Annotated in this window: 41 protein-coding genes and 1 pseudogene; 22 read left to right on the top strand and 20 right to left on the bottom strand. The window is 63.3% G+C overall.

Annotation, left to right across the window (positions count from 1 at the left end; translation table 11 throughout):
- Positions 1-544: 544 nt before the first annotated feature.
- The 7 genes from OK351_RS17220 to OK351_RS17190 all read right to left on the bottom strand — a co-directional run bounded on the left by OK351_RS17220 (position 545) and on the right by OK351_RS17190 (position 7,184).
- Positions 545-760: a hypothetical protein gene (locus OK351_RS17220; RefSeq protein WP_265161513.1), complete on the bottom strand. Its 216-nt coding sequence runs from the start codon at positions 758-760 to the stop codon at positions 545-547.
- A gap of 149 nt (positions 761-909) precedes the next feature.
- Positions 910-2,007, bottom strand: a complete 1,098-nt coding sequence (hpaD, locus tag OK351_RS17215) for a 3,4-dihydroxyphenylacetate 2,3-dioxygenase (protein ID WP_265161511.1) — start codon at positions 2,005-2,007, stop codon at positions 910-912.
- A gap of 34 nt (positions 2,008-2,041) precedes the next feature.
- The gene (gene hpaE, locus OK351_RS17210; protein WP_265161509.1) at positions 2,042-3,547 is read right to left on the bottom strand and encodes a 5-carboxymethyl-2-hydroxymuconate semialdehyde dehydrogenase; all 1,506 of its coding nucleotides are present in this window, start codon (positions 3,545-3,547) and stop codon (positions 2,042-2,044) included.
- Between the two features lie 41 nt (positions 3,548-3,588).
- On the bottom strand, positions 3,589-4,248 hold the full coding sequence (locus OK351_RS17205) for a GntR family transcriptional regulator (protein WP_265161507.1): 660 nt from the start codon (positions 4,246-4,248) through the stop codon (positions 3,589-3,591).
- Positions 4,248-5,750: a fumarylacetoacetate hydrolase family protein gene (locus OK351_RS17200; protein ID WP_265161505.1), complete on the bottom strand. Its 1,503-nt coding sequence runs from the start codon at positions 5,748-5,750 to the stop codon at positions 4,248-4,250. Before OK351_RS17200 ends, OK351_RS17205 begins: the two co-directional genes overlap by 1 nt.
- 244 nt (positions 5,751-5,994) lie before the next feature.
- The gene (locus tag OK351_RS17195; RefSeq protein WP_265161504.1) at positions 5,995-6,426 is read right to left on the bottom strand and encodes a hypothetical protein; all 432 of its coding nucleotides are present in this window, start codon (positions 6,424-6,426) and stop codon (positions 5,995-5,997) included.
- 257 nt (positions 6,427-6,683) lie between these two features.
- Positions 6,684-7,184 carry a flavin reductase family protein gene (locus OK351_RS17190; RefSeq protein ID WP_265161502.1) on the bottom strand — a complete coding sequence of 167 codons (501 nt, stop codon included), beginning with the start codon at positions 7,182-7,184 and terminating at the stop codon, positions 6,684-6,686.
- A 263-nt stretch (positions 7,185-7,447) separates the two neighbouring features.
- Between OK351_RS17190 and OK351_RS17185 the strand changes: the two genes are divergently transcribed.
- The 6 genes from OK351_RS17185 to OK351_RS17160 all read left to right on the top strand — a co-directional run bounded on the left by OK351_RS17185 (position 7,448) and on the right by OK351_RS17160 (position 13,295).
- A complete protein-coding gene (locus tag OK351_RS17185) occupies positions 7,448-7,984 on the top strand; it encodes a cupin domain-containing protein (RefSeq protein WP_265161500.1) in 537 nt (178 codons plus the stop codon).
- Positions 7,981-8,424 (top strand): nuclear transport factor 2 family protein, encoded by a 444-nt coding sequence (locus OK351_RS17180; protein ID WP_265161497.1) that lies wholly within the window; start codon positions 7,981-7,983, stop codon positions 8,422-8,424. Before OK351_RS17185 ends, OK351_RS17180 begins: the two co-directional genes overlap by 4 nt.
- Positions 8,425-8,449: 25 nt before the next feature.
- Positions 8,450-9,661, top strand: a complete 1,212-nt coding sequence (locus OK351_RS17175; protein WP_265161495.1) for an acyl-CoA dehydrogenase family protein — start codon at positions 8,450-8,452, stop codon at positions 9,659-9,661.
- Between the two features lie 20 nt (positions 9,662-9,681).
- Positions 9,682-11,055: a carboxylesterase family protein gene (locus OK351_RS17170; protein ID WP_265161493.1), complete on the top strand. Its 1,374-nt coding sequence runs from the start codon at positions 9,682-9,684 to the stop codon at positions 11,053-11,055.
- Positions 11,056-11,100: 45 nt separating this feature from the next.
- Positions 11,101-12,102 (top strand): AraC family transcriptional regulator, encoded by a 1,002-nt coding sequence (locus OK351_RS17165; RefSeq protein ID WP_265161491.1) that lies wholly within the window; start codon positions 11,101-11,103, stop codon positions 12,100-12,102.
- Positions 12,103-12,422: 320 nt separating this feature from the next.
- A complete protein-coding gene (locus OK351_RS17160; RefSeq protein ID WP_265161489.1) occupies positions 12,423-13,295 on the top strand; it encodes a DUF1963 domain-containing protein in 873 nt (290 codons plus the stop codon).
- Here the strand turns inward: OK351_RS17160 and OK351_RS17990 are convergent.
- The 4 genes from OK351_RS17990 to OK351_RS17145 all read right to left on the bottom strand — a co-directional run bounded on the left by OK351_RS17990 (position 13,234) and on the right by OK351_RS17145 (position 16,328).
- On the bottom strand, positions 13,234-13,689 hold the full coding sequence (locus OK351_RS17990; RefSeq protein WP_371931489.1) for an antibiotic biosynthesis monooxygenase family protein: 456 nt from the start codon (positions 13,687-13,689) through the stop codon (positions 13,234-13,236). The two genes, OK351_RS17160 and OK351_RS17990, sit on opposite strands and share 62 nt — an antisense overlap.
- A gap of 157 nt (positions 13,690-13,846) precedes the next feature.
- On the bottom strand, positions 13,847-14,422 hold the full coding sequence (locus tag OK351_RS17155) for a TetR/AcrR family transcriptional regulator (protein WP_265161487.1): 576 nt from the start codon (positions 14,420-14,422) through the stop codon (positions 13,847-13,849).
- A gap of 101 nt (positions 14,423-14,523) precedes the next feature.
- Positions 14,524-15,240, bottom strand: coding sequence for an ABC transporter ATP-binding protein (locus tag OK351_RS17150; protein ID WP_265161485.1), 717 nt, complete (start codon positions 15,238-15,240; stop codon positions 14,524-14,526).
- A complete protein-coding gene (locus OK351_RS17145; protein ID WP_265161483.1) occupies positions 15,237-16,328 on the bottom strand; it encodes an ABC transporter permease in 1,092 nt (363 codons plus the stop codon). The genes OK351_RS17150 and OK351_RS17145 overlap by 4 nt, the downstream gene beginning before the upstream one ends.
- 327 nt (positions 16,329-16,655) lie before the next feature.
- On the opposite strand from OK351_RS17145, the gene OK351_RS17140 reads away from it, so the two are divergent.
- Complete coding sequence (locus OK351_RS17140) at positions 16,656-16,829, top strand: hypothetical protein (protein WP_265161481.1); 174 nt, start codon at positions 16,656-16,658, stop codon at positions 16,827-16,829.
- A gap of 189 nt (positions 16,830-17,018) precedes the next feature.
- Here the strand turns inward: OK351_RS17140 and OK351_RS17135 are convergent, their stop codons facing one another.
- Positions 17,019-18,809 carry an ABC transporter ATP-binding protein gene (locus OK351_RS17135; protein ID WP_265161479.1) on the bottom strand — a complete coding sequence of 597 codons (1,791 nt, stop codon included), beginning with the start codon at positions 18,807-18,809 and terminating at the stop codon, positions 17,019-17,021.
- Complete coding sequence (locus tag OK351_RS17130) at positions 18,806-20,494, bottom strand: ABC transporter transmembrane domain-containing protein (protein ID WP_265161477.1); 1,689 nt, start codon at positions 20,492-20,494, stop codon at positions 18,806-18,808. The genes OK351_RS17135 and OK351_RS17130 overlap by 4 nt, the downstream gene beginning before the upstream one ends.
- Before the next feature lie 144 nt (positions 20,495-20,638).
- Here OK351_RS17130 and OK351_RS17125 point away from each other — a divergent pair, with 144 nt between their 5' ends.
- The 5 genes from OK351_RS17125 to OK351_RS17105 are packed head-to-tail and all read left to right on the top strand — an operon-like array spanning position 20,639 to position 25,494.
- A complete protein-coding gene (locus OK351_RS17125) occupies positions 20,639-21,631 on the top strand; it encodes an ABC transporter substrate-binding protein (protein WP_265161475.1) in 993 nt (330 codons plus the stop codon).
- 6 nt (positions 21,632-21,637) lie between these two features.
- Positions 21,638-22,510, top strand: a complete 873-nt coding sequence (locus OK351_RS17120) for a siderophore-interacting protein (RefSeq protein WP_265161473.1) — start codon at positions 21,638-21,640, stop codon at positions 22,508-22,510.
- Positions 22,473-23,588, top strand: a complete 1,116-nt coding sequence (locus OK351_RS17115) for a FecCD family ABC transporter permease (protein ID WP_265161471.1) — start codon at positions 22,473-22,475, stop codon at positions 23,586-23,588. The genes OK351_RS17120 and OK351_RS17115 overlap by 38 nt, the downstream gene beginning before the upstream one ends.
- A complete protein-coding gene (locus OK351_RS17110) occupies positions 23,585-24,661 on the top strand; it encodes a FecCD family ABC transporter permease (protein ID WP_265161469.1) in 1,077 nt (358 codons plus the stop codon). The genes OK351_RS17115 and OK351_RS17110 overlap by 4 nt, the downstream gene beginning before the upstream one ends.
- Positions 24,658-25,494 (top strand): ABC transporter ATP-binding protein, encoded by an 837-nt coding sequence (locus OK351_RS17105; protein WP_265161467.1) that lies wholly within the window; start codon positions 24,658-24,660, stop codon positions 25,492-25,494. Before OK351_RS17110 ends, OK351_RS17105 begins: the two co-directional genes overlap by 4 nt.
- Positions 25,495-26,120: 626 nt before the next feature.
- On the opposite strand, the gene OK351_RS17100 is transcribed toward OK351_RS17105, so the two are convergent.
- Positions 26,121-26,870 carry an alpha/beta fold hydrolase gene (locus OK351_RS17100; RefSeq protein ID WP_265161465.1) on the bottom strand — a complete coding sequence of 250 codons (750 nt, stop codon included), beginning with the start codon at positions 26,868-26,870 and terminating at the stop codon, positions 26,121-26,123.
- Positions 26,871-27,057: 187 nt separating this feature from the next.
- On the opposite strand from OK351_RS17100, the gene OK351_RS17095 reads away from it, so the two are divergent.
- The 6 genes from OK351_RS17095 (at position 27,058) to OK351_RS17070 (ending at position 33,637) form a co-directional block, all read left to right on the top strand.
- The gene (locus OK351_RS17095) at positions 27,058-27,732 is read left to right on the top strand and encodes an NUDIX hydrolase (protein ID WP_265161515.1); all 675 of its coding nucleotides are present in this window, start codon (positions 27,058-27,060) and stop codon (positions 27,730-27,732) included.
- Complete coding sequence (nadA, locus tag OK351_RS17090; RefSeq protein WP_265161463.1) at positions 27,729-28,991, top strand: quinolinate synthase NadA; 1,263 nt, start codon at positions 27,729-27,731, stop codon at positions 28,989-28,991. Before OK351_RS17095 ends, nadA begins: the two co-directional genes overlap by 4 nt.
- Entirely contained in the window at positions 28,988-30,583 is a 1,596-nt protein-coding gene (gene nadB / locus OK351_RS17085) for an L-aspartate oxidase (protein WP_265161462.1), read from the top strand. Before nadA ends, nadB begins: the two co-directional genes overlap by 4 nt.
- Positions 30,583-31,446, top strand: a complete 864-nt coding sequence (gene nadC / locus OK351_RS17080) for a carboxylating nicotinate-nucleotide diphosphorylase (RefSeq protein ID WP_265161460.1) — start codon at positions 30,583-30,585, stop codon at positions 31,444-31,446. The genes nadB and nadC overlap by 1 nt, the downstream gene beginning before the upstream one ends.
- Positions 31,443-32,585 (top strand): cysteine desulfurase family protein, encoded by a 1,143-nt coding sequence (locus OK351_RS17075; protein WP_265161458.1) that lies wholly within the window; start codon positions 31,443-31,445, stop codon positions 32,583-32,585. The genes nadC and OK351_RS17075 overlap by 4 nt, the downstream gene beginning before the upstream one ends.
- A 170-nt stretch (positions 32,586-32,755) precedes the next feature.
- The gene (locus OK351_RS17070; protein ID WP_265161456.1) at positions 32,756-33,637 is read left to right on the top strand and encodes a prephenate dehydratase; all 882 of its coding nucleotides are present in this window, start codon (positions 32,756-32,758) and stop codon (positions 33,635-33,637) included.
- 281 nt (positions 33,638-33,918) lie between these two features.
- Here OK351_RS17070 and OK351_RS17065 read toward each other — a convergent pair whose 3' ends face one another.
- Entirely contained in the window at positions 33,919-34,164 is a 246-nt protein-coding gene (locus OK351_RS17065) for a hypothetical protein (protein ID WP_265161453.1), read from the bottom strand.
- A 442-nt stretch (positions 34,165-34,606) separates the two neighbouring features.
- Here OK351_RS17065 and OK351_RS17060 point away from each other — a divergent pair, with 442 nt between their 5' ends.
- Positions 34,607-35,119, top strand: coding sequence for a GNAT family N-acetyltransferase (locus OK351_RS17060; RefSeq protein WP_265161451.1), 513 nt, complete (start codon positions 34,607-34,609; stop codon positions 35,117-35,119).
- Positions 35,120-35,260: 141 nt separating this feature from the next.
- Complete coding sequence (locus OK351_RS17055; RefSeq protein ID WP_265161449.1) at positions 35,261-36,064, top strand: alpha/beta fold hydrolase; 804 nt, start codon at positions 35,261-35,263, stop codon at positions 36,062-36,064.
- 30 nt (positions 36,065-36,094) lie between these two features.
- On the opposite strand, the gene OK351_RS17050 is transcribed toward OK351_RS17055, so the two are convergent.
- Positions 36,095-36,700: a dihydrofolate reductase family protein gene (locus OK351_RS17050; RefSeq protein WP_265161446.1), complete on the bottom strand. Its 606-nt coding sequence runs from the start codon at positions 36,698-36,700 to the stop codon at positions 36,095-36,097.
- 124 nt (positions 36,701-36,824) lie between these two features.
- Between OK351_RS17050 and OK351_RS17045 the strand changes: the two genes are divergently transcribed.
- A complete protein-coding gene (locus OK351_RS17045; RefSeq protein WP_265161444.1) occupies positions 36,825-37,301 on the top strand; it encodes an SRPBCC domain-containing protein in 477 nt (158 codons plus the stop codon).
- A gap of 57 nt (positions 37,302-37,358) precedes the next feature.
- On the opposite strand, the gene OK351_RS17040 is transcribed toward OK351_RS17045, so the two are convergent.
- The 4 genes from OK351_RS17040 to OK351_RS17025 all read right to left on the bottom strand — a co-directional run bounded on the left by OK351_RS17040 (position 37,359) and on the right by OK351_RS17025 (position 40,915).
- Positions 37,359-37,823 (bottom strand): MarR family winged helix-turn-helix transcriptional regulator, encoded by a 465-nt coding sequence (locus OK351_RS17040; RefSeq protein WP_265161442.1) that lies wholly within the window; start codon positions 37,821-37,823, stop codon positions 37,359-37,361.
- A gap of 19 nt (positions 37,824-37,842) precedes the next feature.
- Entirely contained in the window at positions 37,843-38,931 is a 1,089-nt protein-coding gene (locus OK351_RS17035) for an LLM class flavin-dependent oxidoreductase (RefSeq protein WP_265161440.1), read from the bottom strand.
- 675 nt (positions 38,932-39,606) lie between these two features.
- Positions 39,607-40,608 carry a hypothetical protein gene (locus OK351_RS17030; protein WP_265161438.1) on the bottom strand — a complete coding sequence of 334 codons (1,002 nt, stop codon included), beginning with the start codon at positions 40,606-40,608 and terminating at the stop codon, positions 39,607-39,609.
- 4 nt (positions 40,609-40,612) lie between these two features.
- The gene (locus OK351_RS17025; protein WP_265161436.1) at positions 40,613-40,915 is read right to left on the bottom strand and encodes a hypothetical protein; all 303 of its coding nucleotides are present in this window, start codon (positions 40,913-40,915) and stop codon (positions 40,613-40,615) included.
- 23 nt (positions 40,916-40,938) lie between these two features.
- Between OK351_RS17025 and OK351_RS17020 the strand changes: the two are divergent.
- Positions 40,939-41,136, top strand: a pseudogene (locus OK351_RS17020) (IS3 family transposase); the annotation flags it as partial.
- Positions 41,137-41,767: the final 631 nt, after the last annotated feature.

The following is a 41,767-nucleotide window of genomic DNA, read 5'->3' as shown; positions in this document are numbered from 1 at the left end:
ACGGCGTCGCGCTTGAACTCATCGGTGTAGACATTCTTAGGCATTGGGTCTTCCTTCGTTTGAGCACCACCTTATCGAGGTGATGCGGTCGAAGTGTCAACCAAACCTTCAGCAGACCCCCTGTTCACCAATTGGTGGCAGGCGAGGGGGCACGCGTCTGGATATGAACAGTCCGGGCCCTGGACAGAACAGCTCCGGTTAAGGGCATGGGTCCGGGTGACTGTGCGACTCCGCGGCTCGGCGGAGTACGGCCTGGAGTGCGCGTGGCGGGGTGATCTTGACCGTTTCGGAAGGTATTTCACCGTTCAGCAGCCCCGTGGGGCTCACCAGCCATGCCCAGGGTGTCCGGTGCGCTTGGTCATATCGCGGGGATCAGGGACTTATCAGCATGCCCAACGGTGAAGATCCGATCCTCTTGGCACAAACGAGAAACTCAGGTTCGAAGAGAACTCATCTCGATTCCCCGCATCTCGGCGAGCTGGGTGTGCGTGTCCGCCCCGTGCTCTGTGATGCTCGATGCTCTCAGTGAGACACTTCGCCGTATTTAGCGCTGCGAATCCCGTGGCATCAACGTACTGACCTGGTCAATCATGACCCGTGAAGCATGGTCGGATAGTGCGTTGCGGGCACCGGCTTGCCGGAGGCGGACCAATCTGAACAGCTCAATGGCCTCGGCGACATCGGCTTCGTCCATACCGACGATCTCCACATGACCCTCGCTGCTGCGGATCTCGATGTTCTTGGATCGATCGGTACCCATGATTGCCTCCTGTCTCGATTGTAGGTAAGCCGGGGGACGAATAGCAGTGTCCTGCTGCTCTGGATAAGGCAAAAGCCCGGTGCGGCACTACAAGGATCAGGGAAGAACCTTGTGATGCCGCACCGGACTGATGCTGGTCGTTCGGGGGTCTAGAGCTGGTTGCCCAGCTTGAAGCCCTTCGAGGCCTGGCCGTGGTACGAGCCGTCCTCGTCCCCGGCACGGGTGTAGGAGAAGCCGTCGGCGCCGATGGTGACTTCCAGTTCGGAATCATCGGTGCGTTCGATGACTTCCTGAACGTTGCCGTCAAGATCCAGCACCTTCGAGGCCTCGGTGTACCAGGAAGGTACAACCGGGTTGCCCCACCAGTCACGGCGCTGGTTATCGTGCACGTTCCAGGTGATGGTCGGGTTATCCGGATCCCCGGTGTAGTAGTCCTGGGTGTAGATCTCGATGCGGTGGTCATCCGGATCCAGGATGTACAGGTAGAACGCGTTGGACACACCGTGGCGGCCCGGGCCGCGCTCGATCCGGTCGGAGATGCGCAGGGCGCCCATCTTGTCGCAGATCTGGATGATGTTGTGCTTCTCGTGCGTGGAGAAGGCCACGTGGTGCAGGCGCGGGCCGTTGCCGCCGGTCAGGGCGGTGTCGTGCACGGTGCCCTTGCGGTGCATCCAGGCGGCGTAGGTGGTGCCCTCGTCATCCTGGATGTCCTCGGTGACGCGGAAGCCCAGGTCCTCTAGGTACTTGCGGCCGCGCGGCACATCCGGGGTCACCTGGTTGAAGTGGTCCAGGCGCACCAGTTCGCCGGCCGAGTACAGGTCGTAGCGCATGTGCAGGCGTTCGACGTGGGTGGTCTCGAAGAAGAACTCGTACGGGAAGCCCAGCGGGTCCTCCACACGCACCGAATCGCCGATGCCGCGTACGAAGCCTTCCTTGCGGCGTTCGGTGCGGCAGCCCAGTTCCTTGTAGTAGGCCTCGGCGGCATCCACTTCCTCGGTCGAGCGCACGCGGAAGGCCATGGCCTTCAGTGCGGCAACCGGGCCCTTGGTGAGCACCAGGTTGTGGTGGATGAATTCCTCGAAAGAGCGCAGGTAGATCTGCTGATCGTCCTCGTAGCTCACGTGTAGGCCCAGGACGTCCACGTAGAAGTTGCGGGACTTGGCCAGATCGGTGACCACCAGTTCGGCATAGGCGCAGCGCAGGATATCCGGGGCTGGAACCGATGGCTTGGGGATTTCGTTGCTCATGATGTTGCTCCTTTGCAAGCAGGAATGTTAGTGGTTAGGCGCCGAACTTCGGGGTGTGCACGTCGCCCAGGGTGATGTGCACGGCCTGCTGGTCGGTGTAGAAGTCGATCGAACGGTAGCCGCCCTCGTGGCCCAGGCCCGAGGCCTTTACGCCGCCGAACGGGCTGCGCAGGTCGCGCACGTTGTGGGAGTTGAGCCACACCATGCCGGCCTCGATGTCCTGGGCGAAGTTGTGGGCCCGCTTCAGGTCATTGGTCCACACGTAGGCGGCCAGCCCGTAGCGGGTGTTGTTCGCCAATTCCAGGGCCTCCTCGTCGGTGTCGAACGGGGTGATGGCCACCACCGGTCCGAAGATCTCCTCCTGGAAGATCCGGGCATCAGGGGACACATCGGCGAACACGGTCGGGGCGACGTAGGAGCCGTTCTCCTGGCCCTCGGGCAGGTTCTCCGGGCGTCCGCCACCGGCGACCAGGCGGCCCTCGGACTTGCCGATCTCCACGTAGCTCATGACCTTGTCGTAGTGCTCCGGGTGGACCAGCGCGCCGACCTGGGTGGCCGGATCGTGCGGGTCGCCGACCTTGATGTTCTTGGCACGCGCCGCGTAGGTTTCGACGAACTTCTCGTAGATGCCGCGCTGGACCAGGATGCGGCTACCGGCGGTGCAGCGTTCGCCGTTCAGTGAGAATACGCCGAACAGGGTGGAGTCGATGGCCGCATCGAAGTCGGCGTCGTCGAAGACGATGGCCGGGGACTTGCCGCCCAGCTCCATGCTCATGCCCTTGAGGTTCTCGGCGCAGTTGCGGAAGATCAGCTGGCCGGTGGAGGATTCGCCGGTGAAGGAGATCAGCGGCACGTCCGGGTGCTTGACCAGTGCGTCGCCGGCTTCCTCACCCATGCCGTTGACCAGGTTGAACACGCCCTTGGGCAGTCCGGCCTCCTCGAAGATGGTGGCCCACAGCGAAGCGGAGAGCGGGGTGAACTCGGCTGGCTTGAGCACCACGGTGCAGCCCGAGGCGATCGAGGGGGCCAGCTTCCAGGATTCGAGCATGAACGGGGTGTTCCACGGGGTGATCAGCCCGGCCACGCCGATCGGCTTGCGGTTCACGTAGTTCAGCTGGGTGCCGGGAACCTTCAGCGCGGTATCGTGCTGGGCGACGATCAGGTCGGCGAAGAAGCGGAAGTTCTCCGCGGCACGCTGGGCCTGGCCCTTGGCCTGGGTGATCGGCAGGCCGGTGTCGAAGGTTTCCATCTCGGCCAGGCGGTCCTGCTGGGCCACCACGGCGTCGGCGATCTTGTACAACACGTTGGCGCGCTCGCGCGGCTTCATCTTCGGCCATGGGCCGTTCTTGAAGGCCTCGGTGGCGGCGGCGACCGCGGCGTCGATGTCAGCCTTCTGGCCGGCGGCGGCGTTCACGTAGGGCTTGTTGGTCACCGGATCCAGGACCTCGAAGGTCTCGCCGCCGATCGAGTCGACGAATTCGCCGTTGATGTAGTGCTGGATCTTGCTCGGCAGGTTCTCCGGGACAAAGTGCTTGCTCATTCAGTATCTACCTTTCGGGTGAAGGAAATCGTAGGTGGTTGTCAGATGGCCGAGGGCTCCATGCCCGCGGCCTTGAGGTACGCATTGAGCGTATTGGTCCGGTGGGCCCGGGCCGCCTGCTCGATCTGCGCTGCGCTGGCGTTGTCATCAAGCAGTTCCAGCAGGTGCTGGTGCTCCTCGACGGACTGCGCGGCCCGGTGCGGGATATGCGAGAAGGAGGAGGCGCGCATGGCCGCCAGCCGCCGCCACCCGCGCTGGACCAGGTCCAGGATGTGCGGGTTCGGGCACTGGCAGTACAGCAACCTGTGGAATTCGGTATTCAGTTCGGTGAAGGCCACCGGGTCGAACGCCGCCAGGCACTGGCGCATCTGGTCATTGATCCGGTGGGCCTCGGCCCGCATCCGCTCATCGATCAGCGGGGCGGCCAGGGCGGTGGCCGCCGGTTCGATGATCGTCAGGGTCTGCATGGTGTGCAGGTACAAGGTGCCATCCACCTGGGCCACGGTCGCCCCGACATTGCGGGTGAAGTTCACCAGGCCCTCGGCTTCCAGGCGCCGAATGGCCTCGCGCACCGGGACCACCGAGCAACCCAGTTCCTCGGCGATGGTCCCCAGCACGAGTCGATAGCCGGGGGAGTAGGCCCCGTTACCGATCCGTTCGGAGACCAGCGCGTAGGCCGCTTCGGACTTGGACGGGCTCATTAGACGTCCCAGGTGGCCAGGTCGGGTGAGCCGGCTTCCTGCCAGGCGTTGTACTTGGCCTTCCACTCGGCATTCATCGGGAACAGGCCCTCGATGATGTGCCCGCGCTGGACCATGGCGAAGATGAACTCATCCGAGCTCTCGGTGGCCATGGCCTCGTTGGCGACCTGTTCGACCAGGTGCGGCGGGATGACCACGATGCCGTCGGAGTCGGCCACGATCACGTCCCCGGGCTGCACGGTGACCCCGCCGCAGGCCACGGTCAGGTCCTTGTCCCAGGCCACGTGCTTGCGTCCGAGTACGGCCGGGTGGGCGCCGTTGTAGAACACCGGGATTTCCAGCCCGGAGACTGCCGCCAGATCGCGTACGCCGCCGTCGGTGATGATGCCGGCCGCGCCCAGGGTGTGGGCGCGCAGGGCCAGGATGTCACCCAGGGTGGCCGAACCGGTCTCCCCGCGGGCCTCCATGACCAGGATCTCCCCGTCACCGAGCGAGTCGATGGACTGCTTCTGCGTGTTGTAGCCGCCGCCGTGGGCCTTGAACAGGTCCTCGCGGTTCGGGACGTACCGCAGGGTGCGGGCGGTGCCGATCACGCGCTGCATGCCCTTGGTGGATCCGGGCACCTCGATGTTCACGTTGTTCAGTCCCAGCTTGCGCAGGGTGGCGGAGATGGTGGCGGTGGCTACGGCCTCCAGCTTGGCGCGGACCTCGTCGGTGAGCACGGACTTGCCGGTGATCACCGGGTCCAGGCCGGCCGAATCGCGGTCGCCATAGGCGTCTTCCTTGTCCTTCTCGGTGACCTTGGGCTGGTTGCCGAAGGAGGCGAAGCCGGCGCTGCCCTCCACCGCGGTGGTCTTCAACTTGCCGGTGCTGTTGCCGGTGAGCAGGTCGGTGACCTCCACCTCGACCACATCGCCGGGGAAGAAGACCGAGGAGCCGGCCGGGGTGCCGGTGAGGATGACATCCCCGGGCAGCAGGGTCATCTGCTGGGACAGGTCGGCGACGATCTGGGCGAAGGAGAAGAGCAACTCCGAGGTATCGGCATCCTGGACCAGCTGGCCGTTGACCCAGGTCTGCACGCGCAGCTTGGCCGGGTCGAGCACGGCGGCATCCAGGGAAGCAGGGCCCATCGGGGTGTAGCCGTCGCCGGACTTGGAACGGATGTTCGAACCCTTGTCGGCGTACTTGATGTCATGCACCCCCAGGTCGTTGGCGGCGGTGACCTGGCCTACGTGGCCCCAGGCGTCCTCCACCGAGACACGGCGGGCCGGTTTGCCGATGATCAGGGCGATCTCGCCTTCGAAGGCGAGCAGTTCGGTGCCGGCCGGGCGCTCCACGGTGGAGCCGGAGACAGCCAGGGAGGAGGAGGCCTTCATGAAGTAGCTGGGGAACTTCGGGGTGCGTCCGCGCTGCGCCGCCCGCGAGGCGTAGGACAGGTGAACGGCCAGGACCTTACCTGCCTGGCTGAAGGTTGTCTCGTCCACCGAAACCGAGGTGCTCATTGATTCTCCCACTTCCGTCGTACATCAAATCGTATACGATCTAGTGTGCTCCGAATCTCAGTGGGTGTCAAGTGCTGCTGGTTTCCAATTAATGTGGCCTTGTCCCGGGGTACGTGAGGCACACCTTGCCCCGGGGCAACGGTGAGCCGCGCCGGCAATCCGGGGCTTGCGGGGCCAACCGGTAACTGGGGTGGCTTGCCCGCGAGGGATCTTCGGCTAAGGGTGCATATCAGAGCCGGAGCTGCTAGTCCAGGACATGCCGGTCGGGACTGGTGACGCCATCTGAGTTGATCCTGACCGTCAGCGGCGAATGCTGGGCATCATCGGGCAGCGTGAAGACGTGGGTGGTCGGGGCGAGGTCCGCGGTGCAGGCGCCCTCGGTCTCGGATTCGAAATAGATGGTCAGGTTGTTCTCCGCACCCAATTCCAGGTCGGTGGCATCCGGCGGGCACGAGGAAGAGCCCCACGTGGTCACCGTGATGGACTGAGGCTTGTTTTTCCATTGGACAAGGGGAGCGTCCATTTGCTGCTCACCCTCCATGCCGTCGGGCAGTCCCCTGAAGCGTTCGTCGCTGACCGGGGTTGAGCTGCATGCCGCGAGTAACAGTGCGCAGGGCAACAGGACAAGGGCCGTGCGAAGCAGGCCGGGTGACTGTGAGCGAGAAATTCTGGCCATACTGCCGAGTGTAGCCACCGAATGATTCTCTGGGCAGGGGAGAGTGGCGCCTTCCCACAAAGTGCACAGCTGGGTTCCAGCTTCGGATGGCTGTTGCTGCGCCACTGGGCGAACACGGGGTCCTGGGCCGGGGGAAGTATGAGGGATATTGTGCAGTTTCACGGATGCGTGGATTCGGGTACCTGAAACGGTGAATTGACAGATGCGGCCTAGCCGCCGGTGTCGTGTGGTGACGTGCCGTCCGTGCTTATGGAACCTCAGGAAGCGAGCAGGTCGCAGTAGGCTCCGCCGTGGAACACCAGCGGTTCTCCGGCGCGGTACGAGAAGCGTTCGACGTTGCCTAGGATGATGCAATGGTCGCCGGCCTCGTGCAGGGTGGCGGTGCTCGCCTCGAACGTGGCCAAGGCATCTTCGATGAGCGGAATGCCGCCCAGTCCCTGTGCCACCGACAGGCCCTGGAACTTTTCCTCCCCGGGGGTCGAGAAGCGACGCGAAAGCGGGGCCTGGTCTTTGGCCAGCACGCTGACGGCGAACCTGCCAGCGGACCTGAAGTGATCGAGACTACGCAAGTGGCGTCCCGGCATCCACAGAATCATCGGCGGATCAAGGGACACCGAGGCAAAGGAATTGGCTGTCACCCCCACCGGCGTCCCGTCCGCAGCAAGGGTGGTGATGACGGCAACCCCGGTGGCGAAGCTCCCCAAGGCATTGCGCAGCTCACGGGTGTCCACGGTATGGCTGGTCATGGTTCTGGTCATGGTCTTGCTCCTTGCTCGATGCATCTGGGACCCGGTGGTGCAGTTCACCCTCGGGTGCCGCCCAGCCTATGAGTTGGCTCGGCCAGCGGACTATCCACTGCGTGTACCGGTGTCCACTTTCGGTGCACTGGGCTCAAACGCCCCGGGATCCTCCGGCGCCGATGCACGAAGTGGCCATCGAAACAGAAAGTGGATATCCGCAGGCGAGAAGTCGTGAATAGACTCCGGATGTGATCGCTGCCACATCGAAGGAAGGTATTGACATGAACGCCAAAACAACCGAAAGAGTGCACCTGGTTCGCAAGGAGGAACGCCAATCCCTGTGGTTCCTGGGCGATCTGGTCCAACCCCTGGCCACCGGTCAGCAGACTCGCGACGGACTCTATATCGCCCACTACCAAGCGGCTCCGTCGTCGCAACCTCCGCTGCATGAACATGACGACGATGATGAAATCTTCTTCATCACCCAGGGCCGCATTGCTTTCTGGGCGGAAGGAGAGGAGAAGATCATCGGCACCGCAGGGGACTTTGTCATCCTGCCCAAGGGAGTTGCCCACACCTTCCAGGCCTCCCCGGAAGAGGGTGCCACCTGGCTGCTGATCCTCTCACCCTCTTCCTCGTTCGAAAAGGTGATCAATGCCGTGGCCACGCCGGCCGGATACGAAGCTCCCGAGCAGGGCTGGCAAATCGATGCCGCAACGGTGGCAACTCTTGAACGTGTTGCCCCGTCCGGTGGAGTACGACTGCTCGGTGCCCCCGGCGACCTGCCTGCCAGCCACCAACAAGGAATCCAGTCATGACCGCGAACACCACCAGCACCGCCACCACGAACACCGAACCGACCACCCGGGAGGTCATCGACAGGTTCTGGGCGGCCCACAGCACCGGGGACCGTGAACGACTCAAGGCGATCATTTCCCCGGACATCCAGTGGACCGTCGTGGGACGCACTGTTCCACTAGCCAAGACCTACACCGGATGGCAGGGGTTCTTCGACGAACTGCTGGCTGCACTGGACGCCTCGTTTCAACCCGGATCACTGGACATGAAACGCAGTGGCAGCTACGTGGATGAAAAAGCCGGGGTCGGCGTCATCGAGTTGTTTGAATCCGCCGTCACCACTGACGGGAAAATATTTGAAAACCACATCGTGGACGTGCTTCAGATCAAGGGCGGCCAGATCATTTCGGGCCGCGAATACATGGACCTGGCCGAGGTCAAAGAAGCCTTCGGTTTCTAACCACCACTTCAAGGAGTTGCATCCCATGAGCATTGAAAGCCCACACCACCTTGGCAACGTGCCGCGTACCTCAATCACCGAGGTGATCGAACGGATTCACGAGATTGGCCCACTGCTGCGGTCCAACGCCATCGCCGCCGACCGCGACCGACGCGTTCCGGACGAATCCATGGATGCGTTGGAAGCCGCCGGCGCGTTCTCACTTCTGATCCCCGAGCGTTTCGGAGGATTGGGAGCAGGCGCCGCCGATCTGGTGGACGTTGCACGACTCATCGGCAGATTCGATCCGGCGGCCTCCTGGGTCACCGTGATTTCCAATGGATCGGCGATGCTGGCCCTGCGCTTCCCCCAGACGTCCATCGACCGGATCTTCGGATCCGGTCGACCGGTGCGCATGTCCTCGATCATTGTCAGCCAGGGCGGCCACGCCGTCCGGGAAGCAGACGGCTACCGCATCAGCGGGAAGTGGCCGTTTGCGTCCAACAGCTTGCATGCCCAGTGGGCGGTGGTCGTGGTTCCGATACAGCAAACCCCCGACGGCGAGGCGGTGCCCGGCTATGCGTTGGTGCGCGAAGATCAGTGGGAGGTGCTGGATACCTGGCAGACCATTGGGATGCGCGGCACCGGAAGCAACACCCTGGCGGTGAGCGAGGGATGGATCCCGGAAGACCAAATAGTGACCGCAGACCAGCTGCTCGGACCTGCCGCGGAGACCCTGCCCGATGCCCTCGACATCCAGCGGCTGGCCCCGGTGTCCACCATGTCCACCGCCATCGCCGCCCCGTCACTGGGTGCCGCGGACGCATTGCTGGAACTGGTAGCCGAGCAGGCCCACCAGCGCGGCATCACCTACTCGAACTATCGGCCGCAAACCACCTCCGAGGCCTTTGTCCGGGGCCTGGGCGAGGTCCGGGCGAAGATCGATGGTGCGGGGTTGCTGTTGGAACGCTCCGCCAAAAGCGTCGACGCGGCCTCGCGGGAACCGAACCCGTTGTCCCCGGCCGACCGGGCCCGCTGCCGCAACGACGTGGCGCACGCCGCCCACAGCCTGACCGACGCGGCCAACGACCTGGCGTGGCTGTACGGCACCGCCCTCTTTGCCGACACCAACCCCGTAGGCCGGTTGTGGCGGGATATCAACACCGGAACGCGCCATGCGCTGGTAGCCAGCCCACTGGGCTACGAGATCGGCGGGGCCGGGTACCTGGGCCTGGAACCGCCCGCACCGATCGTCTAATGCAGCGCAAGGAATGGAGCATGGTTCCATCCAGCCAACGAGCTGTTGCCCCGCCGCCGGATACCGCAACGGTCAGCCATCTCGGTATCCGGTACGCGGCGCTGTCCACACCGGGTGATGCGTTTTCTTCGCCGGTGCCGGTGCCGGTGTCCGGCTCCCGGAAACCGCGCCCCAGCGACCTCAGGGACGTGGCGGTGTTCCCGCAGCTGCCGAGCCGGCTAGCTAAATTGATGGGACCTGGCGTGGAAGAAAACCCGCAGGACCACAACGCATTTTTTCTCAATGTGTTCGCCCCGGCAACGGGCAGGGACCTTCCGGTAGTGGTCTTCCTGCACGGCGGAGCTTGGTCCAGCGGCGCCGGTGCCGCCCGCTGGTACCGGGGCACGGAGTTGGCCGTCGAGGGGATGGTGGTCATCACCGTGAACTATCGGCTGGGTCCGGCCGGCCACCTGGCGACGGGCCGGGAACCGCACCGGCCGTTTGATGAGCTGGTGTTGGCTTTGCGATGGGTCCGGGACCATGCTGCCGACTATGGGGCAGATATCCGGAATATCACCGTCGCCGGGCAGTCCGCCGGGGCCTGGTACGCATGGATGCTGGCGCAGGATCCACGCGCCCGCGGGCTGATGCGCCAGGTGGCGTTGTGGAGCATGCCCCAGATCGAGCCGTGGTCCCAGGCCCGCAGAGCGGACTTCACGCGAACCGTCACCGGACAGGACCCCGAGCTGCTCACCGATCCGGACCGCTATCCCGAACTAATGCGCGCCACGGCGGCCACGCTGTCCACTGTGCCCCGGGATCCAGGCATGATGCCTCCGATGCTGTTGCCTTCCGTACCGGCCCCAGCCCGCGGTGCCGCCGCCTTGCACGAGGCCGTGCGGAGGTTGCATGTCCAGCAGGTGTATGTGCGCGACACCTCCCATGAGATGAGCCCGTTCCTGGCTCTGGAGACCCTGGATGCGCGCCAGCGTGGCCAGTTGCTACGACAGCTCGCTCACCAGGCACTTGGCACGGGGCGTGAATCCCCCTGGCCGCACGAGGCGTTGCCGCCCGAGAGCTCGGCCGTCGCGAGGCAATCGGCAGATATCATCCGGTATTCGTCCTGGCTGGCCTTCGGGCAACAAGCCGACGCGATCGCTTCCGCATGTCGGCAACAGGGCAGGAAAGTGGTGCTGCGTCGGTTCGCGGGCACCAGCGCCCTGCCGGGGGTCGGCGGCCCGCACTGTTTCGATTTGCCGTTCCAGTTCGGGAACTTCCCGGACTGGCACGATGCACCCATGCTTGACGGCATCGATACCGAAATGATGCGGCGATGGAGTCGGGAATTGCGCGAGGACCTGCTGGAATTCGGGTCCGGGCAATCTTCCCCGGACCGGCGAATGCTGGGAGCATAGTAGGCGTCCGGTCCGATTGTTCCCGGACCGCGCGCGGCGCCGCTGATGGCCAGTACCACTGAGGATCACGATTTAAGGAGTGTGCCGATGTTCGATCGTCATCCCATCGTTTCCACCGGCGATCCGGAGGAAGCCCGGTCCCGCGTCAGCCAGACCTATCGTGAGCACGGCTTGCAGGTCAGCGACTCCGCCCGGCAGTTCCGTCTCACGCACAACGGCACCCTGGCCGGCGGGATCGGCCTCTACTTCATGAGCTACGGTGCCCGGGTCCGCATCTCGCCCGGCGCCTTGGAGGACTTCGCGTTAGTCCAGATTCCGTTGCATGGAGCGGCACTTGATCGCATCGATGGCACAGCGATCGACACCCACCAACGCATGGGCTCGATTGCCGGCCCCGACAATAGCCTGGAGATGGAGTGGGCCAGCGACACGGCAAAGCTGGTGCTCTACATTCCGCGGCACACGCTGGAAGGCGCGGCCTTCGCACTCAGTGGTCACCGTCCACACGAAGCCATGCAATTGCGTCCCGCGATGGATTTCACCCAACCGGCCCAGCGGTCCTGGTTTGGTCTGGTGCGGTCAATGGTGCAGGGTATCCAGCTCAACAGCACGTTGACGGCCAACTCACTGGTCAGTTCCCGCATGGCCGACACCATTGTGCTGGGCTTAGTGGCTAACCAGTGGCAGAACCCGGTGCAGCAACGTGCCAGGGGTCCAGTCGCGGAATCCGATGCGGTGGATCTTGTGGTCGCGATGTTGGAAGAAGCACCCGAGCGCACCTGGCGCATGGTGGACTTGGCCCATGCCGCCCGGCTCAGCGCGCGGACTTTGTCTACCGCATTCCAGAAGAAGATGCAGACCACCCCGATGGGATACCTCCAGCAAGTTCGATTGCGGGGCGCCTACCGGGATCTCTACGCCGCGACACCAGTGACGACAACCATCGCGGAGGTCGCCACCCGGTGGGGGTTTGCCCACCTCAGTCGGTTCTCCGCGGTATACCGCGAAACCTTCGGTGAGCTGCCTTCCGAGACGCTCAAACGCTGAGCGGCCAATGCTCCCCGAAACCAGTCCACAGACGCTCCGTCCAGGACTGCGACCATGGAGAAGCGATTCTTCGAGAGGATGCCCGAGATATTGGTCATTGCCCTGACCTCAGGGCTGTGATCGAAAGCAATAAGGATTTGGAGGGGAACCACGGTTGCGTGCTGGTCGGCGAAGCACCTACGGATGGAGCTTCACCGGTAGCAATGGATTGTGCTGAGGCACGGTGCCGTCAAGCTGTAGGCGCCACACCAGGACGATGGAAGAATGATCGGGTGCAAAGGCTACCAAAAACGAAAATCACAGCATCCTCCCGAAAGAGCATGGATGCTTGGCTCAACTCGACTGAGATCAATGCTGGATTCCTTGGCAAGGATCTGAAATTCACCGTGTTGCTGCTTGATCAGTACGATGCCGGCGTAGACAGGATCCTTGCAGAAAGAGCCGAGCTGGGTGAACTGTCATGGCTTGGCGGGCCGGCGCTGGGGCCTGTGGAGCAGTGGCCAAGGACCGCATCCGGTGAACCACTGGCGCATATTGCGACGATTAATCTCGGTGAAGCCCAAGCATTGCTGGAATCGTCGGATATCACCGAACCGAATTGGCCCGAACCAAGCGCGAGATTACCCGAATCGGGTTATCTTGAAGTGTTCCATCACTTGGGAACCTACGGCAATCCGGAGGACGTGGGAACCGGTGGGTGGCTGGTGCGGTATCTCCCGTTGGCTGGCGAAGAATTCCCGCCGCTAGTCAGTGCGCCGGATGATCTGGATTTGCCAACTGATGTTTGCCAGCCGGTACTTCTTGGGACCGGATTTAGCGTGCCGCGCGCTGTTGACTTCACCGACAGCGACGATGCCACATTCGAAGCTGCCGAACGTGTCGAAGAGGAACTGAACGCTGCATGGACCGCCTGGCGTCGCGCAGTGAGTTCAGTTGAGCCCCCGGTATTCCCAATTTCCCATATGTATGGGCACAGCGACGCGGGGACGGGGTACGCCCAGGCGGTGCTCGACAAGGTGCGACCCCTGGCCGGGCCAGGGGATTCCTACATCTTGGTTCTTGGCCTTGAGAGCTGGACCTTCTTCGAGGGGTGGTTCGGGGATGCCGGAAGTTTCGAGGTGTGGATGCGCTCTAGCGATCTGGACGCACGGAACTTTGACCAGGCATGGTGCATGATCCGTACCGATCACTAAGCTCACGTATCATCCGGAGGGCAGGTGGGTGAACGCCGTGCAGGAAACTAGCCGGCCCCGGCCCCGCGAAGCGGCGTTTCACCCACGGCAGGTCACCTTCAGGAGTTGATTTCCTCGATGACGGTGTGCTGTTCGACCGCATTGGGGGCCGCATGCCGGGGGCCTGCTTATCGGAGTGTGAGGCCTTGAAGGAATCGGATTTGGGCCAGGCCATGAAATCCCCGCGGCTGTCGAATTCCATGGTCGAAACATAGGGCAGGCCTTCGGTCTCGGGGCGCATCAAGGTGGTGCGCTTGAGTCCTGGAACCCCGGAAAGGGTGGAGCGCATGCTGTCGATGAACGCCTTTTCGAAGGCTTCTGCGGCGTCTGCGGTGACATCAATGCGGTTGGTGATAACGAACGAGGGGTTGCCTTTCTGGGAGGGGGTGACACATGAATCTTACTGACACAATGTCGTTTAAATTTACACCCTGGCACTTTAGTGCACCTCAAGTTTCTCCGGGAGGATCCTGTGGCCCTGGGTCTGGGTGCAGGAAGACCCGTGGGCGAGCCTAGTGTTTGGTTCCTATGTGGCCGAGCATGGTGGCCAGATGGTTGTGTACCGTATCCAGGTCGATGCCCTGGTCTGCCATGTGCCCGGCGGCATGGATCACCGACATGACCAGGTCGGCAATTGCATCCGGGTCATCGAGGTGAAGTTGCTCAAGGGCGTTGAGCAGTGGCAATCGCGCGGAGGCGTGCATCTGTTCGGCCTGGTCATCCAGCGGCCCGTCGGGGGCAAATGAGGCCAAGGCGGTACCTACCGCATGACCACCCTCAGCCACTTGGTCAACGCAGGCGTTGGCGTAGGCCAGGACGGCTTGTTGCGGTGTTGCTGCGTTATCCACCGCCGCGGTGACGCGGGCAATCCACCGCGGGTACACTTCGCGCGCCGCGGCGCGAAGTAGTTCCTGGGGCGATTTGTAGTATTGGTAGATCGATGTCCGCGATAGTCCTGCCCGTTGTGCCACTTGCGCCAAAGTCGGTGGAACGCCTTTTTCATGCAGCAGGGCGAAGGTTGCGTCCATGATGGCGCGTTCTTGGTTGGCTCTGTGCTCCGCGACACTGGAAGCGCTGATTCGTGGCATTGTGCTCTTCTTAGGCTCCATTCAGGTTGGCTCTCAGGTTACCGGAAAACACCGAGGGCGGCAGGGATGCTGGATTCCTGCCGCCGTGCGTGCGGATACTGCTACTTGCGCGTGAGGGTGCCGTCGTTCATTTCGTAGATGACATCGCATTGGTCCAGCATCCCGTGGTCATGGGTGACCATGACGGTCGCGATACCCATGTCGCGGGCGCGTTGAGCCAGCAGGCCTACCACCTCGTGGCTGCGGGCGCTGTCCAAGGCGGCGGTGGGCTCGTCAAGCAGCATCACGGCCGGCTTGGTCACCAGTGCCCGTGCAATGCCGACGCGTTGGCGCTCGCCGCCGGAGAGCTGCCCTGGGCGGTGCTTGGCGCGGTGCGACATGCCGACAGCCTCCAGCAGAGGCATGGGGTCGAAGTTGCGCGGCCCCTTGGCCAGGAGGTTGACCATGCGCAGCTGATCGGCGGCGGTCAGCGACGGAATCAGGTTTCCTGATTGGAAGACAAAACCCACATCCTGCAGGCGATGGCGTGCGCGCTGCTTGGAGCTTAGTGTCGTGAGTTCGTGGCCGCGGAGCTTGACGGATCCGGTATCGGGCAGCGAAAGTGCGCCGGCGACCGCAAGCAACGAGGACTTTCCTGATCCCGAAGGGCCGACGATGGCGGCGAATTCCCCATCAGGTACGTGGAGGTTGACGTGATCGAGGACCCGTACTTTCTGGGCGCCGTCACCCAATTCCAGGGATACATCGGTCAGTGCGAGCCCGGAATCGGTGTTCGATGGGTTGTGGATGGCGGGACTTTGTTGGGTTTGCTGGCTCATCGGTTACCTCCGAGTGCGGTCAGTGGATCAATGCGGGCGATGCGGATAATGGAGATCACGGCTCCGACCAGCCCCAGGGTGATGGTCAGGGCGGCTGCGATGGCAATCGGGCCACCTTCCAGTGCGAACGGCATGCCTGCTGGCATTGCGGCACCGAGACCGAGGCCCGCCCCGATTCCCAGGGCAGTGAAGATCATCAGCAGCAGGGCTGCCTGGGTGACACCATCGCGAAGGAGGTAGCGTACGGGAGCGCCGATGGCACGCAGCACCGCGATTTCCTGTTTCCGCTGGATCGTCCACACCGAGAAGAATGCTCCGACAACCAAGCCGCAGATGGCGTAGAGGAAGACCTGGATCATGCTCAGCGTCAGGGTTTCGGCTTCGTAGCCGGGGGAAGAGTTGAACGATTCGCTCAGGCTCTTGCTGGTGGTGTTGGCTGCCGCATCGCCGGCGGCCAGATCAACCTCGGCTCCGTCGGCGTACTGCAAGGCCACGACGCTGCTGTAGTTGAAGTCAAGGCCGTTGATGTCCTGCTGGGTCGGTGCTCCTGCCGGCGCCTGACCGGCGGCGATCAGCTGCCAGGTCGATAGCGGTGCGTAGGCGATGTCGACGTGGCCGAAGGTGGCCTGACCTTCAGTGAACCCAATAACGGTCAGCTCGGTGTCGATCCGATCCATGGTGAGCACGGTGCCAATTTCCACTCCGGCTTCACGCATGGTTTCGGACACGACCAGACCGTCCACAGCGCCCAGCTGGCGGCCGTCGGAGACCGCGGGGGAGAGGAAGGAGGATGGATCGACGCCGAAGACCGCGACGTCGACCTGGGTGCCGTCATCGGTGGTGGCGTTCATCATGGAGCTGCCCATTGCAGTTGCCTGTTCGATGCCGGGCTGTTCGGACCAGGACGCGACCTGCTCCTGCTCGACGACTGAGCGGGAGAACGCGTTATCAGTCTTGGTTCCCTCATCGAAGGCGAATGCGGAGACAGGCATGGACTTCAATCCCGAGACACCGTCGTTGACCAGTCCTGAGGACAGCCCGGAGAGAATGACGGTGAGCACGGCAATGAGCGCGATGACCGCTCCCATGAGGCTGAAGCGTCCTTTGGCAAACGCCAGCTCTCTTAACGCAAGAAACATAATCAGTGGCCTTATGTAGGGGTCAGTACTTTATCGACATCATGTCGATATGATGCCAACACTATGTCAGGATGAGTGGGTGGGGGTGATAATTCCTGCGAAAATGTGATCAAGGTCAAGTAGGGGGATCCCCCTACTTTCCTGACGGTCTGTCGAGAACATCGTATAGGATCAATTTTTGGCTGCCGAAATGACTGGGGCTGAAAAGATTACGCGGAATTTCAATCACTGGCGGAGGATGTCGATAAGGCAGGTAAGGGTGGCATCTGCTCGTTCTTGCGTTTCAGCGGTCCGGAACGAGAATACGGGTACTTCATTTTCGGTGCCGCTGGACCGCGCTCCTGGCTGGCGGGGCAAGAACTTTCCCTTACCGCGGCCGTAGAAGCCCTGGGGTATGTGATCGTTGATAACGAACACATGCCGACCTCCGAAGTGGACTTCAAGAACTGATATTCGTGAAGTATTGTCCTCGCGAAATCGTGGTGCGACAGCGACGGCACGGTCGATCGCGACTGAGTCCAAATGAATGCGTACCGGCATCCTTGCAAGAACTGAACTGATCCCACGGGATCACTTGAGCACGCGCGATCTGACGATGGGCAGAGTCCTGCATTCTGCGGCATCGATACGGAACGCTGATTATCCCTCCCACGCCTCCCAGAGCTGCGCGTAGCGGCCATTGGCGGCAACCAATTCATCATGGGTCCCGGATTCGATGACCCGGCCGTGTTCCATGACCATGATCCGATCCGCCAGACGGGTCTGCGACAGGCGGTGGGCGATGACCAACGCGCCGCGTTCCTCGATCACTGCAGCAGCAGCGGCATCCAACACCTTGGAATTCGAGGAGCCCGACTCAGCGGTTGCCTCATCAAGCACCACAAAGTCCGGATCCAGCAGCTGGATCCGGACCAGGGCCAGGTGCTGGGCCTGGTGCGGGTTGAGCTGGTGCGCGTCCGAGCCCAGTACGGTGGCCAATCCTTCGGGCAGTGAATGGATCCACTCGGCCTGGCAGTGGTCGATGGCCACCATGATGTCTGCCTCGGTGATCCGCCCCGATGCTGCTCCCAGGGTGAGGTTCTCGCGCACCGTCCCGGCGAAGATGTGGGTGTGCTGGGAAGCCAAGACGACCTGCCGACGCAGAATCGGGAGTTCCAGTGAATCCAGGGGTTGCCCGTCCAGCAGTACCTCGCCGTGTCCCGCGGGCAGGATGCCTGCCAGCAGCCGGGCGGCGGTGGTCTTTCCGGCACCGGTGGCACCCACCAGGGCCAGGACCTCACCACGGGCCACGGAGATATCCACGCGGTCCAGGACCGTGGTTTTCCCGTCGAAGCTGTGGCTGATGCCGTGCATGGACAATCCGGGCTCGGGTTGCGTTTGGTGCTCCTTGCCCGGAAGTGGTGCGCGCAGCGGGGAGGTGAGAACCCCGGCCACGCGGCGCAGGGCGATGGCCGCTTCCTGGATCATGTCGAAGAGGGTCACCACTTCGGAAATCGGGTCGAACAGCCGGTGGAAGAGCAGGGCCGCGGTGGTCACCGCACCCACGGAGGCGTAGCCGCCGGAGACCAGGAAGAAGCCGGTGGCCAGGAGTGCGGCCATGGTCACGAATTCGGCCCGGTTGTTGCGGGCGAAGAAGCGGGTGAGCATGCGGAAGACGGTGTCCGCGGTCTGCCGCGAGTCATCGCTGGCCTGGTTGATCCTGCCGATTTCCTGCTGTTCCCACCCCTGGGCCTGCAGCATATGACGCCCGTTGATGGCATCAAGGAACAAGCTGGTGCGCCGCGAAAGGATCTCCCGTTCGCGCTGGTAGAGCGGGGCACTGCGCGGCAGGTACCAGCGCAACGACAGCCAGTAGAGCGGGATGGCCACCAGCCCGGCCAGCCCCAACGCCCAATGCAGGGTGAACAGGCCCGGAACCGAGAGCACCAGCAGGGTCGCCGCAGAGAGGAAGGTGGGCAACAGCCCGGCCACAGCAGCGGAGACCAGCCGTGAATCATCCGAAACCCGGGAGACCAGTTCGCCGGAGCCGGCGCGTTCCAGGATGCCGGATTCCAGGTGCAGGGCGTGGTCCACGGCGTCCTCGCGCAGCTGGCCCACCGCGGGTTCGGCCACCTTGGCAAAGAGCCAGCGCGAGAGCCACGTCAACCCGGCCCCAGCGAGCAGTGCCAACGCCATCAACCCGAGCAACAGGTAGATGGTGGAGATGTTCGCGTCCCCCAGCAGGGTATCGACCAGCCAGCCGATGGCGAAGGGGGCCACCATGGCGCACGCGCTGGCTCCCAGCGCGGCCAGCATGGCCAACAGCAGGGTGCCGCGCCGTGCCTTCAACCCGCGGCGCAGTGCCGCCCACGCCTGCGTGCTGCTGGCGGTGGGCAGTGCGTTGCCCGGTTCGGGTGCCGGGACGGAGGTTGCGGTGACGGTCGGGCTCATCGCGAGACCACCTGTTCGTAGTCGTGCTGGGCGGCCAGGGTCTGGTGGGTGGAGGTACGCACGGAGCCGTGGGCGTCAATGAAAATGACCTCGTCGGCGGCATGCAGCAGGTTCGGGGAGGTGGACACCACCAGCAGGGTGCCCTGCTCACCGGTGGCACGCAGCTCGCGGATGCCCGCGGCGATCTGCGCCTCGGTGACCGAGTCCACCGCGTTGGTCGGATCGTTCAGGATCCGCGGCAGCGGACCACCGGCCAGGGCACGGGCCAGGGCCACACGCTGGCGCTGTCCGCCCGAGAGGTTGGTCCCGGCTCCCTCGACCCGGTGTGCCAGGCCATCCTCGAAGATCTCCAACAGCTGGTCCACCCCGGAGGCGGCCATCAGCTCACGGCTGGCCGTGGTGGCTTCGGTGTCCTGGCCGAAGATGTTCTGTGCAATGCTCCCGGAGAACAGCACGGCCTCGTGGGGCACCACCCGCAGCACCTGCGGCAGGTGTTCGCGTTGGATGTCGGTGACATCCGTTCCGTCCAGGAACAAGCGTCCCGGGACCAGGGTCGAGATGGCGTCCCTGACCTGTCCCTGTAGTGCGGGATCGGCGCACACCAGTACCGAGAAGCGGCCGGGGGATACCGGCAGGGAAATCCGTTCACCCTGGCCGTTCTCCAGCGTGAGCAGCAACGCGGCGTCCGATCGAGGCTGGAGTTGCATGGTCCCGGTGTGGGGGAGGGACTCGGCCAGCAGGTCGGTGATGCGTTCGGCGGCTGCCTGGGAGCGGGTGTAGGCCTGGACGAAATTCACCGCCATGCCCAACGGGGTGGCCAGGAACGCGGCGACTCCCAGCACCCCGACGATCGAACCGACGCTCATATTCCCGGCCAGCACCTGCTGGGCGCTGAGCGCCGTGGCCACCAGCAGCACCGAGGAGGAGATGACCACCTGGGCGGCATCCATGCGCCCGGAGGCTGAAGCCGAGTCGATGGCGGCCTGGGTGGCCTTGCGGCTGCGGGCGGTATACCAGCCGGTGGCTGTGGCCTGCCCGCCGATACCGCGCAGCACCTCGACCCCGGACATGATGTCCGCGGCCGCGGCCCCGGAAGCGGCGATATCGGCCTGCATCTGGTGGGTGGTGCGTGACAGGCGCGGGGTGAGCCAACGCAGGGTGAACATGGCCAGCGGCGCAATAACCAGCACCGCCACTCCCACCAGCCAGTTGGCCCAAAGCAGGTAGCCGGCGCAGACCAGCAAGCCGAGAACCGAGGAGATGCCCAGGCAGGCCTGACGGATCACCATCGAGGCCACATCGGTGTCCACCGTGGCGATGGTGGAAATCTCCCCGGGCATCCGCTGGCGCTCGGGACGGTACCCCGGATCCAGCACCCGGCCGGTGATCAGCCCGCGCAGCCGGTGGGTCTGCCGGTTCATGGCCTGGTTGCCGAAGCGCGAGCCGAAGAGGTAGCCGAAGCTGAGCATGGCGAAGCAGGCTCCGAGGATCGCAATCCACAGTAACAACAGGGGAAGTTCGCGCGAGCCGATCGCCTCGTCGATGGTGGCGCCGATGACCGCCGGAACCAGGGCTTCACCTGCGGACCAGCAGGAGAGCAGGAGCACCGCGAAGATAATCGACTTGCGTTCGGCCCGCAGTACCGAGCCCAGCAGTGACCTGCCGTTGAGGTAAGTGGAAGACATGGGTTCCATATTATGCTATTAATGGGAGCCGTAAATCACTTAGCTTAGGCTAAGCTACATGGCCTAGGTCACCTCTTGCCGTGGCGCCATGGATCCTCACTGCACGGCCGCCATGGCCCTGCGCCTTTCCGGAAGGTACCCCGCATGACTTCATCACCCCGTGGCCGCCGCCTGCTGTCCGCAGCCGCCCTCATCTGCACCTCCCTGTTTGCCGTGACCTCCTGCGGGTCCCCCGCCGGGGGCAGCACCGAACCATCCGGCGCGGCCCAGGACAGTACCCCGCTGGTCACCACCGATCCCGAGGGACATGAGGTGTCGGTGGATCACCAGCCGCAGGCCGCGCTGGGCTTCTACACCACCGACGTGGACATCCTGGCCACCCTCGGGATCCCGTTGAGCGCCTCGCAACCGATCCGCGGGGACTCCGGGTACGAGACCTTCCCGGCCTATTTCCCGCAGGAGGCGCTACAGGGCATCACCCCGTTCGCGAACTACCCGGAATTCAACTACGAGAAGGTGCTGGAGGCCGAACCGGATTTCATCCTCAACGGCCTGGGCTATGACCCGGAGGTCCATGACAAGCTCGCAACCATCGCCCCGACCTACACCGTGAACGCCTTCGACGGGGAACGCTGGAATACCCACTTCGAACGCACCGCCAGGGACCTGGGACGCGAGGCCCAGTTCAACGAATGGTTGGGCGCCTACGAGCAGGCCGGCAAGGACGCACTGGACGGCATCACCGCGGCCGGCAACCAGGACCTGGTGGTCGCCCCGATCTCCTACTGGGGTGGCGAGGTGCAGATCGGCTGCTACGCCTGGCTGGAATGCGGGGCCTTCGAGACCATTGGCCTGCAGGTCGCCCAGAAGGGGAAGGACGAGAAGTCCTTCACCCTGGAACAGCTTGATCAGCTCAAGGATATCGACGCGGTATGGATGACCAAGGGTGTCGGGCAGGTCGGCGAGGACGAGTTCAACAAGACGATCTCCGAGCTGGAGAAATCCCCGTTCTGGAAGGATCTGCCGTTCGTGAAGAACAACCGCATCTACACCTACGAGATGGACATGGCCTACGGTTCCCCCTCCGGTGCCCTGGCCTTTATCGAACAGGTCGCCTCCGACCTGTCGGGGAAGTAGCCGGTGATGCGGATCTTCGAAGCCACCGTCACCTCGGTCACCACGCTGTCCGCCACCCTGAAACGGATCCGGTTCGCCCTGGACGGGTTCGAAAGCACCGGGGTGGGAGACGAGTACATCCGGCTGTTCTTCCCGCATACCGCTGACCGGCGGAATATCTCCCTGCCCACTGCCGAGGGTGACTCTTGGCGGTTTAACGAGGGCCAACCCGAAGCGCCGATGCGCACCTACACGATCCGGGATGCCGGCCAGGGCTGGATCGATATCGACTTCGTGATCCACGAGGGAGGGATCGCCGCCGAATGGGCGCGCAGCGCCGCCGCAGGGGACAGGCTGGGCCTGAATTCGCCCACCGGGCTCTACGAACGGCCCGAGGGGTGCACCGAACAGGTGCTGCTGTGCGACCTGACCGGGTTGCCGGCCGCGGCCCGGCTGCTGGAAACCACCCCGGATACCGTGCGTACCCGGCTCGTGGTCGAAATCCCCGATCAGGACTCGCGTATCACGCTGCCTACCGGCACCCACATCAAGACCGACTGGCTGATCGCCGGCAACGGGATCGCCCCGAGCCTGCTGCCCGAAGCGGCCCGCACCATCACCGACGGCCTCAGCCAGGGGCAGCGCCCCTATATGTGGGTGGCCGGGCAGTCCGCGGCCCTGCGCCAGATCCGCAAGCTGCTGCGCCGCGAGCTGAAATGGTCGGCCCGGGACTACAAGATCATCGGCTACTGGATTCCCAATGCCGAGACCTGGCGGGAGAAGTACGAGGCACTGGATCCGGCCATCAAGGAGGACCTGATGAAACTGTGGGACCGCTTCGACGATGTCGAGGAAGCCACCGATGTCTACGAAGCCAAACTTGAACACCTTGGCCTCTGAAGGCCCAGCCGGCACCGATCTGCTGGATGCCGCAGGCCAGCCGCACACCACCGGCCACAGGGCCAGGCTGGCCTCCTCGGGTCCCGGCCGCGGGGTGTGGCTGGTGCTGTTGCTGCTCCTGCTGGGGCTCACCGTGCTGATCTCGTTGGCCGTGGGCAGCCGTCCGATTCCGCTGGCCACCGCGCTGAACACCATCCTCGACCCAGGGTTCGACAGCCCCGAGGCCCAGGTGATCCGCGAGCTGCGCCTGCCGCGTACGCTGCTGGGCATCCTGGCCGGTCTGGCCCTCGGGGTGGCCGGGGCGCTGATCCAGGCGCTGACCCGCAACCCGCTGGCGGACCCGGGCATCCTTGGCGTGAACGCCGGGGCTCAGTTCCTGCTGGTCATCGCCTCGGTGGCCTTCGGGTCGATCAGCGTCCTGGCCAGCATCTGGTGGGCGCTGGCCGGTGCGGCGATCGCCACCCTGGCGGTGTACGGGCTCTCCCTGTCCCAGCGTGGACGGACTGCGGACCCGGCCACCCTGGTGCTGGCGGGCATGTCCTTCGGCGCGGTGCTCAGCGGGGTGTCCACCGCCCTGATGCTGCTCAGCCCCACCACCTTCGACCTGATGCGCATCTGGGGAGGTGGTTACCTTTCCGGGCAGACCACGCAGACCGTGCTGGGCATGGCCCCGTTCATCCTGGTGGGACTGCTGCTGGCCCTGGCCTGCGCCGGATCGCTGAACGCGATCGGCCTGGGGGACCGGGCCGCACGTGCCCTGGGTGTCCGGCTGGGATTGGTGCGCTGCGTGGTGATCGCCTCGGTGACCCTGCTGTGCGGTACCGCCACCGCCCTGGCCGGCCCGATCGGTTTCGTGGGGCTCATGGTGCCGCACGTGGCTCGCTGGCTGTTCGGTGTGCAGCAGGGATGGATCCTGGCCATGACCTGCGTGATGTCACCGATCCTGCTGTTGGCCGCGGATATCGCCGGCCGCCTGGTCGTCCCGGGCAGCGAGCTGGCCGCCGTGATCGTCACCAGTTTCATCGGCGCCCCGGTACTGATCAACCTGGCCCGCCGGAAGAATGCGAGCACCCTATGAGCACCTCGACCCTGAAATGCGCCGAGGCGATCGGACCGGTACCCACCGGACGGCGTAACCTGGTGCTGCCCCTGGGGTCCGCGCGCTGGCTGCTGGATGTGCGCAGCCTGCTGGTGGGCTCGGGCCTGGCGGCGGCCGCGATCCTGCTGGCCCTGGTCTCCCTGGGCCTGGGGGATGTGAAGGTGCCCTTCAACCAGGTGCTGGCCGCCCTGGTCGGCGCGGCGGAACCCAAATACCAGCTGGTGGTTATCGACTGGCGGCTGACCCGGGCGCTGCTGGCGCTGGTGTTCGGTTTCGCGCTGGGCATCTCCGGGGCCTTGTTCCAATCCCTGACCCGCAACCCGCTGGGAAGCCCGGATGTCATTGGATTCAATACCGGGGCCTACACCGGGGCCCTGGCCTTGATGTTCTACACTGCGGCCACCCCGTTGCAGCTGGCCGCCGGATCGATCACCAGCGGGTTGCTGACCGCGTTGCTGGTCTTCGTGCTGGCCAGCCGGAACGGCACCACCGGGTTCCGGCTGATCGTGGTGGGGATCGGTGTCGGGGCGATGCTGGCCTCGCTGAACACCTACATGCTGATTGTCGCCGAGCGGCAGATCGCCCTGGCTGCCGCCGTGTGGGGTGCCGGGTCGCTGAACTCGGTGGGCAACGACGTGGTCGGAGGGTCCCTGGCGGTGATCATGGTGCTGGCACTTGCCGCCCTGGCCCTGCAGCACCGGGCACGGATCCTGGAATGCGGGGACCGCTTCGCCTGCTCCCTGGGGGTCAACGCGCGCAGGGTGCGCCTGGGCATGGTGGTCACCGGGGTCGGGCTGGTGGCCGTTCCCGCCGCGGCGGCCGGACCGATCGCCTTCGTGGCGCTGGCAGCCCCGCAGATTTCCAAGCGCCTGACGCGGCGCGACGAACTGGACCTGCTCCCGGCCGGGGCCATGGGGGCCTTGATGCTGGTGGCTGCAGATACCATTGCCCGCACGGCATTCGGGCAGATCCAGCTACCGGTCGGCGTGGTGACCGTCAGCATTGGCGGCATCTACTTGATTTGGCTTTTGATAAGGGAGGCGCGCCGATGAGCGCGGAAACGAGCACACCATCCAGGACCGGCACAACGACACCCGCCGGGCAACCGGTGCTGCGGGCCAGGAACCTGAGCCTGGGCTACGGGCGTAACACGGTCATCAAGGACTTGGACCTGGAAATCGAGAACGGGAAGTTCACTGCGGTGATCGGGCCCAATGGGTGCGGCAAGTCCACGCTGCTCTCGGCCCTGGCCCGGCTGCTGGCACCCCAGCATGGGGAAGTGACCCTGGATGGCAAACCGGTGGGTAGCTGGAAACCCAAGGCCTATGCCCGCAAGGTCTCGCTGCTCAGCCAGGAGTCGGTGGCCCCTTCAGGGATCACCGTGGCCCAGCTGGTGGCCCGGGGCCGTTTCCCGCACCAGGCGATGTTCGCCCAGCACAATGCCGAGGATGATGCGGCGGTGCGTGAGGCATTGGCGGCCACCGGCACCCTGTCCCTGGCGACCCGTCGGCTGGCCGATTTGTCCGGCGGGCAGCGCCAACGGATCTGGGTAGCCACCACCCTGGCCCAGCGGGCGCCGATCATGCTGCTTGATGAGCCGACGACCTTCCTTGACGTGGCCCACCAGGTGGACTTGTTGGATCTGTTCGCGGCCCAACGGCGGCAGGGGCATACGGTGGTGGCCGTGCTGCACGATATCAACCAGGCAATCCGCTACGCCGACACCGTGGTGTTGCTGGACCGGGGCAGGATCGTGGCCCACGGGGATCCGCGTCAGGTGATCAACGCGCAGAACCTGGGCACGGTCTTCGGCGTGGACTGCGAAATACATCCCGACCCGGTGACCGGTGGGCCGATGATGGTCACCGTTCCGGCGGCACCGTAGGGTGGTGCCGGAAAAGTGCAGGCCAGACCCGTGTGACCGGTGGCGCGCCAGGGCGAGCTCAACGCGGAGACAAGATGACTGACAACCGTGTTACACCACAGGGCCCATTTATGACATGTGCAAAGAAAATGTACCTTGTTCGTTAAGAGGTGTCCCGAGGGCTCATTGTCCATGCAAATGGGAAGGTGTTGTCCGGGTTGGCTAAAACAAATTAAAACACTTGATTGGTTGAAGTCAATGGATGGTTGACTAGCATTTCTTCGAGATCTGGCCAATCCGGGGGATCGATCGAATCAATGCTTAAGCATGTCATGCGGGAAATGGGCCGTGCATCAAGCGCTTGATGTGCAAGGGTTCGCGTCAGTCATCTGGGCTGACAGTGGTTCCCCCAACGTTTTGAAAATATCCGGTGCTCCATCGAATAATAAAAGGAAGTCGGACGGAACCCGCCGGACTATTCCGGATATACCTGTCGGCTCCCATGGGGATGGGGTGCCCACTCGCGAAGCATTGGGGAATGCCTGCCGGAATGCTCGGCGGTGTTCCGTCCGACACGTCTTTCATGGGGACATGGCCCCGTAATCCATGACCGGTCGCCCTGCATGGGGCCGCCTTTGGGCTTTCTGCTACTCGGTGTCCAGGAATCGCAGTGCCGCGCTCTTGAAATCACGGCTGGTGACGGCGTTCGCGTGATTGCGTCCGGCGAGCCACAGCACCTCGCTGCGGGTCCCGGCCTGGGTCAGCAGTCGGCGCAGGTGGGGCATGGTGGTGGCCAGGTCATCCTGGTCACCCGCCACCAGCAGGGTCGGGGCGGCCGGGATGGCCTCACCCGGATCATAGGGCTCGGTCTTGATTCCCTCGATCAGCTTGAATAGTGCATCGAAGTCATTGGACTTCTCATTCGTGGCAATCCGCATGACCTTGGCGGTGTACTCATCGGCAATCGACTCACCGGTACTCACGAAATTCCGCGCCTCGTTCAACGCGAACGCGGCCAGCGGATCCAGGCTTCCGGGGCCGCCGATAACCAGCCGGCGCACCAGCTCGGGATGCTTGGCGGCGAATTCCCAGCCCAGCCGTGCGCCCAGGGAATAGCCCACCACATCCACCGGATGCTCCAGTTCGGTGATACCGGCCGCCAGCGCCTCGCGGATCCGGCTCGGCGCCCAGTCGCCAGTAGCGCGGTGCGGGTCCTCGCCGTGGCCGGGAAGGTCCACCAGCGCCACATTGCGCCCATTGTCAGTGAAATGACGTACCCAGCCCGAACGTTCCCAGTTGAGGTCCGCGGAGGAGGCGAAGCCGTGGATCAGTAGCACGGTCGGTGCGCTGACCTCGGTGTTCGCGGGGATAAGTCGAAGATTAAGATCCAAGCTCATAGCTATGACTATATGTCATGGCAGTCACAGGCGGTGGCGGGGTGGCGCGCTGCCGTTAGTTAATGTCAAAATGACTCTAACCTCCGGTGTGATGGACCGCACCGGAGTCCGGAAATATCCGCACACGCCCGGAAGGACACACGTGAGCATTCCGACCGGAGCGGCCAATGTCGCCGAGCGGCGCAACATGCCGCCCACGCTGGCCGTGTCCACCGTGATTTTCGGGATCCGCGCCGACAAGAAGGGCCGCACGCAGCTCTGGTTGCCGCTGGTGCGCCGGATCCGCCAACCCTACGCCGGACGCTGGGCGTTGCCAGGCGGTCCGGTAGGCGCCCGTGAATCCCTGGGTGCCGCCGGGGCACGGACCCTGGCCGAAACCACCGGGCTGCGTCCCTGCTACCTGGAACAGCTCTACACCTTCGGCGACCCGGACCGTTCACCCACCCAGCGCCTGGTGACCATTGGCTACTTCGCACTGGTCACCGAGGAACAGGTCGGGGCCACCGTGGAGGACGAGAACGTGGCCTGGTTCGCCGCCGACGATCCGGAATTGGAGAACCTGGCCTTCGACCACCGGCAGATCATCGACTACGCCTTGTGGCGGCTGCGCAACAAGGCCGAATACGGGCAGATCGCCCACCGGCTGCTCGGCGAGCGCTTCACCCTGGCCCAATTGCGGGCGGTATACGAGGCGTTGCTGGGCAAGGAGCTGGACCCGGCGAATTTCCGCCGGCAGTTGAACGCCACGCGGAGTATCGAAGCCACCGACGAATACCTGGCCGGAGGCCAGCACCGACCACCCAGGCTGTACCGCTACACGGGGACCAGCCACGACCCATTGGAAGTTGACACCACGCTATGAGCACCCAGACCCTTTCCTCGACCATCACCCGGCTGACCCTCAAGGCCCCTGGATCCACCTGTTCCTCGTCGCTGTCCTCCAACCCCTGGGACACCCCGGCAGGCTATGGCCCGGGTGCCTCGCAGGATGATGTCATCCCGGCGGACTACCCGAAGCAGCAAAAGCTGCCCGAACAGTACCTGGAAGCCAGCGATGAAGAGCTTGATGAGCGCATCCGTGCGGCCAAGGCGACCCTGGGCGATGATGTGGTGTTGCTGGGGCATTTCTACCAGCGTGACGAGGTGGTAAAGTACGCCGACTTCGTGGGCGACTCCTTCCAGCTGGCCAATGCCGCGCTGACCAAGGACAAGGCCAAGTACATTGTGTTCTGCGGCGTGCACTTCATGGCCGAGACCGCCGATGTGCTCTCCACCGATGAGCAGGCGGTGATCCTGCCGAACCTGTCGGCCGGCTGCTCGATGGCCGATATGGCCGATACCCCATCCGTGCAGCAGTGCTGGGACGAGCTGATGGAGCTGTACAAGGACGAGGAGGATGACGGGCGGGCTGCGGTCATCCCGGTGACCTACATGAACTGCTCGGCCGCGCTGAAGGCCTTCGTGGGACGCAACGGCGGGCTGGTGTGCACCTCCTCGAATGCCAAGACCGTGCTGGAGTGGGCGTTCGAACGCGGACGCCGGGTGCTGTTCTTCCCCGACCAGCACCTGGGCCGCAATACCGCCAAGGCCATGGGGGTGCCGTTGGAGCAGATGCCCATGTGGACCCCGCGCAAGGCGCTGGGCGGCAACGACGAGGCGACCATGAAGGATGCCCGGGTGATCCTGTGGCACGGCTTCTGCTCGGTGCACAAGCGCTTCAACACCGCGCAGATCGACAAGGCGCGCGCCGAGTACCCGGGTGTGCGGGTGATCGTGCACCCCGAATGCCCCATGGAGGTGGTGGACGCCGCGGATGAGGCAGGCAGCACCGACTACATCCAGAAGGCGATCGCCAACGCCACCGAACCGACCACCTTCGCCATTGGCACCGAGATCAACATGGTCAACCGGCTGGCCGCACAGTACCCGGAGCACACCATCTTCTGCCTGGACCCGGTGATCTGCCCGTGCTCCACCATGTACCGCATCCACCCCGGTTATCTGGCCTGGGTGCTGGAGGAACTGGTGGAAGGGCGGATCGTGAACCGGATCGAGGTTCCCGAAGCGGACCAGGGGGATGCAAAGATCGCCCTGGAGCGGATGCTGGCTGCCCGGCCATGAGCGGGACACTGCTTATCATCGGATCCGGGGCCGCCGGGATACTGGCCGCCCTGGAGGCCGCCGCCCGTGGCGCGCACCCGGTGCTGGTCACCAAGGACGCGCTGGGTGCCGGGAACACCGGCTACGCCCAGGGAGGGATCAGCGCGCTGACCCCGCTGGGGGTGGCCCGTGGGGATTCGGTGCAGGCCCATGTCGCGGACACCCTGGCCGCCGGGGCCGGGCACTGCAGCCCGGCCGCGGTCGCCACGCTCTGCCAGGACGCCCCGGAACTGGTCACCAGGCTTGAACGCCTGGGCGTGCACTTCGACCGGGACGCTCGGGACGACTACCAGCTGGGTTTGGAAGCGGCCCACAGCGCCCACCGGATCCTGCACATTGACGGGGACGCCACCGGGGCCGGACTGATCCTGGCGTTGGCCGCCGCCTGCCACCGGCAGCACCGTGCCGGGGCACTGGAGATCATTGACCACGCCCTGGTGACCGGGCTGCGCAGCCGGGAGGGTCGGATCAGCGCCGTGGCCTACCTGCGCGCCGGGCGGAACCATGTCATGGAAGCGCACACGGTGCTGCTGGCCACCGGCGGGATCGGATCCCTCTACCAGACCAGCACCAACCCGGCCGGTGCCACCGGGGACGGGATCGCACTGGCCGCCCGGGCCGGAGCGGTGATCGCGGATATGGAATTCGTGCAATTCCACCCCACCATGGTGGACACCGTGGTGCACCCGGGGGCCGGAATGATCAGCGAAGCCGTGCGCGGTGAAGGGGCCTGGCTCGTCAATGACGCGGGGCAACGCTTCATGCCCGGAATCGACGAACGGGCCGAACTGGCCCCACGCGACGTGATCGCCCGCGCCATCCACGCCCGGAACCTGGCCGGGCAGCAGGTGTACCTGGATGCCCGGCACCTGGAAACCGAGCACGGCAACGGATTCCTGGCCCGACGCTTCCCCTCCATCACCGGCCGCCTGGCCACCTGCGGACTGGATTTGGCCACTGATCCGGTGCCGGTGAAACCGGCCCAGCATTACCTGATGGGTGGAATCCTCACCGACCTGGATGGGCGCACCACCGTGCCCGGACTCTACGCGGCCGGGGAATGCGCCAACTCGCTGGTGCACGGCGCCAACCGGCTGGCCAGCAACTCCCTGCTGGACGCCATGGTCTTTGCCCGCCGCGCGGTCACCGCCATGCTCTACGATGCACCGGAAGCCACAGCGCATACAGCAGGGGACCCGGTCACGGAGTTGCCGGCAGCCCAACCCAACGGTCCACTAGGACTGGCCGACCTGCAACACCTGGCCACCGAAACCCTGGCGGTCCACCGCACTGGCGAGAAACTACGCGAAACCATCACCCGGCTGCAGGACTCCAGCCCGGTGGCCTCCGAAACCCGCGGCCAGGTAGAGCTGGAGAACCTGCTGCTACTGGCCCGGATGATCGCCCACGCCGCACTGCACCGCACCCACAGCCTCGGTGCCCACCACCGGACGGATCACCCCGAGGCCCGCACCGCACCACGCACCCTGTGGCGGCTGGCCGCCAGCGAACAGAACCACCACACTGAAGAAGCCAAGGAAATCTACGCCTGATGAACCACATCCAAGCAGTACCGGCCTCCGTGATCGATTCGATCGTGGCCATCGCGCTCGCCGAGGACTGCCCGCGCGGGGATATCACCGCAGGCACTATCCTGCCCCCGGACGCCCGGGCCACCGCGGCCGTGGTGGCCCGGCAACCCGGGGTGCTCTCCGGGGCCGCGGTCTTCGAACGGGTCATGAAGCAGGTGGACGGGGCCATCGAGGTGACCCCGCTGCTCTCCGACGGGGAACGCTTCGGGGTGGGTCAAAGACTGATCACCGTGACCGGGCCGGCGGCCAGCGTGCTGACCGCCGAACGGGTGGGACTGAACCTGCTGCAACGGATGAGCGCCATTGCCACCGCCACCGCCGTTCTGGTGGAGCGGGTGGCGCACACCAACGCCAGGATCGCCGATACCCGCAAGACCACCCCGGGACTGCGGGCCCTGGAACGCTATGCGGTACGCTGCGGCGGGGGAGTGAACCACCGGGACAACCTCTCCGACGCATTCATGGCCAAGGACAACCACCTGGCGCTGGTGGGCCAGGGGGAGGAGCTGACCACGGCGTTGAAATCCGTCCGGGCCCGGCTGGGACACACCACGGCCATGGAGGTGGAAGTTGATGACATCTCGCAAATCCCTGCGGTTCTGGACGCCGGGGTGGATGTGATCATGCTGGATAATTTCAACCCCTCTGATATCCCAGCCGCCTTGAAGCTCATTGACGGGCGGGCCATCGTGGAGGCCAGCGGCAATGTCTCTGCGCATACGGTGGCCGAGATCGCCGAAACCGGGGTGGATATCATCTCCTCCGGTGCGATCACCCACTCGGTGGCCGCAATCGACCTGGGACTGGATGTGGTCATCGAATGATCTACATGGACGCCGCCGCCACGGCCCCCGCCCAGCAGGCAGTGCTGGATACCATATCCCCGCTGCTGACCCACGACTTCGGCAACCCCGCCTCCCGCCATGAACTGGGCCGCAATGCCGAACGCGCGGTGGACTGGGCGCGGCAGACCGTGGCGGATGAACTGGGGGTGGCGGAGCATGAAATCTACTTCACCTCCGGGGGCACCGAATCGGACAACCTGGCGATCATCGGGGCGGCACTGGCCAACCCGCGGGGTAGGACGATCGTCACCAGCGCGATCGAGCACCCGGCGGTGCTTGAAGCGGCACAGTACCTGGTCACCTACCACGGGTTCACCCACCAGCTGATCCCTGTGGACCACCACGGACTGCTGGACCTGGAACGTGCGGCAGAATTGATCAATCAGGACACCGCGGTGGTCTCGGTCATGGCGGTGAACAACGAGGTCGGTACCATCCAGCCGGTGGCCGAAGTCGTCAAGCTGGCCAAGGCCGCCGGGGCGTTCATGCACACCGACGCGGTGCAGGCCGCGGGATGGCTGGACCTGAAGGACCTGTCCACGCAGGTGGACGCGCTGAGCGTTTCAGGGCACAAGATCGGGGCCCTGAAAGGCACCGGCGCGCTGTACTACAGCGCCACATCCGAGATCGTTCCGCTGCTGCACGGCGGCGGGCAACAACGCGGGATACGCTCGGGCACCGAAAACCCGGCCGGGGCTGTGGGCATCGCCCGCGCCCTGCAGCTGGTTCGTGAGCAACGGGAAGCCGGGGCAGGGGATGCCTACGCCAGCTACCTGATCGAACGGATCACCGGTGAACTGGACAAGCAATTCCCCGATGCGGTGCAGCTGACCGGGCATCCCGAGCAGCGGGTAGGCGGCATTGTGTCCTTCGTTTTCCCGCGCACCGCCGGGGAAACAGTCCTGATCGAATTGGAACGTCGAGGGGTGCTGTGTTCCTCGGGATCGGCCTGTGCAGCGGGATCCACGGATCCCTCACCGGTATTGACCGCCATGGGCTACGAAGCCGAGCTCGCCCATACCGCCGTGAGGCTATCATTCACCCGGTCCATGAAGGAAAACGAGATCAGTCAGGTGGCCTCGGCGGTGATCGCCGTGATCCGCTCGCTGCTTTCCTAGGTTAAGTTCCGGCTTAATGCTTTCGGGGACGGCAGGCGGTTTCGCTAGGATAGTCCGGTACGCTCTCGCGTGCACTTCGTTCCCATGAGTAGATCCCCGCTGGTAGGGGACTGGTCCGGTACCGCCGGGGCAGCGACTCGTGGTTCAAATTTTGCCTGTGGATTGAGAACATGAGCCAGAAAATTGCATACCAGGGCGAGCCGGGGTCCAACTCGAATATCGCCTGCACCGAGAAGTACCCACATATGGAGTCGGTGCCCTGTGCGCGATTTGAGGATGCCCTGGCACTGGTGGCTAGCGGCGAAGCCGAGCTGGCAATGATCCCCATCGAGAACTCGTTGGCCGGTCGAGTGGCCGACATCCACACCCTGCTGCCGCAATCCGATCTGCAGATCATTGACGAGCATTTCCTACGTATCCGCTTCGACTTGCTAGGCATCCCGGGAGCCATACTGGAAGACGCCCGGGAAGTCTACAGCCATGTCCACGCACTGGGGCAGTGCCGTGGGATCACCACTAAGCTAGGGCTGATTCCGGTGGTGACCGGTGATACGGCAGGATCCGCCCGTGAAATCAAGGAATGGAACGACCCCACCAAACTGTCCTTCGCACCTCCAGGGGCCGCCGAGCTCTACGGCCTGCAGGCCCTGGCCCGCGGGGTGGAAGATGACCAGAGCAATACCACCCGCTTCGTGGTGCTGGCTGGCCAGCGGGCCTTCCCGGACCGCGAGGAACTGTCGGGGGATGTCATGACCAGCCTGATCTTCCGGGTAAACAACATTCCCAGCGCGCTCTACAAAGCCCTGGGCGGGTTTGCCACCAATGGGGTCAACATGGTGCGGCTGGAAAGCTACATGGTGGGTGCGGGCTTCGCCGCGACCCAGTTCATGGTGGATATCGAAGGCCATCCGCAGGACGAGCCGGTGCGCTTGGCGCTGGAAGAACTGTCCTTCTTCACTTCGGAAGTCACCATGCTGGGTGTCTACCCAGCGCATCCACACCGCAAACTGGCCGATGCCTCCAACAGGGAACTGGTTCCGGCGGGAATCTAGTTCACTGCTTGTGACTCTGAAACCCTTGGCCCGATCCATGGAATCGGGGCCACGGTTTCCGGCTGGGGACCAAGTCACCGGCCATTGATCAAAAAGACGACTTCTTGTTCATGCCGTTCAACCATGGCCGACATTCACGCGCTCATCCCTGCCTGCGGATGTCCTGTATGGGACTCAATTACTGCGAGCCCGGCAGATGAGTGCAAGGGCCACCTGTGCGGGCGAAACGAGGCAGTGCCTGCCAGGTCATGAGCCACAGGGCCTGTGGCGAGGTAACGTCCTCAGCGCGAATGCACGAGATACCGGAGCATGGAGAGGGCTTTGTGGATGACGACAATCCAGAAGATCCCTGCGAGCAGGTACAGCCCCACCGCAACGGTGAGGAGCGGCGTGAGATTGAGGATGTTCCTGGCCACGTCACCTTCGAAGATCCGTTGGTTCTCGATGGTCTGAATGATTGCGGCCACCACGGGGAGGGCCACGGCAATCCAAAACCAGACAAGGACATCGTTACCGGGCTTCTTCAAGGGGGTTCCTTTCGATTGGACCTGTCGTTGCATATGCCACGGACCCGTATTGTTGGGTACAGTTCGGTCTGGGAGTGCACCGTGTCTATTCGAGGTTGACAAGATGAAAACTCCGGGTGGTGCCGCGTAACCGGGGTCGGAGAAGGTTTCCACCGTAGTGGTTGCCCGACGATGCAATGTTATCGCGGACTGGAGTCAGATTCGTCCCAGCCTTGCAGTGCTGTGGTGGATTCTGGCGGTCGGAACCGCGGTTGCGATCCGGGCGACGTGGATATGGCGAAGCCGCGAAGCAGCGTGCCCGGGTACGTGGTGACGCGTGGTTCGTCATGTGACGTGATGTGTTCAGCAAGTTCTTGGAATCCCATGTCAACGATTATTTTTAGGTCATCCGGAGAGGCCGTGGTTTTCGGTGATTCCAACTGAGTTTGGTAGGTTAGCGAGCATGCATGTTCGGCAGGAAGTATTTGATGACAGGGCTGGGGTTTACGCCGTGGCCCATGCCGCCTTCGCCTCGGGAGACCAGACGATTGAACCGGTAGAGGTCGGACTTCTGCAGAACCTGTTTGATTGCCCTCAGTACGACCCGGACTTCTCGATGATTGCCCTGGATGAGGAAGCCGTCATAGGGCACGTGATCGCCAGCTGGGGAAGTGTTGGCGGGAATTATCCGCTGCTGGGCCTCGGCCCGCTGGCTGTGGCCCCCGAGTACCAGCAACGAGGAGTGGGTTCCATCCTGATGCAGGCCATCCATGATCGTGCCAAGGAGCGCGGGCTGCCCGGTATCGTTTTGCTCGGCCACATCGACTACTACCGCAGATTCGGTTACGAACCGGCGGTATCCCATGGAATCCTGCCATCAGATCCGGAATGGGGGGACCACTTCATGGTCAAGGTGCTGGATGCCGATAAACTGCCGGTCGGACCCTACCGTTACGCTGCACCGTTCGGCTGCTGAAACACCACCCGAAGGACTACACCCGGCAGCCGGAAAGTGACACTACCTTCGTGCTTGTGGAAGACGGAGCCGGATTCAGCGGGGTCAACCCTGAGCGTTGAATCACCGACTGGTCAGGAGTTTTGTTATCCTAGCCTCATCATGACGAACAACTTGTTGCCAGTGAAGGTCGACCGCGGCGAAGGTACCCCGGTGGTACTGCTGCACGGATTGGGAAACAACCACAGTAGCTGGGAGTTCGTCCTGGAGCACCTCGATTACTCCAATGCCCGGGTCATCGCCGTGGATCTGCTCGGATTCGGGGATGCCCCGAAACCGGATGTCGACTACACATTGAAGGACCATTCCTCGGCGGTGGCCGCCACCCTGAACGAACTGGGCATCACCAAGGCCGTGGTTGCCGGGCATTCCATGGGAAGCAATGTGGCCTTGGACCTCGCCACCCGGCACCCCGAACTGGTGGACCGGCTGGTGCTCCTCGGCGCGCCACTGTACCGCCGGGAACCACGCGGTGGCCGGACACGATCCCTGCTCCGGGCCGAGGGATTGTACTTCTCTCTCTTCGAACTGGTCTCCCGCTCACCGGAACCCATCCAAGCCGGTGGTGAACTGGCCGAGGAGTACGTGCCCTTCGTGAAGGGCATGGAAATCACCGAGGAAACCTGGCCTGCCTATCGCAAGAGCCTGCAATACTCGATCATGCAATATGAGTCCTACCAGCAGGCGGTGCAACTGAAGATCCCGGCGCTCTTTGTCAACGGAATCCTGGACTTCTTCATTATCCGGCGCAATACCACCCGGGTGCGTCTGGCCAACCGCAAACTGGTCAGGCTCAAGCGAACCCGGGGACCGCATGAACTGACCCCCACCCAGGGGGAAGTGGTGGCAAGGATCATTAACCAGGTCGCAGCCCAGGTCGCAGCCAGACAACAGCGCAGGCGTTAGGCAGAGACAAACTATTCCGGCGGTGGCCGGTCAGTGCTCTTCGGATGTGTTTACGCGGAAGACCGTGTGGGTGACCAAATCGGTGGTGCGTCCCCGGACCGGGGTGAAGTCGATTCCGGATACCCCATCGAAGAGCCGCTCGCCTGAACCCAGCAGGATGGGAGCGGTATGCAGCCGCAGTTCCTGTAGCAGTCCGGCGTTGAGGAACTGGTTGATGGTGGCCGCACCGCCGGCGATGGCCACATTATGACCGTCCGCGGCGTCCTTTGCGGCCTCAAGGGCTGCGTGGATCCCTCCGGTGATGAAATGGAAGGTGGTTCCGCCATCCATCTCGATGGATTCACGCTCATGGTGCGTCAGGACAAAGACAGGAGCATGGTACGGGGGAGTGGAACCCCACCAGCCGGTCCACTCCTCATCCCAGGCACCTCGTCCCGGGCCGAACATATTCCGTCCCATGATGAAGGCCCCGGCCTCGGTGATGGCCGTACGTTCTTGCCAGTTTTCCTCGGCCGCCTCGAACTGCCAGCGGTGCAACTTCTCGGCACCGATACCCAAGGGGTGTTCCCGGGATTGCGCGGGACCGGCCACAAACCCATCCAGTGAGACCGTGACATCGCAGACTACCTTGCTCATGGGGACCCCTTCCCGGGAGTGCGGCTGCGTTCACACTAACAGCAACCGCGTCCTGCGGCCACCAGTTCCGGGAAGAACACACGGAACCCTTGCCAGGATAGAAGGCGGGTTGTAGGAATGACGTATGGACACCGAAAAACCGTTGAGTCAATTGTCATTTACCGTCACGTGCCACATCTCCAAACCCATCGAGCAGGTGTATGAGGCCGTGGCCGATCCGAAACAGCTGTCGAGCAATTTCACCACCGGTGGGGCCAAAGGCCGGGTGGAAACCGGAAAGGAAGTCAGTTGGGATTTCCATGATTTCCCCGGGGCCTTCCCAGTGAGGGTCATCGAGGCGGATAAACCCCACCGGATCGAACTCAGCTGGGATGGCAACCGCGTAATCGCCGAGAACGGGTTCAACCAAGTGGTCTTTGACTTTGAATCCGTGGATGCTGGCACCCGCACCAAGGTGAGCATCACCGAATCGGCATGGAAGCCCACTGGCCCGGGCGCCACGGCGGCCTTTGGCAACTGCGAGGGGTGGACCGGTATGCTCGCCGCGATGAAAGCCTGGCTGGAATACGGAATCAACCTGCGGAACGGATTCTACAAGTAGGCCTCCGCGGCTCTGCTGGGCAACCGCAGGGTTGTAGGGTACAATTCCTGGCGAATTTCAGTCGATCGCTGCGCGGAGCTTGGAACACAAAAACTGCAATTGATCGAATTCCTCCTCGGTGAGGGCTGTGCCAAGAAGCGCATGCAGGTGGCGTACGTGCTCACGACCGATGTCACGTTGAACTCCCAAGCCCTTGTCGGTCAACGACAGGATCATGGCGCGTTGATCCGAGGGGTCGGTGATCCGTGAAACCAATCCGCGCTCCTCAAGCCTCGCGACCATCCGGCTCAACGATGGTTGGGAGATCAACAAGTGCTTGTTCAAATCGACCAGCCGGCTCTTGCCGTCGGGGCAATTGCGCAGATTGAACAGCACGTCATACTCGCGTAGCGAAAGACGGTTGAACTCCGGCATGGCAGTCAGGTGGCGCATCACCGAGACCTGGGCGCGGAATAACGCTTCCCAGGCCTCGATGGTGTTCTTTGCCGCCGCCGGTGCCTGGGCTTGCTCGGTGTGTGGCACAGCGCTCCTTGGATCGGTCCTACCCGCTTATCTTAGCGTTTTTTGCCTCGACGCGGCCGGCATGTGTGGGAGCCGGGGTCAGGTCCGCCGGGGCGCGGCTGGCCATCTCCTTTTTCAGCTCGGGCAGAACATATTCGCCGAACATATCCAGCTGGTTCAGAACGGTTTTCAACGGGAGGCCCGCATGGTCGATCAGGAACAGCTGGCGCTGGTATGAACCGAAGAATTCCTGGAAGGTCAGGGTCTTCTCCAGGACTTCCTGCGGCGAACCGACGGTCAGCGGGGTTTGGCTGGAGAAGTCCTCCAGGGACGGGCCGTGGCCGTAGACCGGGGCGTTGTCGAAGTACGGGCGGAATTCATTCTTGGCCTGCTGGGTGGTCTTGGCCATGTAGAACTGTCCGCCCAAGCCCACGATCGCCTGGTCGGCCCGGCCATGCCCGTAGTGCTCGTAGCGTTCGCGGTAGAGGCCGATCAGTTGCTGGTAGTGCTCCTTGGGCCAGAAGATGTTGTTGGCGAAGAAGCCGTCACCGTAGTAGGCGGCGATTTCGGCGACCTGCGGGGTGCGGATCGAGCCGTGCCATACGAAGGGCGCCACGTCATCCAGCGGGCGCGGAGTGGAGGTGAAGTTCTGCAGCGGGGTGCGGTAGCGTCCTTCCCAGTTCACCACGTCTTGGTCCCAGAGCTGGCGCAGCAGGTTGTAGTTCTCTATGGTCAGGTTGACCGAGTCCTGCATGTTCTTGCCAAACCATGGGTAGACCGGTGCGGTGTTGCCGCGTCCCAGGACCAAGTCCACGCGACCATTGGACAGGTGCTGGAGCATGGCGAAGTCCTCGGCGATCTTCACCGGGTCGTTGGTGGTGATCAACGTGGTGGCCGTGGAGAGGATGATCTTCTCGGTTTGTGCGGCAATGTAGGCCAGCGTGGTGGTGGGGGAGGAAGAGAAGAACGGTCGGTTGTGGTGCTCGCCGATGGCGAAGACATCCATCCCGATCTCTTCGACCTTCTTGGCGATGGCCACTATCGCGTCGATGCGTTCCTTTTCGGTGGGCACCTGGCCGGTGGTGGGGTCACGGGTGATGTCGCTGACGGAAAAGACTCCGAACTGCATGGGTTCTCCTGTTGGTTTGCCGGGGTGCCGCATAGCTGCGCTGCCACCAATTTATATGCGTACGCATGTTATAACAAGTTGAGGTGTCAATTATTCCCGCTAGTATCGGTGGCAACTATAACGCGTGAAGACCAGCTCCCCATGATCCCGGAATGGTGGGTGAACAGCAGCTGGTCGACTGTTCGGCTCCAGCACCAGTGCCGGTTGAGAGGCCGGCTAAGACACTGCGCTGTATATGTCACGGATGGTCTTGGGGAGCCCGCGGTTCGCGTCATGGTTCAGCGGTGCAGGTGCGGTCTTGCTTCTGACCGGAGAATGTCCGGGCCAATTGGTGGATTCCTCCGTGCAGGCGGTACCGCACTGCCGCCTGCTGTTCATTTCCACCAGGCTTGTGCGTGGTGCGTCCAGTCACTCCGGGCGAGTTGAACCGATCCTTGGAGAGAGGATCGCCCTGACCTGGGTCGACACGAATTCTACTGATTCCCGGCGGAGTCCTGGCTTCTGCCCCGCTGGGGGCAACGCCGGGGTCAACGCGCGTGGTGGTGACCCCGCTTCGGGTCGCAAGGAGATGGCCGCTGCAGCTTCCCCGATCATCGGGGAAGCTACCGCGGCCATCTTCGCGGACACATAGGCTTATGGTTCCGACGGCCCGGGATCACGCCGGTGCAAACACGGTTAGCCCGCGCGGGTTTGTGTCCCGCAGCCGCTTTTACCGAAGCCCTTTGCATTGGCTGGAATATCAACATAGAAGGTTCCGGTGAAGAAGAAATCGTTGTCGATGATGCTTCCAAGCCCACCGTCAAAATCCCTCAGGGTCTCCCAATAACAGGTATCGGAGGACTTGCCCTTGTGGAGGCCGGGCTTGATGTCGATTCCTACACGGTAGTTGCCGTCCTTGGTGATCTTGGTGGCGTTGGCTCCCTTGGCTGGAACTTCCTTCCAGGCGCCGCAGCCACTGGTCTTGAACCCGGCGTCGCTGGCCAGGACATGAACATAGACATTCGAGCTGCCGAAATGGTTGGCATTGACATTCGATAGGGAACCGCCAAATCCATTCAGCCGCTCCCAGTAGCAGGAATTTCCGGATCCGTTCGCCTTGTATTGTCCTGGCTTGAGGTCCTTTCCGACGCGATAGGTCCCATTGCCTTTGATGACGGTCTTGAGAACCTTGCCTACGCTCACTGCCTTGGTGGTGGCGTTCTTGTTGTCGTAGCCATTCTTCTTGGCGGTGACCTTGACGCTGATCGACTTGCCGGAATCGGCGTTCGCCAGTTTGTAGCTGGATTTGGTGGCACCCTTGATGGATTTGCCATTGCGAAGCCACTGGTATGAATAGGACGTCGGCTTCGGTGAATAGGTTTCGGCCTTGACCTTAAGCGTTTTGCCGACCGTAGGGGTACTTGAAATCGACGGGTTCTTCTTGACGGCGAATGTCGGCCGGGAGATCTTGACGGTGTGTGAGGACAACGACAGCTTCTTGTAACCGGTTCCGGTGACGGTCATCCGCACTTGGTACTTGGCACCAATGTCCTTGGTCGTCAGCGTGTAACTCTTCTTGGTCGCCTTCTTGACCTTTGTGCCGTTCTTGTACCACTGGTAACTGGCCTTGGTCCCCGCAGGTAGCTTGACCGGTGCCGAGATCGTGTTCCCTGCACGGGTAGTACCCGAAATGGTCAACTTGCTACCGGGGGACTATCTTACCCACCGCGATCTTGCGGGCCTTGGAATCTCGGGTCACATTCTTGTACCCGCTGGCCGAGCCGACGATCCGTACCTTGAGCGACTTGTTCAGGTCCGCTTCGACAGGAGTGTATGTCGACTTGGTGGCACCCTTGATCTTGGTGTTCCCGCGGTACCACTGGGAGGTGAATTTGGCTTTGGGAGACCAGTTTCCGGTGGGAGCTGTCAATTTATTGCCCACCTGGGTGGTGCCCTTGATCGTTGGGGCAGGTGACTTGGCGAATACGACCGGGGATACGGTCACGGAGGACGGATCCCCGGGTGGGTGAGTACTATGACCGCAGGGTCTGGGGTACCAGGGCTGAGGCGAAGCAAGCGGTCGCTTGCTGGATCGAGGGTTTCTACTATCGGCGGCGGCTGTATACCAGGATCGGTATGGTGCCACCGGTCGAGTTCGAACAGGCTCGAAGGGCTGCTGGGCGGCTGGTCGTCCAGGAGGAAGGGGTACTCACGCTGGTTGCGTGATGCAGAACACGTGTCTAGTACTTGCGGGCAAACCCAGAACTGCATCGGCGTGGACATCGAAAAAGACGTGGTTGAACATAAGGATCGATCTCCAATGCCAGGTCAGTAAGGGCGTGTCACCGTGTCCTCGAATCCAGAACTTCAAGCGGCTTTGGTTGAACATCGGTTCCATCAGAAAGCTCCAGAAAGACAAGTCGGGAATGGGGCGACATAATCAATGGAGACGGACGGGCGCCGTACAAGCAGACCTTGCCAGTCACTGGTGTAATCAACTGTGATTACGCGCGCACCGGTTGCGTCTGACCGGGAGTATCTTTCGAAACTTATCGGCAATGCAGTATGCCAGGGAAACCGAGGTCCGAGGAAAGGAACAAGTAATCGAAGTGGCATTATTCTTCGGTGTAGCTGGATGCGGGAAGGTCAGTCCAAATCGGAGAGGATACCCTTAGTGGCGATGTCCGGGTCCGATTGTGGGAGGGCTGAACGGCGGATGAAATCGCTGAGCGCTTCTTGAGCCTGTCAGATGGATTGTGTAAGACCCCTAGTCAATTGATAGAAAGAGACTAGGAAAACACGATATGACCATCCAGAAAGACCAGGCCGAACAGAGCATGGAAAACGCCTCAGACAT

The sequence above is a fragment of the Glutamicibacter sp. MNS18 genome, assembly GCF_026107515.2.
Classification (GTDB): Bacteria; Actinomycetota; Actinomycetes; order Actinomycetales; family Micrococcaceae; genus Glutamicibacter.
Note: the sequence above shows the minus strand (reverse complement) of the source record. Positions and strands in the feature narration are given on the sequence as shown.

Coding starts and splice junctions, on each gene's coding strand:
- OK351_RS17135 (WP_265161479.1), bottom strand. CDS start 18,809: ATGAGCCCGACCGTCACCGCAACCTCCGTCCCGGCACCCGAACCGGGC.
- hpaD (WP_265161511.1), bottom strand. CDS start 2,007: ATGAGCAACGAAATCCCCAAGCCATCGGTTCCAGCCCCGGATATCCTG.
- OK351_RS17115 (WP_265161471.1), top strand. CDS start 22,473: ATGTCTACGAAGCCAAACTTGAACACCTTGGCCTCTGAAGGCCCAGCC.
- nadB (WP_265161462.1), top strand. CDS start 28,988: ATGAGCGGGACACTGCTTATCATCGGATCCGGGGCCGCCGGGATACTG.
- OK351_RS17070 (WP_265161456.1), top strand. CDS start 32,756: ATGAGCCAGAAAATTGCATACCAGGGCGAGCCGGGGTCCAACTCGAAT.
- OK351_RS17180 (WP_265161497.1), top strand. CDS start 7,981: ATGACCGCGAACACCACCAGCACCGCCACCACGAACACCGAACCGACC.
- OK351_RS17060 (WP_265161451.1), top strand. CDS start 34,607: ATGCATGTTCGGCAGGAAGTATTTGATGACAGGGCTGGGGTTTACGCC.
- OK351_RS17190 (WP_265161502.1), bottom strand. CDS start 7,184: ATGACCAGAACCATGACCAGCCATACCGTGGACACCCGTGAGCTGCGC.
- OK351_RS17045 (WP_265161444.1), top strand. CDS start 36,825: ATGGACACCGAAAAACCGTTGAGTCAATTGTCATTTACCGTCACGTGC.
- OK351_RS17175 (WP_265161495.1), top strand. CDS start 8,450: ATGAGCATTGAAAGCCCACACCACCTTGGCAACGTGCCGCGTACCTCA.
- OK351_RS17095 (WP_265161515.1), top strand. CDS start 27,058: ATGCCGCCCACGCTGGCCGTGTCCACCGTGATTTTCGGGATCCGCGCC.
- OK351_RS17165 (WP_265161491.1), top strand. CDS start 11,101: ATGGCCAGTACCACTGAGGATCACGATTTAAGGAGTGTGCCGATGTTC.
- OK351_RS17200 (WP_265161505.1), bottom strand. CDS start 5,750: ATGAGCACCTCGGTTTCGGTGGACGAGACAACCTTCAGCCAGGCAGGT.
- OK351_RS17155 (WP_265161487.1), bottom strand. CDS start 14,422: ATGCCACGAATCAGCGCTTCCAGTGTCGCGGAGCACAGAGCCAACCAA.
- OK351_RS17105 (WP_265161467.1), top strand. CDS start 24,658: ATGAGCGCGGAAACGAGCACACCATCCAGGACCGGCACAACGACACCC.
- OK351_RS17050 (WP_265161446.1), bottom strand. CDS start 36,700: ATGAGCAAGGTAGTCTGCGATGTCACGGTCTCACTGGATGGGTTTGTG.
- OK351_RS17195 (WP_265161504.1), bottom strand. CDS start 6,426: ATGGCCAGAATTTCTCGCTCACAGTCACCCGGCCTGCTTCGCACGGCC.
- OK351_RS17035 (WP_265161440.1), bottom strand. CDS start 38,931: ATGCAGTTCGGAGTCTTTTCCGTCAGCGACATCACCCGTGACCCCACC.
- OK351_RS17075 (WP_265161458.1), top strand. CDS start 31,443: ATGATCTACATGGACGCCGCCGCCACGGCCCCCGCCCAGCAGGCAGTG.
- OK351_RS17160 (WP_265161489.1), top strand. CDS start 12,423: ATGGATGCTTGGCTCAACTCGACTGAGATCAATGCTGGATTCCTTGGC.
- OK351_RS17055 (WP_265161449.1), top strand. CDS start 35,261: ATGACGAACAACTTGTTGCCAGTGAAGGTCGACCGCGGCGAAGGTACC.
- OK351_RS17125 (WP_265161475.1), top strand. CDS start 20,639: ATGACTTCATCACCCCGTGGCCGCCGCCTGCTGTCCGCAGCCGCCCTC.
- OK351_RS17110 (WP_265161469.1), top strand. CDS start 23,585: ATGAGCACCTCGACCCTGAAATGCGCCGAGGCGATCGGACCGGTACCC.
- OK351_RS17205 (WP_265161507.1), bottom strand. CDS start 4,248: ATGAGCCCGTCCAAGTCCGAAGCGGCCTACGCGCTGGTCTCCGAACGG.
- nadA (WP_265161463.1), top strand. CDS start 27,729: ATGAGCACCCAGACCCTTTCCTCGACCATCACCCGGCTGACCCTCAAG.
- OK351_RS17220 (WP_265161513.1), bottom strand. CDS start 760: ATGGGTACCGATCGATCCAAGAACATCGAGATCCGCAGCAGCGAGGGT.
- OK351_RS17185 (WP_265161500.1), top strand. CDS start 7,448: ATGAACGCCAAAACAACCGAAAGAGTGCACCTGGTTCGCAAGGAGGAA.
- nadC (WP_265161460.1), top strand. CDS start 30,583: ATGAACCACATCCAAGCAGTACCGGCCTCCGTGATCGATTCGATCGTG.
- OK351_RS17150 (WP_265161485.1), bottom strand. CDS start 15,240: ATGAGCCAGCAAACCCAACAAAGTCCCGCCATCCACAACCCATCGAAC.
- hpaE (WP_265161509.1), bottom strand. CDS start 3,547: ATGAGCAAGCACTTTGTCCCGGAGAACCTGCCGAGCAAGATCCAGCAC.
- OK351_RS17130 (WP_265161477.1), bottom strand. CDS start 20,494: ATGTCTTCCACTTACCTCAACGGCAGGTCACTGCTGGGCTCGGTACTG.
- OK351_RS17100 (WP_265161465.1), bottom strand. CDS start 26,870: ATGAGCTTGGATCTTAATCTTCGACTTATCCCCGCGAACACCGAGGTC.
- OK351_RS17145 (WP_265161483.1), bottom strand. CDS start 16,328: ATGGGAGCGGTCATCGCGCTCATTGCCGTGCTCACCGTCATTCTCTCC.
- OK351_RS17170 (WP_265161493.1), top strand. CDS start 9,682: ATGGTTCCATCCAGCCAACGAGCTGTTGCCCCGCCGCCGGATACCGCA.
- OK351_RS17120 (WP_265161473.1), top strand. CDS start 21,638: ATGCGGATCTTCGAAGCCACCGTCACCTCGGTCACCACGCTGTCCGCC.